The sequence below is a fragment of the Bradyrhizobium sp. Cp5.3 genome (assembly GCF_000426265.1).
Taxonomy (GTDB): Bacteria; Pseudomonadota; Alphaproteobacteria; order Rhizobiales; family Xanthobacteraceae; genus Bradyrhizobium; species Bradyrhizobium neotropicale.
The window spans coordinates 1-52836 of sequence record NZ_AUFA01000018.1 but is presented as its reverse complement, the minus strand read 5'-3'; the positions used below and the strand labels follow the sequence as shown (position 1 = coordinate 52836).

The window sequence follows — 52836 nt, the reverse complement described above, 5'->3', positions numbered from 1 at the left end:
ACTGCGCGCGCACGGACGGATCCGCCTTCTCATAGGCTTCGATCGCGAGATCGCGCGCCTTGAAGTTCGAGGCGGTGAAATGCTCGGCATAGGACAGCGGCGTCCAGGTCAAAAAATCGTCCGCGCATTCCGGCATGTCCGGGACCATTTCGAGCAGCATCACGGCTTCATTGAAATGGTTCAGATAGTCGGTGGCAAGCCCGGTCCGCGGGTTGATGTTGGCCACGCGCAGACGCTCGGCCCAGGCCGCAGCCTCGGGGCCCGTCTGTACATGCGTCCGCGCGGGTGCTGAGACCGTTGAGCTCATCGGCCGCAGTGTTAACGTTCGGGGTTAAAAGGACCTGAACGGAACCTATATAGGCCTCCAAGGATGTGCGGACGTTTCGTCATAACTTCGGCCCCCGCGGCTTTGCGGCAACTTTTCGGCTATATCGAGCAGCCGAATTTCCCGCCTCGGTACAATGTCGCGCCGACACAACCGATTCCCGTCGTGCTGGTCGAGAACGGCGCGCGTCACTTCCGCCTGATGCGCTGGGGCCTGTTGCCGAGCTGGGTCAAGGATCCCCGGGGATTTACGCTCCTGATCAATGCCCGCTCGGAGACGGTGCTGGAAAAGCCCGCCTTCAAGAACGCGATTCGCAGGCGCCGCGGCCTGATCCCGGCCGACGGCTATTACGAGTGGAAGGCCGTCGAGGGCCGCAAGCAGCCCTTCTTCATTCACCGCGCCGATGGCGAGCCGCTCGGTTTTGCCGCGGTGTTCGAGACCTGGGTCGGGCCGAATGGCGAGGAGCTCGACACGGTCGCGATCGTCACGGCGGCGGCGAGCGAGGATCTCGCCACGCTGCACGACCGCGTGCCCGTGACGATCAGCCCGCGCGACTTCGAGCGCTGGCTGGATAGTCGAGGCGACGAGATCGACACGGTGCTGCCGTTGATGGCGGCCCCGCGCATCGGCGAATTCGCCTGGCACCCGGTCTCCACCCGCGTCAACCGCGTCGCCAATGACGACGCGCAACTCGTGCTGCCGATCAGCGCCGAAGAGATGGAAGCGGAGGCGCCGAAGCCGAAGAAGATGGCGCGAAAAGCCGCGGACACGTCGGCGGACGACGGGCAGGGCTCGTTGTTTTAGGCGAGCTGTTGCCGTTCACTCCGCTGTTGCGCGCCGAATAAGCGGAGAAATGGTGGGCACGGCGCGTTGCGCCTTTGCCCACCACGCGACTGAAACTATCGTTGTCAGGACAATGCGGGATCAGGCTGCGGCGACGGCTGATCCAAGCGCGGCGTTGCTGAAGGCCTTGCCTCCGATCCCCCAGCCGCCGTCCACGGCATAGTTGACGTTGGCGAAGATGTGCTCGCGCTTGATGCGTCCCTCGGCCGCCGCCTCGATGATCGCCGTTCCCTCGGAGATCCAGGCGTCTTTCAGCTCCTGCGTCGGCAGGACGAACGATGGCACCTTGAGCTCGAACACCGCGATATCAGCGGGTTTGCCGCCGGAGTAGGTGCGGCTCTTCGGAACTACCGTCACCTCGCCGATGACGTTCGGCGTCATGAAGCGGTTGCCGGTCAGGCCGTGCAGCCGCAACAGCAGCTCGGTGAGCTTGCCGAACGCCTCGGCTTCTCCGGCCGGCGTCAGCGCGCCTTCGGGAACGATGATTTGGATGGGCATGTCAGTTCTCCAGCTTTGAACCGTAAGATAACGGTCGTTATATAAAACATAACGATCGCTATTGCGTCAAGGGCAATATAACGATCGCTATCGATGAGGTGATTGGCGATGGCACGACCGCGGAAGGATGAAGGCGACGCGCGAGCGCGGCTGGTGGATGCGGCCGGGCGTGGCTTCCGCACCGGCGGATTTGGCGGTGCCGGAGTGGACGCGCTCGCAAAGGGGGCAGGCCTCACGTCCGGGGCATTTTACGCCCATTTCGATTCCAAGGCAGATGCGTTCCGGCTTGCGGTAGCGGACGGGCTGGCGTTCCTGCGCGGCGGCGTCAGTCAGTTTCAGGAGCGTTACGGCAGCGGCTGGCGCGACCCGTTCATCGATTTCTATCTGGGGGAGCGGATGGAGGTCGGCCTCGATGAGGCCTGTGCGCTGCCCAGCTTTTCGTCAGACGTTGCGCGTTCGGACGCCGCAACGCGCGCCGTCTATCAAGCGGAGCTGGAGCGCCTGGTGGATCTGGTTGCACACGGTTTCCGCGGCGCGCATGCGCGGCAGCGGGCGCTGGCGCTGCTTGCGATTCTGACTGGGGCGGCCGACCTGGCGCGCGCGGTGAAGGACGATGGCATAAGACGGGACATCCTCGCCGCGGCGAAGGTTGCAGCCAAGGCAATCTAGCCCGCGCGAATCCGCTCGGATGCTCAGACGATCTCGCGCGTACGCAGGTCGGCGATCTCCGAAGCGTCATAGCCGAGTTCTCTCAGCACGGCGTCTGTATCCGCGCCCAACTCAGGTGCCATGCGGTCGAGCTTGCCGCCGCCATGCGCGAGCCGAAAGCCACTGCCGGCGAAGCGCAGGCGGCCATAGGGCGTGTCGAGCTCCTGGATGGCGCCGCGCGCTGCGATCTGCGGATGGTCGATGATCTCCTCGATCTTCCAGATGCTGGCGCAGGGCGCGCCGGCGTCTTCCAGGATCGTCTCCCATTCGCGCGCGGGCTTTGCCGCGAGTGCCTGTTCGATGATGGCGCGCAGCGCGGGCTCGTTCTCGTTGCGCGAGAACCAATCGGCAAAACGCGGGTCCGAGAGCGTGTCCTCGCGGCCGAGCGTGCGCATCAGCGCGCGGTATTGCTTCTCGTTGTTGACGGCGAGCAGGATGTAGCCATCGCCGGCCTTGAACAGGTTCGCCGTGGTCTTGCGGCTCACCGCCTGATTGCCCGAGAGCTGCTGGCGGTGGCCGGCGACCGACCAATCGGCGATCTGGCCGGAGAGAAAAGCCAGCGTCGCCTCCAGCATGGAGACGTCGACGAGCTGTCCCTTGCCGGTGCGGTCGCGCTGGTACAGCGCGCTCGACACTGCAAACGCAGCGGTCGCGCCGGACAGCACGTCGCAGACCGCAAAGCCGGCGCGCGTCGGTCCGGTCTCGGGATGGCCGGTGATCGCCATGATGCCGGACAGCGCCTGCATCTTGCCGTCATAGCCGGGCCGCAAGCGGTCGGGGCCGGTCTGCCCGAAGCCGGACACCGCGCAGTAGATCAGTCTTGGATTGATCGCGGAGAGCGCCTCATGGCCGATGCCGAGCTTGTCCATCACGCCCGGCCGAAAATTCTCCATGACGACGTCGACCTCTGCGGCGAGCTTCTTCACGATGCCGATGGCGTCGGGCTTTTGCAGATCGAGCGTCAGGCTGCGCTTGTTGCCGTTGATGGCCTGGAATGCCGGCGCCAGCCCGCGCTCGGCCCATTCGCGCGACAGCGGCGTGCGGCGCATGTCCTCGCCCTCGCGCCGCTCGACCTTGATGACGTCGGCGCCGAGCAGCGCGAGCTGGTAGCTCGCATAGGGGCCGGCAAGCACTTGCGTGAAGTCCAGGATCTTCACGCCCTCGAATGGTCGCGTCACGTCTGCCTTCCTCCTTGAATTTTTTTTGGTGTGGAGCAGACGACGTCAGGCGGCGCGGTTGCCGCGCGCGATCTCCTTCTGCTTGTCGAATTCGGCGCGGCGCCGCGCGAGCTCTTCAGGGCTGAGCTGCGCGACGTTGTTGTAATCGAGCTTCCAGGAGGCGTCCTCGCTCCAGCGCAGCGGCGACTGCATCGTCGTCTGGGATCCGCTCGCCGTCTCCAGCAGCCTGAGCGCCAGCTCGAGCGTGTGCGCCTGCGAGGCGACGTCATGCGGCTTGCCGGCGGAATTGCCGAGCGGGAAGTCGCTGAACAAGAAGCGCGGCACGGCGGCGTGCTCGATGATGTCCTTGGCGCAGCCCATGATCACGGTCGGGATGCCGTTCCGCTCCAGATGCCGCGCCACCAGCGCCGTGGTCTGGTGGCAGACCGGGCAGTTCGGCACCAGGATTGCGACATCGACCTCGTCGGCGAGGCAGCGTGCCAGGATCTCCGGCGCGTCGGTGTCGAGGGTGACGCGATGGCTGCGGTTGGTCGGTGCGCCGAAGAAACGCGGGGCGACTTCGCCGATGCGCCCGGCGGCGGACGCCTTCAATAGCTGCGGCAGCGGAAACCAGGTGCCGCTGTCGGTGGCCGAAGTGTGCTTGCGGTCGTAGCCGATGTGCGAGATGCGTAAGTCGTGCTGCTTGGCGGTGTCGCCGTCATAGACCTGGTAGAACTTCGCGCTGCCGTTATAGGCGGCGCCCGGTCCCTGATCGCCCTTGGTCGGATCGAAAGGAGCGGCCGTCGTGATGACCGTGACGCGCGACCGCGAAAGCTGCTTCTTCAGCGGCTGGAACGGCGCCTCGACATGATGTGCCCAGCGATACGGCGTGGTGTACCCGATCGCCGCGTAATAATCGCGCGTGCGCTGCATATAGGGGACGGGAGAGTCGTAGTCGGGCGCAAAGCCGAATTCGTCGTCGCGCGGAGCGGACATGGAGCGCGTCTCCTCTGGTTCTTGTTGGCGCCAGACTAGAGATAGTCGGCGAATTGCTCAACGGGGGGTGAGGAAGCGCAGGTCTGGATTGCAATTAGCGAAGAAAACTGCATCAGCGGTGTCACTTACCCTCCACCTCCAGGTAGGGCAATCGCATATGAGAGAGAGTTTGGCAGGCAGGCTCCTTGCGGCCCATCCTTCGAGACGCCCGCTTTTGGCGGGCTGCTCAGGATGAGGTCTTGTTTTGTGGCAAAATCTTAGACCCTCATGGTGAGGAACGCCGCCTTACGGCGCGTCTCGAACCATGAAGGCCGAGCGCGTTCCCGCCGCAAGAGCATATGCGATGGCCCTGCCCTGGAGGGGGAGGGGAGGAGGCAGCTCGCAAGCTACCTGAAGATATGCAGTGCCGCGTGTTGCAGCAGCATGATCGTCTTCGCGTCCACGAGCCGCCCGTCAGGGATCATCGCGAGCGCGTCGTCGATCGAAAGCTCCAGCACCTCGATATCCTCGCCCTCATGGACCAGGCCACCGCCGTCGCTGACCCGCATCTCCGGCTCATACTCGGCGATGAAGAAATGCATCTTCTCCGTCACCGCGCCGGGGCTCATGAAAGCCTCGAAAATCTTCTGCACGTGATGGAGGCGATATCCGGTTTCCTCTTCGGTCTCGGCGCGGATGCGCTCTTCCGGAGAGGCATCGTCCAGCACGCCGGCGGCCGCTTCGATCAGCAGATCGTCGTAACCGCGGATATACGCTGGCAGTCGGAACTGGCGCACCAGGATCACCGTGCGCCCTGCGCGATTGTAGGGCAGCACGACTGCGGCGTTGTCGCGTTCATAGGTTTCCCGGTGCTGCGTCTGCCACTCGCCATTGGCGCGCCGGTATTCGAACGTGGTGCTTTTCAGGACAGTCCAATTGTCCGAGAGCACGCGGACGTCCTTGATGCGGACGCGGTCGGAAAGGGTCATCACTGTCTTCCAGATACAAGCTAAGGTGTCGGATCGCGGCCGTCGAGCCACTTTTGGAACATCACCGAGGTGGATTCCTCGAAGCCGAGCGACTGGTAGAATGCATTGGCCTGCGCGTTCTCGCGACGGACCAGGAGCTGGAGCTTCGCGATGCCGGCTTGGCGCAACCAGTCCTCCACCGCGGCCATGATGACGCGGCCGTAGCCGCGCTTACGGCAATCGGGATCGACGGCGACGTAATAGACCCAGCCCCGATGGCCGTCATGGCCGACCATGGCGGTCGCAACGATTGCACCGCCATCACGGCCGATCAGGATCGTCGAGTTGTCGCGGCGCCGCGCCAGCGCGATGTCGGAATGCGGATCATTCCAGGGCCGCGTCAGGCCGCAGCGCTGCCACAGCGCAACGACGGTTTCGACATCGGTATCGTCGATCGGGGCGATTGCGAGCGGAGCAGGGGAGAGAGAGGCGTTCACAGCACTTTACCGGGGTTCATAATTCCAAGGGGGTCGAGCATCGCCTTGACCGCGCGCATCAGCTCGATCGCGGTCTTGTCCTTCACGTCGGGCAGCTCGTCGCGCTTGAGCACGCCGATGCCGTGCTCGGCCGAGATCGAGCCGCCCATGCGCAGCACGATCTCGAACACCACGGCGTTCATCTCGTGCCAGCGCGCGAGGAAATCCGCGCTGTCGGCGCCGACGGGCTGGCTGACATTGTAATGCAGATTGCCATCACCGAGATGACCGAACGGCACCGGTCGCGCGCCGGGGATCAGCTTGACCACCGCGGCGTCGGCCTCGGCGATGAAGGCGGGCACGGCGGCGACCGGCACGGATATGTCGTGCTTGATCGAGCCGCCCTCCGGCTTCTGCGCCGCCGACATCTCGTCGCGCAGCTTCCAGAAACCGGCGCGCTGGGTGAGATTGGCCGCGATCACGGCGTCGTCGACGATCTCCTCTTCCATGGCGCGGCCGAGGATCGATTCCAGTGGCGTGCGGGCGTCCTCGCCCGGCGAGGACAATTCCATCAGCACGTACCAGGGATGTTTCTCTTGAAGCGGATCGCGCACGTCGATGCCGTGGCGGATCGAGAAATCGACCGCCATCTCCGAGAGCAGCTCGAAGCTCGTCAGTGCGTTGGCAGCCTCGCCCTGCGCGATCGTCAGGAGTTTTAGCGCCGCGTCCGGCGACTTCAGCCCGACGAACGCCGTCTCGACCGCCCGCGGCCTCGGGAAAAGCTTCAGGGTCGCCGCCGTGATGATGCCGAGCGTGCCTTCGGCGCCGATGAAGAGGTTGTGCAAATTGTAGCCGGTATTGTCCTTCTTCAGCTTCGACAGCACATTGAGCACGCGCCCGTCGGCCAGCACCACCTCGAGCCCCAGCGCCATCTCGCGTGCGACGCCATAGGCCAGCGCCGCCGTGCCACCGGCATTGGTCGAGAGATTGCCGCCGATGGTGCAGCTTCCTTCCGCGCCCAGCGACAGCGGAAACAGCCGGTCGACCTCGGCCGCCTTCTGCTGCGCGATCTGCAGCACCACGCCGGCCTCGCAGGTCATGGTGTTGGAGGCGGTGTCGACCTCGCGGATCTTGTCCAGCCGGCGCAGCGACACCACCACCTCGCCATTGTGCGGGGTCTGTCCGCCGACGAGGCCGGTGTTGCCCCCCTGCGGCACCAGCGCGATTCTGTGCTCGGAGGCGAGCTTGCAGATCGCGGAAATTTCCGCGGTCGAGCCCGGACGCAACACCAGCGGCGAGCGGCCGTGGAACAAATTGCGCTCCTCGGTGACGTAGGCCTCGATATCCGCGGCATCGGTGATCGCGTGCCGGTCGCCGACGATCTTGCGGAATTTTTCGATCAGCTCGGGCGCAAGCGGAGATGGGGCTGATTTATTGATGTTCATATCGTCTTCTTTCATTCCGCTTCTTATCTTCTTGCGCATAGCCGTTACACACTTTGCGCTAACGCGGCGCTCTGGAGCCGGATCATGCGCTAGCGCGCCACGGCCGCGCGGCGCAGCCGGTCGTTGATGGCTTCGCCCAAGCCTTCCTCGGGAATTGCCATCACCGCGATCGCCCGCGGACCCTTGGCATCGAGAGTCCGAAGATAGCCGAACAGATTGGCGGCGGCTTCATCGAGATCACCGGCGCACGACAGATTCATGACCGCCGCCGCGGCCTCGAGGCCAGGCAGGCGCGCGGGGCCGAACGCCAGCAGCGCTTCGCCTGGGGACACGTCGCGCGCATTCAGCCGCACGCAGGCGCGCGGGGCGTAGTGCGAAGCCAGCATGCCCGGCGCAAGCGGCTGCGAATCGTCGCTCTCGTCGGCGGGCGGCCGCGCCAGCGGCACGCCCAGCACGGCCTCGATCCGCTCGCGCGAAAGCCCGCCGGGGCGCAGCAGCACCGGCGCCTCGAAGCAACCGATAATCGTCGATTCGACGCCGACCTCGACCGGCCCGCCATCGACGATCAAATCGATGCGCCCCGAAAGGTCGCTTTCGACATGGGCGGCCAGCGTCGGCGAGACATGGCCGGAGATGTTTGCAGACGGTGCCACCACGGCTCCGCCAAAGGCGCGCAGGATCGCCTGCGCGACCGGGTGGGCCGGAATGCGGATCGCGACCGTATCGAGGCCTGCGGTGGCCAGCTCAGCCACCGGGCAGCCTTCGGTCTTCGGCACCACCAGCGTCAGCGGCCCCGGCCAGAACGCCTCCGCAAGCTTCAAGGCGCGGGCATCGAACCGGCCGATCCGCCGCGCGGCGGCAAGGTCGGCGACATGCGCGATCAGCGGATTGAAGGCCGGCCGTCCCTTGGCGGCGTAGAGATGGGCAATCGCGGTCGCATTGGCGGCGTCCGCCCCGAGCCCATAGACCGTCTCGGTCGGGAATGCGACCAGCCCTCCGGCCGCAAGCGTCCGGGCCGCAGCCTCCGAGGCCGCCTGGCCTGCCGGCAGAATCAGCGTTTCCAGATCCATTTTCACTGAGACAAAATTCCTCAAACCCGCCGCTTGCGGTGCGTCAAACCCGACGCTATAAGCCGCCTTCTTGTCGGAGTGTGGCTCAGCCCGGTAGAGCACTGCGTTCGGGACGCAGGGGTCGCAGGTTCGAATCCTGCCACTCCGACCATTCTTCCAAAAGTTACCGTTTTCCAGAGGCTTGGCGGATCGGCCGCCGCGCCTTGTGGGCCTTCTTGCACGGATTTTGCGGACGGGTCCACGCCGGATTTGAGCGGGCAGAGGGGCCTGCCGACGCGGCATGGCTACCGTCTGCTGGGCTATCCCACCGGCCACGGTGCGAATGAGACGATACGCTTGGCCTTGATGCGGCCGTGCACCCAATAGCTCGAATCGAAGCTCAACCTCGCGCCATCGCGGTGGATATCGATAGCACAATCGAATGTGCCGTTAACGCAACTCCCGGCTGCCGACCCTTATCTACTTCCGCAGCAACTCGCTCAGCGCTGCCGTCGCCTCGGCGCAGCGGATGTCGTCGATCTCACGCGATAGGCTGAGCGCGCTCGACTTCAGCTCCTCGATCTTCCAGCTCTCCGGGTGCTGGCTCTCGAGTTCATTGAGACGCTTGTTCAGATCATCCAATCTGGATTGGAGCTGCCCAACGTTGGTGGCCCCATTCACTTTCCAGATTCTTTGCGCACGCATCGAGATTCCCCGCATTTCGCACGGCGTTGTGAGCGGGGTTCGTGGCTGCAATGGGAGTTTCTTTTGTTCGGCGTTTGATTGTCGGGAACCGTTGCAGTTCAGCAACGACCATGTTCCGCGTCGGAACCCGCTACCGTCGCGCCACCAGCACGCCCAGCAGGAACGCCACCAGCAATGAGGGCAGCGGCGCTTCGCGCACCATGCCGCGAACGATGTCGGGCCAGTGCTGGTCGGGGACGATGCTCGGCGACCTGATCTCGGTTGCTGACTCGATGCCCCAGTCCGAAGCAAGTTCGGCGATCTCCCTTCCGGCCAATTGCGAGCCGTCGCGGACGCGGAAGATGGCGGCCTCGGAGCGGTCGCGCGGCGCGAGCGCCATCAGCGTCGCGATGGCGGTGCGCAGCGTCATCTCGCCGTAACCTTGCAGCCTCACCGACTCCTCGGGGTCGGGTGTCATGCGAACGTCTTCCTCATAATGCGAAATGGCTGGCGATGGTGAACACCGCCGTCGCGCAAAGGACCAGCATGGAAACCGCGCCGGCCACGCCGCGCGCGAGATCGGCTCGCGTCAGGTGTCTGGTCATGATTCCGCTCCTTGGCTCTCAGGGAGAATGGCGGCGGTGGAGGTTGGTTCCTCGCCAAGGCCGTTATCCGCTCACGGTTGTGCGGGACGAGGTCGACACTCATCCGGAACCATTTGCTGTTCTTTCCCGTTGCCGTGCCGACCTCGATAGCGAGGTGATCGAGGGACCCATGCCGCTCATCCGCTATTTCATCTTCACGGGCGGCGTTCTGCTGGCGCTGCTGTTTCTAGTCGACCGCTACATGGGCAGTCCCGAAAACGTTGCCGTCCAGGTCGGGCAGGATCCGGTCGTGCGGATTCATTCCGCACAAAGATGGCCCGAGAAGATCGTCTTCGACACCAGCGCGCCGCGAGTGCCGCCACCTGACGTCGCGGTGGCTGCAGCGCCTTCTGCACCTGCGCCGGATACGCAGGGCGGCACGCGTCAGGCGTTCGCGATGGCTGAGCAATCAGCCGGCGAGCCGAAGCGCGCCGCGCCGCCGACGCCGAACAAGCATGTCGCACAACAGCATCGCCGGCATCCGGCGCCGCGCACAATGCCGCGCGACCAGCCGATGCTCTATGGGCAGTTCTATGGTCCGCGCCTGTCAGCGGGCTGGTGGTGATTGGCGCCCTCGCGCGCGGCGCTGACCGATTAAACGCAGGTCAATAGAGGCCGGATCACATCCTCAGATATCGAGGATGTTTTTCGCGTTCACAACAGCGTGTCTTTATTCGGGAACAATCGTTCCCTATTATCCCGCAATGCAAAAAAAACCCCTCCGATCGCAACCCGTTCTCCGTGCGCCCGGTCGTCCCCGGGAGTTCGACATGGATACCGCCCTCGACCGGGCGGTGCGGGTGTTTCGCGAGCGGGGCTACCATGCCACCTCGATCGGCGACCTCACCGCGGCGATGCGACTGGCCACCGGCAGCGTCTACAAGGCTTTCCGGGACAAACGTGCCGTGTTTCTCGCCGCCTTCGAGCGCTACACGGCGCGGCGGCAGGAGCAGACTCGAAGCGCCGCGGCCGAGGGCAACAACGGCCGGGAGCGGGTGCGCAACGTGCTTCGCTCCTATGTCGAGTACTCCCGGGGCAGCGAAGGGCGGCGCGGCTGCCTCGTCGTCGGCAGCGCGATCGAGTTGTCCGCGCTCGATTCCGAGATCGGAGCGCGTGTCATCGCACAGCTCAGGAGCAACGAGAATTTCATCGCCAGCCTCATTCGCGAGGGCCAGGCCGACGGCTCGATTCCCGACTCCGTCGCGGCCGACGACACCGCGCGGCTGATGATCTGCATCACCCAGGGCCTGCGCGTCGTCGGCAAGGCGCGGCTGCCGCTCGAGGCCGACCGCCTCGTCGCGGTCGCGATGAAGCTGCTGGCCTGAACCTTTGTCAAATTGGGGAATGATCATTCCCGATTTCTGGAGACTTGTGAATGACGATGAATGCCACGATCGACACTGCGCCGGAGACGCGCGCGGTGTCGCAGCGACTGACCTTCCTGCTGGCTGCGGCCTGCGGCATGGTCGCCGCCAACATCTACTATGCCCAGCCGCTGATCGGCCCGATCAGCGCCGCGCTCGGCCTGTCGCACGCCGCGGCGGGGCTGATCGTGACCATGACGCAGATCGGCTACGGCATCGGGCTGCTGCTGATCGTCCCGCTCGGCGATCTCGTCGAGAACCGCAAGCTGATCTGCTCCGTCATCATGCTCGGCGCCGCGGCGCTGCTCGCGGCCGCGTTCGCGACGCAGGCGCTGCCGTTCCTGACCGCCGCGCTCTTCATTGGTCTCGGCTCGGTCGCGGTGCAGATCATCATTCCCTACGCCGCACATCTCGCGCCGGAAGCCATTCGCGGCCGCGTCGTCGGCAACGTCTCGACCGGCTTGATGCTCGGCGTCATGCTGGCACGGCCCGCCTCCAGCTTCGTCACCGCGGCGCTGTCGTGGCATGCCGTCTTCTTCGGCTCGACGGCGCTGATGATCGCGCTCGCGACCGTGCTCTGGATGACGTTGCCGGAGCGCAGGCCCGTGGCGCGCATGCATTACGGCGCACTGCTGATGTCGATGCCGCATCTGGTGCGGACCACGCCGCTGCTCCGGCGTCGTGCGCTCTACCAGGCCTGCCTGTTCGCCGCCTTCAGCCTGTTCTGGACCGTGACGCCGCTCTTGCTCGCGAGCTCCGAATTCGGCTTCTCCCAGCGCGGCATCGCGCTGTTCGCGCTTGCCGGCGCCTCTGGTGTCGCCGCCGCGCCGATTGCCGGACGGCTCGCCGATCGCGGCCATAGCCGCATCGCGACCCTGATCTCGATGTTGCTGGTCGCGCTGGCCTTCCTGGTGGCGCATATCGACGTGGCCGGGTCAGGTCTAAACCTTGCCTGCCTGGTCGTCGCCGCCGTCGCTCTCGATTTCGGCGTCCAGGGCAATGTGGTGTTGGGTTTCCGCGCCATCTTCGCGCTCGGGCCGGAGCATCGCAGCCGGCTCAACGGCCTCTATATGGCGACCTTCTTCACGGCCGGCGCCGCCGGGTCCGCCCTCGGCGCCTGGGCCTTCGTCCAAGGGGGCTGGATGCTGGCTTCGTGGATCGGCCTTGCCTTGCCTGTCGCTGCCCTGATCTATGCCGCCACGGAGTAGCGCCCGGCGAGCCCGATTGTGCGCTGCGGTCGGCTTTACCACGCCTTCGGCCAGGCCATTTCCGCCTCGCGAATTTGGCGCGGCTGTAGTACTTTGGTCGCAACATGACCTGGTTGAAAGCAGGCGGCAGGGGGAGGCTTATGAGGCGTGCGGGACTGTTCGGCGTACCGCGGGTACGGCCATGGTCGTGGCAGGCATTTCTGCTCGGCTTTGCGACTGTGGCGGTGTCGGCCACGCTTCAGGGCATCTGCGTCGCGCTTGGTGCGCAGCTCTGGTTCGCGGCGTTCCTGCCCAGCATCTTCGTCGTCGGGATCGTGGCCGGTGCGCCGGCAGCTGCGGTCGCCGCTCTGCTCACCATTCCGCTGGTATGGTGGGCATTCATGCCGCCGTTCTTCGAGTTCAGCCCGTTGACCACCGTCTATGCGGATTCCATCAAGCTGTTCTTCCTGCTCGCCGTGCTCCTGATCGGCCTTGCCGATCTCTGCCGCGAGACGATGGCAATCGTCAGCCGCGGAGGAATGAGGCCGACAGGCGAGGGCGCGGCAACGAATCCGCAATAATTGGGCTTCGCGCCGAGGGCGCGTTGCCTCGGCGCAACGGTCCGGCAACCATCCGCGCGCTTCTCGTGCGCCGCTAACTTTTCGCAAAACGTTTGGCCGCAGTTTCTCCCCCGGGAATGACGAGGGAGTTTTCGGACATGAACGGCCAGGCCATTTTGGAGAACGTGCGCCGCTACCGCGGAATCGCATCGCTGTATCGGCAGACCGCCGCATTCCGGCCGCGCCAGAGCTGGTCGCTGCTGGAGCAGGCCACGGAGTGGGAAGCGCGCGCGATCGCGGAGCTGGAAGCCTATTTCGCCGCCCGCACGGACCTCGCGCTCGCTGCGTGAGTGTTAACCACTAGGCCGAACGTCAGCGACAAGACCGCCGACGTTCGCCGCGAAACGTGCGCCGGCAGCACCCGTGGTCTCTACGGAGTTACCCCGGCATACGGGTGTGATAGCAACGCCTCCGTCAGATTGCCTTGACGTCGGCAGGGGGCACGCGATGACCACCTTCAACCGCATCTTCACGACAGAGCGTCTGCTCCAGATCATCGTGATTCTGGCAGCGACGGTCGCCATGAAGCTGATGAGCTGAAGACTATCGCCGGCCGAATTCCGGCACATCGGGCAGATAGTTCGATCCCTCCGAGCCCAGAAAATCGAACATCGCCTGCGCCGGCGGCAGCAGCACCTTGTCGCTGCGGCGGATCACGTACCACTGCCGGACGATGGGAAGTCCGGCGACATCGAGTACGATGAGCCGGCCCTCCGTGAGCTCATGGGCGACCGTGTGCGCTGAGATGAAGGCGATGCCGAGTCCGGCGATCACCGCCTGCTTGATGGTCTCGTTGCTGCTCATCTCCATGCCGATGATCGGCTCGAGATCCGACTTCTGGAACATGCCCTCCATCAGCGTCCGCGTGCCCGATCCCGGCTCACGGGTGAGGAAGGTCTCGTGCACGAGATCGGTCAGGCTGAGGCCGGCATCCTTCTCCAGCCAGTGCCCCTTGCGCGCGACGATGATGTGCGGATTGCGCCCGAGCTGACGCACGTCGACGCTGACGTCGGCCGGTGGCCTACCCATCACCGCGAAATCGAGATCGTAGCCGTGCATGGCCTCGCGGATGTCCTCACGGTTGCCGATGGTCAGCTTGATCTCGATCTTCGGATACCGCTTCGAGAACGCCGCGATCGCATGCGGCACGAAATACTTCGCGGTCGAGACCGCGCCGAGATGCACCGTGCCCCCGGTTCGCCCCGCGAGGAGGTCGAGCGCGCCCTGACAGTCCGCGATCGCGGCTTCGACGCGCTCGGCCAGCGCGAGCACTTCCTTGCCCGCTTCCGTCAGCAGCATGCCGTCGCCGGTCCGCTGCACCAGCGGCAAGCCGGCGAGGTCCTGAAGCTGCCGGAGCTGCTGCGTCACCGCCGGCTGGGTCAGCCCGAGATGGCTGGACGCCGCCGTGACGCTGCCCTTGGCCGAGAGTGCCGCGAGCGAGCGCAGCTGCCGGATCGTCAGATGCCGGAGCTGGGTCGCCGCATGGCCCGGACCATTATAAGAAAATTCTTTGAGGCTCATTATGAATAGAAATTTTCCTTATTAGGCCGGCCCTGTCAATCTCATCGTGCTGGGACGGACCGCACCGGCCTCTACGGGGAGGAAATGGAGGCGGCGCCAGCAAGGGGATGAGCGCAGATGACCGGGCAAATCAGGCTGGACGACCACCTTCAACGGTATTCGGAGACCGCGCCGCACGCGTTGGCGGTGGCGGCGGCAGTCGATGCCATCGCGGCAGGCTCACTCGAGATCGCCGATCTCACCAGCACCGGGCAGCTCGCCGATGCCTCCGGCCTGACGACGGGCCGCAACAGCGACGGCGATCTCCAGCGCGATCTCGATGTCCAAGCCGATGCGATCCTGCGCCGCTGCCTCGGCAAGCTGCCGATCGCGGCCCTCGCATCCGAAGAGATGCGCGAGCCGCAGATCGTCGATCGCGAGGGCAGGATCTGCGTCGCGATGGACCCGCTCGATGGCTCGTCCAACATCGACATCAACATGACGGTCGGCACGATCTTCTCGATCCTGCCGGCGCCGGATGATCTCGCGCTCGCCTTTCATCAGCGCGGCTCGGCGCAGCTTGCGGCGGGGTTCATCACCTACGGCCCGCAGACCTCGCTGGTGCTGACGCTCGGCGACGGCGTCGACATCTTCACCCATGACCGCAAGTCCGGTTGCTTCCGCCTTGCGCGCGGCAACGTGCAGATCCCCGAGTCCTGCGAGGAGTTCGCGATCAACGGCTCCAACCGCAGGCACTGGGATCCGCCGGTGCGCGCCTTCATCGACGAATGCCTCGCCGGTGTCGAGGGGCTCGCCAATCACGACTTCAACATGCGATGGATCGGCTCGCTGGTCGCTGAGGCCTACCGCATCCTCACCCGTGGCGGCGTCTTCCTCTATCCGTCCGATGCACGGCCCGGCTATGGCGACGGCCGCCTGCGCCTCACTTACGAAGCGCATCCAATGGCCTTCATCGTCGAGCAGGCCGGCGGCTCCGCCTCCACGGGGCGCGAACGCATCCTCGACCTTGCCGCGCGCGATCTGCATCAGCGCGTGCCCTTGATCATGGGCTCGAGCAACGAGGTACGCCGCGTCGAGGAACTTCATTGCGATCCGCTGCTGGTCGCGAGCGTTTCCGCCCCGCTGTTCGCGCGGCGCGGCTTCTTCCGGCTCTGAGCGAGGTGACGCATGTCCAGGAAGCATCCGATCATCTCCATCACCGGCTCCTCCGGAGCCGGCACCACCTCGGTCAAGAAGACCTTCGAGCAGATCTTCTTCCGTGAGCGCGTCAACGCCGTCTACATCGAAGGCGACGCCTTCCATCGCTACGACCGCGCCGAGATGCGCACGCAGATGGCGAAGGAGGCCGAGCGCGGCAACAAGCACTTCAGCCATTTCAGCCCCGAGACCAATTTGTTCGAGGAGCTGGAGCGGGCATTCCGCGACTATGGCGAGAGCGGCACCGCGGTGACGCGGCACTATGTCCACGACGCCGAGGAATCCGCGTTGCATGGTACAGCGCCCGGCACCTTCACCGAGTGGAAGCGGCTGCCCGAGAATTCGGACCTGTTGTTCTACGAAGGCCTGCACGGCGCGGTCGTCACCGACAAGGTCAATGTCGCGCGCTATGCCGATCTGAAGATCGGCGTCGTCCCCGTCATCAATCTCGAATGGATCCAGAAGCTGCATCGCGATCGCAGCGCGCGAGGCTATTCCACAGAGGCCGTCACCGACACCATCCTGCGGCGGATGCCGGATTACATCCACTACATCTGCCCGCAATTCACCGAGACCGACATCAACTTCCAGCGCGTGCCGACGGTGGACACTTCCAATCCGTTCATCGCGCGCTGGATCCCGACGCCGGACGAATCGATGGTCGTGATCCGCTTCAAGAATCCGCGCGGCATCGACTTCCCCTACCTGCTCTCGATGCTGCCGCACAGCTGGATGTCGCGTGCCAACTCGATCGTCTGCCCGGGCGCAAAACTCGATCTAGCGATGCAGCTCATCCTGACGCCGCTGATCATGCAGCTCATCGAGCGCAAGCGAAGCCTGAAGTGATGCGCAACAACAACATCGGGAGCGTTTGATGAACATCTCGGTTCATGCCGAAGCCGACCTCACTGCGGTCACGCATAGCGATCTCGCCAATGCCGTCCGCTTTCTCGCGGTCGACGCCATCGAAACCTCGCAGTCCGGCCATCCCGGTCTGCCCATGGGCATGGCGGACGTCGCAACCGTGCTGTTCTCGCGTTTCCTCAGATTCGACTCTGCGCATCCCAATTGGCCGGATCGCGACCGCTTCGTTCTGTCGGCGGGTCACGGCTCGATGCTGCTCTATGCATTGCTGCATCTCACCGGCGGCGATGTCAGCCTCGATGACATCAAGGCGTTCCGGCAGTGGGGCTCGAAGACTCCGGGCCATCCCGAATATGGTCACACGCCGGGCGTCGAGACCACGACGGGACCGCTGGGGCAGGGGATCGCGACCGCCGTCGGAATGGCGCTTGCCGAACGCATGGCCAATGCGCGGCATGGCGACGGCCTCGTCGATCACTTCACTTACGTGATCGCCGGCGACGGCTGCCTGATGGAGGGCATCAGCCAGGAGGCGATCTCGCTCGCCGGGCATCTCCAGCTTGGCCGCCTGATCGTGCTGTTCGACGACAACGGCATCTCCATCGACGGTCCGACCTCGCTTGCGACCTCGGATGACCAACTCGCCCGCTTCGCTGCCTCGGGTTGGTCGGTGCGGCGTGTCGACGGGCACGATCCCGAGGCGATCGCGCAGGCGATCGCCGAAGAGCGCGAGACTGCACAGCCGTCGCTGATCGCCTGCCGCACCATCATCGGCTACGGCGCGCCGGACCGGCAGGGCACCGAGAAGGCGCATGGCGCTCCGCTCGGCACCGAACAGACGGCAGCAGCGCGCCGGACGCTCGGCTGGGACTATCAGCCCTTCGTGGTTCCGATCCCCGTTGCGAAGGCGTGGCGGATGATCGGACAGCGCGGACAGGTCGCACGCCTCGCCTGGCTCGATCGTTATGAATGCGCGACGCCCGAGCAGCGCGAATTGTTCATCGAGGGCAAGGCGGTTGCCCTGCCGAGCGCCTATGCCCAGGCGTCGGCGAAACTGCGCGAGCGCTTTGCCACCGAGCGTCCGAAGATCGCGACGCGGCAGGCCTCGCAACAGGTGCTCGACGGCATTGCCGCGACGATTCCCGGCCTTGTCGGCGGCTCGGCGGATCTGACGCATTCGAACCTGACGCACGCCAAAGGCCAGGCTCTGGTCAAGCGCGGCGCGTTCGCTGGCGACTACATCCACTTCGGCATTCGCGAGCATGGCATGGCGGCGGCGATGAACGGGCTTGCGCTGCATGGCGGCTTCATCCCCTATGGCGGCACGTTCCTCGCCTTCTCCGACTACAGCCGGCCGGCCATTCGCCTTGCCGCCTTGATGCGGCTGCGCGTCATCCATGTGATGACCCATGACTCCATCGGGCTCGGCGAGGACGGCCCGACGCATCAGCCGGTCGAGCATCTTGCGGCGCTGCGCGTCATTCCGAACCTGTTGGTGTTCCGCCCGGCCGACGCGGTCGAGACGCTGGAAGCCTGGGACTGCGCGCTCGAGGCGGAAAATCGCCCCTCAGTGCTGTGCCTGTCGCGGCAGGCATTGCCGACCTTCCGTAGCGATGCGCGCGGCAGGAACCGCGTCGCGCGCGGCGCCTATCTCGTCGTCGCGCCGGATGGCGGGCGCGACGTCACGCTGATCGCGACCGGGTCGGAAGTATCGATCGCGCTCGAGGCGGCGCGCCTGCTGGCGACCGAGCATATCCGTGCCGCTGTGGTCTCGGCGCCCTGCTTCGCGCTGTTCGAGGAGCAGCCGGAGGATTACCGCGCCACTGTCCTCGGCACCGCGCCGCGCATCGGCATCGAAGCAGCGGTGCAGGGCGATTGGGCGCGGTGGCTTGGTGCCGACGGCGAGTTCATCGGCATGCGTAGCTTCGGCGCCTCGGCGCCGGCGCCGGTGCTGTACCGCGAATTCGGCATCACCCCGCAGAGCATTGCAGAGGCGGCCAGGCGCTCGGTCGCGCGTCGGAACGAGGGAAAAGAAGCATGAGCTTGCGTGTCGCCATCAACGGATTTGGCCGGATCGGCCGCAACGTGCTGCGCGCGATCGCCGAGTCCCGCCGCAACGACATCGAGGTGGTCGCGATCAACGACCTCGGTCCGGTGGAGACCAACGCGCATCTGTTGCGGTTCGACTCCGTCCACGGCCGCTTCCCGGGCGAGGTCAGGGTCGACGGCGATACGATCGATATCGGCGGCGGTCCGATCAAGGTGACGGCGATCAAGGATCCCGCGCAACTGCCGCATCGCGCACTTGGCGTCGATATCGTGCTGGAATGCACCGGCTTGTTCACCTCGCGCGAGAAGGCCGCCGCACACCTTCAGGCGGGCGCGAAGCGCGTGCTGGTCTCGGCGCCGGCGAGCGAGGTCGACCTCACCGTCGTGTTCGGCGTCAACCATCTCAAGCTGACCGGCGATCACATCGTGGTCTCCAATGCCTCGTGCTCGACCAATTGCCTCGCGCCGCTCGCACAGGTGCTGGACGAGGCGGTCGGCATCGAGAAAGGCTTCATGACCACGATCCACTCCTACACTGGCGATCAGCCGACGCTCGATACGTTCCACAAGGATCTCTACCGCGCCCGCGCCGCCGCACTGTCGATGATTCCGACCTCGACCGGCGCGGCCAAGGCCGTGGGCCTGGTGCTGCCCGAGCTGAAGGGCAAGCTCGACGGCGTGGCGATCCGCGTGCCGACGCCGAATGTATCGGTGGTCGATTTCAAGTTCGTCGCCAGGCGCGCAACGAGCGCGAAGGAGATCAACGACGCGGTCCAGGCGGCAGCCAATGGACGGCTGAAGGACATCCTCGGCGCCACCGACGCGCCCAATGTCTCCACCGACTTCAACCACGATCCGCGCTCCAGCATCGTCCATCTCGACCAGACCAAGGTCATGGACGGCAATCTGGTGCGGGTGATGAGCTGGTACGACAACGAATGGGGCTTTTCCAACCGGATGGCGGACACCGCCGCTGCGATGGGCCGGCTGATCTGAGCTGACGGAAGACGAGAACGGAGAACTGCCTTGGCACGCATTACCCTTCGACAACTGCTCGACCACGCAGCGCACCACGGCTACGCGGTGCCGGCGTTCAACATCAACAACATGGAGCAGGGCATCGCGATCATGCAGGCGGCGGCCGAGGTCGACGCGCCCGTGATCATGCAGGCCTCGCGCGGCGCGCGCAGCTATGCCGGCGATCTCATGCTCTCGCACATGATCGATGCGCTGGAGCGGACCTATCCGGACATTCCGCTCTGCATGCACCAGGACCACGGCAATGACGAGGCGACCTGCGCCAGCGCCATCGCCCACGGCTTCACCTCGGTGATGATGGACGGCTCGCTGAAGGCCGACGCCAAGACGGCGGCAGATTACGACTACAACGTCGCGATCACCGGCCGCGTCGTCGATCTCGCCCATTGGGTCGGTGCGTCGGTCGAAGGCGAGCTCGGCGTGCTCGGCTCGCTCGAGCACGGCGGCGGCGAGCAGGAGGACGGTCACGGCGTCGAAGGCAAGGTCAGCCACGACCAGTTGCTGACCGATCCCGACCAGGCGGTCGATTTCGTCCGCGCGACGAAAGTCGACGCGCTGGCGATCGCGATGGGCACCTCGCACGGCGCCTACAAGTTCAGCCGCAAGCCGGACGGCGACATCCTGGCGATGCGGGTGGTCGAGGAGATCCATCGGCGGCTCCCGAACACGCATCTTGTTATGCATGGCTCGTCCTCGGTGCCGCAGCCGCTCCAGGACATGTTCAACCAGTTCGGCGGCGAGATGCCGCAGACCTGGGGCGTGCCTGTCGAGGAGATCGTCCGCGGCATCAAGAGCGGCGTCCGCAAGGTCAATATCGATACCGACTGCCGGCTGGCCATGACGGCGGTGTTCCGCAAGGTCGCCGCTCAAACGCGCTCCGAGTTCGATCCGCGCAAATTCCTCAAGCCCGCGATGGACGCGATGCGCGAGTTGTGCCGCGAGCGGTTCGAGCAGTTCGGCACTGCAGGCCACGCGAGCAAGATCAAGGTGATCCCGATGAGCGAGATGGCGCGGCGGTACCGCGCCGGCGAATTGGATCCACGCATCGACGCCCGCGAGCCCGTCGCGGCCTGACCAATCAGAAAGAGCAGAGAGAAGAAACAGGAGAGAGACATGAACGCACATGCAGGCACGGTCCGCGGCAAAGAGCGCTATCGCTCGGGCGTCATGGAATACAAGCGCATGGGCTATTGGGAGCCCGACTACACGCCGAAGGACACCGACGTCATCGCGCTGTTCCGCGTGACGCCGCAGGAGGGGGTCGATCCGATCGAGGCTTCGGCGGCGGTCGCCGGCGAATCCTCGACCGCGACCTGGACGGTGGTGTGGACCGACCGCCTGACGGCGGCCGAGAAGTATCGCGCCAAATGCTATCGCGTCGATCCGGTGCCGGGCTCGCCGGGCTCCTACTTCGCCTACATCGCCTACGACCTCGATCTGTTCGAGCCGGGCTCGATCGCCAATCTCTCGGCGTCGATCATCGGCAACGTCTTCGGCTTCAAGCCGCTGAAGGCGCTTCGGCTCGAGGACATGCGCTTCCCTGTCGCCTATGTGAAGACGTTCCAGGGGCCTGCGACCGGCATCGTGGTCGAGCGCGAGCGGCTCGACAAGTTCGGCCGGCCGCTGCTGGGCGCGACCGTCAAGCCCAAGCTCGGGCTCTCCGGCCGCAATTACGGCCGCGTCGTCTACGAGGCGCTGACGGGTGGTCTCGATTTCACCAAGGACGACGAGAACATCAACTCGCAGCCCTTCATGCACTGGCGTGACCGCTTCCTCTACTGCATGGAGGCGGTGAACCGCGCGCAGGCGGCCTCCGGCGAAGTGAAGGGGACTTACCTCAACATCACCGCGGGGACGATGGAAGACATGTATGAGCGCGCGGAGTTCGCCAAGGAGCTCGGCTCGGTCATCGTCATGATCGATCTCGTGATCGGCTACACCGCGATCCAGTCCATGGCCAAGTGGGCGCGGCGCAACGACATGATCCTGCATCTGCATCGCGCCGGTCACTCGACCTATACGCGGCAGAAGAGCCACGGCGTGTCGTTCCGCGTCATCGCCAAATGGATGCGGCTCGCCGGCGTCGACCACATCCATGCCGGCACCGTGGTCGGCAAGCTCGAGGGCGACCCCAACACCACGCGCGGCTACTACGACGTCTGCCGCGAGGACTTCAATCCGACAAAGCTCGAACACGGCCTGTTCTTCGACCAGTCCTGGGCGAGCCTGAACAAGATGATGCCGGTCGCCTCCGGCGGCATCCATGCCGGCCAGATGCATCAGCTGCTCGATCTCCTCGGCGAGGACGTCGTGCTGCAATTCGGCGGCGGCACCATCGGCCATCCCATGGGCATTGCGGCCGGCGCGACCGCCAACCGCGTGGCGCTGGAGGCGATGATCCTCGCGCGCAACGAGGGCCGCGACTACGTCCATGAAGGTCCGGAGATCCTGGCCAAGGCGGCTCAAACATGCACGCCGCTGAAGGCCGCGCTCGATGTCTGGAAGGACGTCACCTTCAACTATCAATCCACCGACACGCCGGACTTCGTGCCGACGGCGCTGGAAACTGCTTGAGGAGAATAGACATGAAGCTGACTCAGGGCTGTTTTTCGTACCTGCCCGATCTGACCGACGACCAGATCTACAAGCAGGTGCAGTACTGCCTCACCAATGGCTGGGCGGTAAACATCGAGTTCACCGACGATCCGCATCCCCGCAACACCTATTGGGAGATGTGGGGACTGCCGATGTTCGATTTGCAGGACGCCGCCGGCGTGATGATGGAGCTCGCCGAATGCCGCAGGGTGTACGGCGACCGCTACATCCGCATCAGCGGCTTCGATTCCAGCCATGGCTGGGAATCGGTGCGGATCTCGTTCCTGGTGAACCGGCCGAAGCAGGAGGCCGAGTTCGAGCTGGTGCGGCAAGAGGTGAACGGCCGTGCGATCCGCTACACGACCGTGCGCAAGGCCACGCAGCACGCCGCGCCGTAAGCCTTTTCGTTTCCGCGCGGAGCGCTCCCTGCTCCGTTTCCTTGGCGGACCACTGCTTCGCCGCTCCCCCGCGGCGAAGCCCTTTTCTTCGAGATGCCGATGCTTGATGTACCGAACCCGACCACCACGGAGACCGCCTTCGACCTGCGCAAGGAGGCCGAAGCGGCCGGGATCACCTCCACGCTGCAGCAGCTCGAGCAGGAGCTGATCGGCCTGAAGCCGGTCAAGAACCGGGTGCGCCAGATCGCCTCGCTCCTGCTCGTCGAGCGCATGCGGCAGCGGGCAGGACTGGCCTCCGCGCCGCCGACCCTGCACATGTCGTTCACCGGCAATCCCGGCACCGGCAAGACCACGGTCGCGTTGCGCATGGCAAAGATCCTGCACGGTCTCGGCTTCGTGCGGCGCGGGCAGGTGATCTCGGTGACGCGTGACGATCTCGTCGGCCAGTATATCGGCCACACTGCGCCGAAGACGAAGGAGATCCTGAAGAAGGCGATGGGCGGCGTGCTGTTCATCGACGAGGCCTATTATCTGCACCGACCCGACAATGAGCGCGACTATGGCCAGGAGGCCATCGAGATCCTGCTCCAGGTGATGGAGAACCAGCGCGAGGACCTCGTCGTGATCCTTGCCGGCTATGGCGAGCGGATGACGAGCTTCTTTGCCTCCAATCCCGGCTTTCGCTCGCGCATCGCCCATCACATCGAATTCCCGGACTATTCTGAAGCGGAGCTGCTCTTCATCGCGGAGTTGATGTTGCAGGAGCGCGGCTATCGCCTGTCGAGCCCTGCGCGTGATGCGCTCGAGAGGTACATCGCGTTGCGCCGGACGCAGCCGTTCTTCTCGAATGCGCGTTCGATCCGCAACGCCGTCGACCGCATCCGGCTACGCCAGGCCGACCGCCTGGTGTCTGATCTCGACCGTATGCTCGACATCGCCGATCTCGAAACCATCGACGCCGTCGACGTGCTTGCGAGCCGTGTGTTCAACGGCGGCGCCGCAGCCGACGCGAGGAGTGCAAAGCCATGACCAGGGACATCGTGATTGCGCCGTCAATCCTGGCCGCCAATTTCGCAAAGCTCGGCGAAGAGATCGCCGCAATCGACGCGGCCGGTGCCGACTGGATCCATTGCGACGTAATGGACGGGCATTTCGTGCCCAACATCAGCTTCGGCGCTGACATCATCAAGGCGATCCGGCCCATCACCCGGAAGACATTCGACGTCCATCTCATGATTGCGCCGGTGGATCCCTATATCGAGGCCTTCGCCAAGGCCGGCGCCGACATCATCACGGTCCATGCCGAGGCCGGTCCGCATCTTGATCGCTCATTGCAGGCGATCGGCGCGCTCGGCAAGAAGGCCGGTGTCAGCCTGTGCCCCGCGACGCCGGAAACTGCAATCGAACATGTGCTCGATCGCGTCGATCTCATCCTGGTGATGACGGTCAATCCCGGCTTCGGCGGGCAATCGTTCCTCGATTCCCAGATCGGGAAGATCAGGCGAATTCGCAGCATGATCGGCGGTCGGCCGATCCGGCTCGAGGTGGATGGCGGCATCACGCGCGATAACGCGGCGGCCGTTGCCGCTGCGGGCGCCGATACGCTGGTTGCGGGATCGGCGGTGTTTCGCGGCAACGACAGCGCCGACTATGCCCGCAACATCGGGGCTATTCGCCTCGCCGCGGAAGCCGGCCGGGTTCCCAACCTGCAACAAAATTCGGCGCCTCCGGCGCGTGCCGTCGAGACGGCACTCCGGTAGACTAACGGGTGGTTCATGCGGCGAATACGCCGTGGCGCCGCCGCGCGTTCCTCGCGGGCGAAGCCTGCGAGGAGATGCAGGGCTATCTCATCGGCCGGCCGGAACTCATCGAGCGTGATCTCGATTTGATCGGCGTCAATGTCGGGCGTCGTCTCTACGTGTAGCCTGCGAGCAGTCGGTTCCCACGGGCTCAGGAACCACTCGCGTTTCCTAGAAATTAACCCAAGTTAGGCGAGCGGGATGGCAAGTTGGCCCGCAGAAAATCTTTTGCATAACCGCCATCGGCCTGACGCAAATCAAGGCAATAAGCCGAGTTGAACGCGAGGGAGGGTCTCATGGAGAACGTACGTCGCTACCGGGCACTTGCATCCCTCTGTCGTCAACAGGCGGCCTATCGACCGCTCCAGACCTGGGAGCTCCTTGGTCAGGCCGAGCATTTCGAACATCTCGCTGAAATCGAGCTGAAAGCTCATTTCGACGCGTGCAACGCGAAAGCCGCAGACGAGGCTCCGGCCGCTCCGAAATGGGAAACTCCGGCTGCGGCCTGATGAAGTCGGACACTGCTTTCGTCAAAACGACGTCACTCCCCGGGACTGTCATGGTCTCCGGCGCGGCGTAGGTATTGCGCTGCTCCGCTCGCAGGTGTTTGCTGACCACCGCTCACACTGAGCCGATCTCGAACCGAGTCGCGCAATTTCGGCCGCGGCCCCGGCCGCACATTCTTTGCCAAGATTTAATCGCGTGGACGGGACGTCGTAAGGTTGCGGCGCCCATGTTGGATGCAAGGCGACACCTTCCAACATGGACATTTCGACATGAACGATCCCGTCAATTCCGGCACTAAACCCCATACCATTCTCCGGCCACGCCGGCTCGCGCTGCTTGGCACCGTGGGCGCGCTCGGCCTCGCCGTGCTGGCGACGGCTCCGGGCACGTCTCCCTTCCAGGCTTCTCTCATTGCCCCGGCGCAGGCCGCTGAAACGACCGCGACGCCGCCCGGCTTCGCCGATCTCGTGTCCAAGGTGAAACCCGCCGTGATCTCGGTGCGGGTGAAGATTGACCAGGACAGCGACAAGAGTGCGATGCTGCAGCAGAATCGGATGGATTCCGACGAGGATTCGCCGTTCGAGCAGTTCTCGCGGCAGTTCGGCTTCCGCTCTCCCAATGACATGCCCAATGGCATGAACGGTATGCCCCGCCAGCGCCACCAGATGGTTACGGGCGAGGGCTCCGGCTTCTTCATTTCGGCTGACGGTTACGCGGTGACCAACAACCACGTCGTCGACCATGCCCAATCCGTGCAAGTGACGACGGATGACGGCACGATCTACACCGCGAAGGTGGTCGGCACCGATCCGAAGACCGACCTGGCGCTGATCAAGGTTGAAGGCAAGAAGGACTTTGCGTTCGTCAAATTCTCCGACCAGAAGCCGCGGATCGGCGACTGGGTGGTCGCGGTCGGCAATCCCTTCGGCCTCGGTGGCACCGTGACCGCCGGCATCGTCTCGGCCAGCGGCCGCGACATCGGCAACGGTCCCTATGACGACTACATTCAGATCGACGCGCCGATCAACAAGGGCAATTCCGGCGGTCCGGCGTTCGACATGAACGGCAACGTGATCGGCGTGAACACCGCGATCTTCTCGCCCTCCGGCGGCTCGGTCGGCATCGGTTTCGACATTCCGGCGGCGACAGCAAAGCTCGTTGTTGCCCAGCTGAAGGACAAGGGCTCGGTCACCCGTGGCTGGCTCGGCGTGCAGGTCCAGCCGGTAAACGCTGATATCGCCGACAGCCTCGGCCTGAAGGAGGCGAGGGGTGCGATCGTCGACAATCCGCAGGACGGCAGCCCCGCGGCGAAGGCGGGCATCGAGGCGGGCGACGTCATCACCGCCGTCAACGGCACTGCGGTCAAGGACTCCCGCGACCTCGCCCGCACTATCGGCACGATGGCGCCGGGCAGCTCGGTGAAGCTCGACGTCTGGCACAAGGGTGAGAGCAAGACGGTGACTGTCGCGCTCGGCGAGCTGCCGAATGAGCGGCAGGCCAAGGCCACCGAGGGCAAGGTGCAGCCGGACGCCGGCACGCCGCGCCTCGGTCTCAGCCTGGCGCCGGCCGGCGACGTGCAGGGTGCGGGCCAGAAGGGCGTCGTCGTCACCGAGGTCGACCCGCAGGGTCCGGCTGCGCAGCGCGGTATCCAGACCGGCGACGTCATTCTCAATGTCGGCGGCAAGGCGGTCACCAATGCTGGCGACGTCCGCTCGGAGCTGATGCAGGCGAAATCGTCCGGCAAGCGCAGCGTGCTGCTGCAGGTGAAGAGCGCCGACGCCACTCGGTTCGTCGCCGTGCCGCTCGCCTGAGCCCGGACGCCTTCGATCGCAAATCAAAAAGGCGGCCAGCGGGCCGCCTTTTTCACGCTCCGCTGCGACATACACTAAGGAGGCCGATAACATTCTCGTTAACGGCAGCAATAGTGACGGGTTTGTCTGAAAAAGCCGCGTTCACGCGGCAGTCTTGTGGGAGTTGCGTCCCGGCGGCAATGGCGCTGCCGCGACGGTTGCAAGAGTGGAACTTCAACCACCCGGCCGGTGGCCGGGAGTTCGCATTTGATCGGTGCCGACATGGATCGATTGAAGCTCTCGCGGAGAAGCGCGCTGCTCGTGGTGCCGTTCGTGCTCTACAGCCGAAGCGCCCTGGGGCGTGACGACGGCCGCTACTCCAATTCTCCGCTCAAGCCGTGGTTCGACAGCTTGCGCAGCCATCTCGGTCCCTGTTGCTCGGATGCTGATGGCGTCGCCGTCGCCGATCCCGACTGGGAATCGCACAATGGACACTATCGGGTGCGGCTCGATGGGCAATGGGTCGAGGTGCCGGACGAGGCGGTGATCACCGAACCAAACCTTGCCGGCCGCACCATGGTGTGGCCGGTCAAGACTGCCTTCGGTATCTCGATTCGCTGCTTCATGCCGGGCAGCATGATCTGAGAACACGATCTGAGTGATTGTCGATCTTCGGCAAGGCGCGCCCCGCCTGCGCGCCTTGCCGAATCTCGTCGTAGCGTTAGCGCTTCTTCTTCGATGACTTTCGCTTCTTCGACGCCTTCTTCGTGGCCTTCTTCTTCGGTACCTTCTTGCCCTTCTTGCGTGCCTTCGACAGTCCGATCGCGATTGCCTGCTTGCGGCTCTTCACGCGTCCGCCACGACCGCCGCGGCCGCTCTTCGCGGTGCCCTTCTTGTAGCGCCGCATCTCGCTTTCGACGTCTTTGCCGGAGCTGCGCGAATAGCGCCGTTTCTTTGCTTTCCGTGCCATGCATGTTCTCCGTCGGCCGATGGAGAACCGTTCGCGACAGGCATGGTTCCGAAGGCCCGCGCGAGGCGGCGACGACGGCAAGCTGTCTAGAAGGAATTCGCCAGCTCGATCTCCGCCTCCAGCGCCTGGATGCGCTGTGCCGCTTCGGTGAAGGACAGGTCGCGCGCATATTGCGCGGGCTGGTAGGCTTCTTCGCTCAGCCGCTTCAGCTTGAGCCCTTGCGCGCGCGTCATCTGCTCTGCGAGCAAGACCTTGGCATCGTATTTACCTTGAAGTTGCATGTCGGTGCTCCATCCTGAAATCGTGACTTGACTATATGTTCTTATTTTGTTCTAACAAGCCATGGACAACAGAATTAATGAAATTCGACGCAAAATCAGTGCCTTGAGGCTTGAGATGGCCGACGTCGAGGCGTCCGTTCGCGACCTCCTCAATCGCGACCGCGACTGCACCGGACGTGCGCTCGAGCAGATGGGACTGCGGCGGAAGATCAACCTCTTGATCGGCGAATGGAAGGCGGCGGGCGGCGGCGATGTGCTGCCTGATATCGCCGATCGGATGCGTCTTCGCCCCGCGAAGAAGGACGGCAAACCGGCGCGCCCCATCGCGCGCTGCTAAAGACTTTCGGAGGCGCGCCGTGGACGAAGACCCGGATACGTACCGGATTCTGAAATTGCGCGCCGAGATCCTCGAACTGGGCTCCGCCATCCGCCAATTGCGGCGCGAGGGCCTGGATCATGCGGCGGCACAGCTCCTGATCTCGCGCAAGCGGGCGCAACTCGAGCAGCTCGTCAAGGCACCCGAGCGGCGACCGGCTTAACATCACTGACATCCGACGCAGCTAAAGCGTGCGCGCAATGCGACACGCCGGAGTTCGCCGATGTCGGATGCCGACATGACCGCCTTGCTGCACAAGGTTCTTGATGAAGTCTGTGCCGACGTTCCCGCGTCCGAGACAGCGACCCGCGAGCGCGTTGCCGCGAGATTGCGCGAAGCCGCGCGACGGGATGATTGCTCGGTCGAGGATTTGAAGCGGGCCGGGTGCGATGCGCTGTGCCGCGCACCGACGATGTGGCCCTAAAACGAGTGTCGCTCGAATATCAGATCGAGAAAGGCCCCGCGATCGCGAGGCCTTTGCATGAGGCGTGTACCGCCTATTTGCTCATGCTGCCGCCTTGGTTCGTTCCGGGGCCGGCATTGCCTTGGCTCGATGGGTTTGCGGGTCCGCTGGATTTCGTGTTGGCTCCCGTCGTCTGCGATGACGTCGTCGATGATTGATGTTTCGCTTTATGCGATTTGGCCTGCGCGGCGAAGGGCGCGGCGGCGACGCCGATTGCCAACATCATGGCGAGAGCGAGCTTGGTCGTCTTCATGTGCGGGAACTCCCTGAGTTAGATTGACGCAGGCAGCCAACCGCGTCTCCCGGCAGGAGTTCCGAACAAAGCGCGTTGCGGACCTCGCACGCGCTTCAAAATTCCTTGTCCTCGGCGAGGATGAATACGGCGCCCGTCAAAGCGGCGCCGATCGCAAATGTCGTCACCAGCGTGACCACGAAGACGAAAATCGCCGGACTTCCGCCGTTATTGAGCAGGGTGGCGACTGCCGGGTTCACCAATGTGAGGATCAGGCCGAAGAGCAGTCCCAGCGCAGCGCCCATCATCGCATGCGTCATCACCTTGATGATACCGGTGCGGGAGATCAGGCCGGACGGCTTTTTCTGTGTACGCATGGAACCGCCCCATGAACAGCATGGAAACGCGGTTGATGACCTTCGGGTTCCCCGCGCATGAACGAATTGTCACGCCGGGCTTCATCCGACGTTCATGCCGGGCCTGCGAGGATGCCGCGGAGAAGGAAAAGGGACATGTGATCATGGGAAAGGTCGTCTTTCTTTATCGCTCGCTGGCCTATCGCAACGCGGCGGCCGAAATGCTGCGCAAGGCGCGCAACCTGCCGCGTGGCGCGGAGCGGCGCGCGGCCAGGCGTTATGCAAAGGCGTTGCGCGATCTCGCTCAAACCGAAGCATGGCTGGAGGGACGAGTCGCCGACGAACCGCGTCCGGTGCAGCAAATGAGGACGGCGGCTTCGCGCTAACCCGACGCGCGCTGAAGCTCGCCGGAGGAGGCCGCCTCGAATTTGGCGGGTGAGGTCGACGTCGTGGCCTTCCGCGTCAGCGGCACTTCCAATCGACACAGCAGGCCTTCCGCACGCCAATCGAACTTCGCCTGCCCGCCGAGCTGGGATTCGATGCTGGCGAGCAGGCTCCTCGTGCCGAAGCCGCGAGATTTCGGCGTTCTGACTAGCGGGCCGCCGGATTCCTCCCAGCTCAAGGAGAGGACGTCGTTTTCGGTCTGCCAGCCGATCGTGAGCCGTCCTGCACGCGTCGAGAGCGCGCCATATTTCGCCGAATTGGTGAAGAGCTCGTGCAGCGCCAGCGCAAGCGTCTGAGCCGTCGCCGGCGCAAGCTGAACCTCGGGACCGGCGAGTCTGATCTGACCGCCGAGCGAATAGGGCGCGAGTTCCTCCTCGATCAGCTTGGAGAGCTCGGCGCCCTGCCAGCTCGACAGCGACAGAATGGTGTGGACGCGCGCCAGCGCGTTGATGCGCCCCTCGACCGCGTTGACGTAGGTCTTGACGCTGTCGGCGCGGGTGAGGCGGACGATCGATTGCGCCAGCGCCAGCGCATTCTTGGCGCGATGATCGACCTCCCGCGCCAGCAGATTCTGCCGTTCCTCGGCGCGCTTGCGTTCGGTGATGTCGACGGTGACGCCGCTCACCCGAACCACGCGGCCGCTTGGGTCCACCGTCGCGGCCGCAGTGCCGACGCACCAACGCACCTCGCCGTCGGGCCGGCTGATGCGGAACTCACCCTCATAGGCCCGCGCGCCGGTATTGAATGCTGCGATCGCCGCTCGGAACTGGTCGACGTCGTCAGGGTGCAGCAAGGCCTGGATGTTCGCCGAGCTGACGCTGAACGTTTCTGGCGTCACGCCGAAGATGCGGTATTGGCCTTCATCCCACATCCAGTCGCCGTTGATCCAGTCCCAGTCCCAGGATCCCATCTTGCCGGCGGCGATCGCCATGCTGCGCCGCTCCTCGCTCTCGCGCAGCTTTGCCGTGGAATTCTCCAGCTCGGCCGTGCGGGCGCGAACCCGGTCCTCGAGTTCCTGGTTCAACCGTTCGAGCTCGCGCGTCTTGCGGTAAAGCTCGGCAAACACCTTGATCTTCGCGCGCAGCACCTCCGGCACGACCGGCACCGGCACGTAGTCGACCGCGCCCATCTCATAGCCGCGCAACCGGTCGATGTCGGAGACCTGGATCGCCGAGATGAAGATCATCGCGGTCTTCTGGAAGCGCGGATGTTCCCGGATCATGGCGGCAAGCTCGAAACCGTCGAGCTCGGGCATGCAAACGTCGACCAGGATCACCGCGATCTCGGTCTTCAGCAGGACCTCCAGCGCATCGCGCCCCGACGAGGCGATCACCAGGTTCTCACCGAGATCCTTCAGGATCACCTCATAGGCAAGCAGCTTGGCCGGCTGGTCGTCGACAAGGAGGATATTGACCTTTTCGTGGTCCATTCGCGGATCCCACTCAGCGATGCAGCCACATGCGGATCGCAAGCAGCAACTGATCGGTGTTGACGGGTTTGGCGAGATAGTCGGACGCGCCCGCTTCCAGACATTTCTCCCGGTCGCCCTTCATCGCCTTCGCAGTGAGCGCGATGATCGGCAGGCGCGCAAAGGCCGGGTTCTCCCGGATCACGCCGATGGTCTGATACCCATCCATCTGCGGCATCATGATGTCCATCAGCACGATCGCGATCTCCGGATTGGACTCGACCAGCGCCACCGCCTCACGGCCGGTGGTTGCGGTCAGCACCTTCATGCCGCGCCGTTCCAGCACGCTCGACAGCGCGAAGATGTTGCGTGCATCGTCGTCGACGAGCAGCGCGGTCTTGCCGATCAGATCCTCGTCGGAACTGTTCAGCTTCTCGAGCATCCGCTGTTTCTCGGTCGGAAGTTCCGTGATCACGCGATGCAGGAACAGCGCGGTTTCGTCGAGCAGGCGTTCCGGCGACTCCACGCCCTTGACCACGATGCTGCGCGCCATGGTGTGAAGCTCGGCATCCTCCTCGGCCGAGAGCTCGCGGCCGGTGAACACCACCACGGGGATGTTCGACAGCATCTCGTCGTTGCGGATCTGGTCCAGCACCTCGAAGCCGCTCATGTCGGGCAGGCGCAGGTCCAGCACCACGCAATCGCAGGGCTGCTGGCGCAGAGTCGAGAGTGCGCCGGCGCCGGTGTCGGTCGCGACGATCTCGATGTCGTCGTGATGCAGGAGCTCCCGGATTGAGAGCTGTTCGGCCTCGTTGTCCTCGACGATCAGGAGCCGCTTGCGCCGCGGCCTTGCATATTCCTTGATCTGCGTCAGCGCGGCGGAGACGCCCTCGGTCGTCGTCGGCTTGTTGACGAACGAGAAGGCGCCGCGGGCGAGCGCATGCTGGCGGTCTTCGTCGAGCGTGATGATCTGCACGGGAATGTGGCGCGTCAGCGGATTGTGCTTGAGCTGGCTCAGTACCGTCCAGCCGAGCATGTCGGGCAGGAACACGTCGAGCGAGACGGCCGTCGGCTGATACTGCTTTGCGAGCTCGAGCGCTTCGGCGCCGCGGGCGGCGACCAGCACCTTGAAGCCCTTGTCGCGGGCGAGGTCGACCAGCACCCGCGCATAATGCGGATCGTCCTCGACGATCAGGAGAATAGTATCGCCGGGCTCGAGGTTGAGCCGGTCGTCGGGCAACTGCTCGATGACGCGCTGCTGCTCGGGCGCGGCCGGCTGCAATGCCGGCGGCTGGCTGTATTGCTGCGGCGCGGGCGCGGCGCGCGGCGCGAGCGTCGGGCCGGAATATTTCAGGGGCAGATAGAGCGTGAAGGTCGAGCCCTTGCCGGGCGCGCTGCGCAGGTGGATCTCGCCGCCGAGCAGGCTGGCAAGTTCGCGGCTGATCGCAAGGCCGAGACCGGTGCCGCCATATTTGCGGCTGGTGCCGGCGTCCGCCTGCTGGAACGCCTCGAAGATCAGCTTCTGCTTCTCCGGAGGAATGCCGATGCCGGTGTCGGTCACCTCGAAGGCGATCACGGCCGGCGCTGTGTTCAGCACGGGATGATCCGTGCTCCAGCCGCCGAGTGCGCCCTCGACCTTCATCCGCACGCCACCTTCTGCGGTGAACTTGAAGGCGTTGGAGAGCAGGTTCTTCAAGACCTGCTGCAGGCGCTTGGAATCGGTGACGATGCTGCGCGCGAGGTTCGGATCGACGTCGATGTTGAACGACAGGTTGCGGTTCTCCGCCTCGTGGCGGAACGGCCGCCCGACGGTCTCGAGCAGGTTCGAGGTCAGGATCTCCTCGGCGTCGACCGTCACTGTGCCGGACTCGATCTTGGAGAGATCGAGGATGTCGCTGATGAGGTTGAGCAGGTCGGTGCCGGCGCCGTGGATGGTGCGGGCGAACTCGACCTGCTTGGGCGAGAGGTTGCCGTCCGGATTGTCGGTGAGCTGCTGGCCGAGGATCAGGATCGAGTTCAGCGGCGTGCGCAGCTCGTGGCTCATATTGGCGAGGAACTCGGACTTGTACTTCGAGGTCAGCGCGAGCTCGGTCGCCTTTTCCTCCAGCGCGCGGCGGGCCTGCTCGATTTCCTGGTTCTTGCGCTCGACCTCGACGTTGCGCTCGGCGAGCTGCTGCGCCTTCTGCTCGAGCTGGTCGTTGGTCTGCTGCAACTCGCGCTGCTGGGTCTGAAGCTCGCCGGCGAGCTGCTGCGACTGCTTGAGCAGGCCTTCGGTCTGCATCGTCGCCTCGATCGAGTTGAGCACGATGCCGATGGAGTCGGTGAGCTGCTCCAGGAACGTCATCTGCGAGGTCGTGAACGAGGCGAGCGAGGCGAGCTCGATGACGGCCTTGACCTGACCTTCGAACAGAATTGGCAGGACGACGAGGTTCTTCGGCGCGACGCGGAACAGCGCCGAGTTGATCTGTACCACGTCGGACGGAATGTCCGCGACCACGCGCTGCCGCTTGTCGAGCCCGCACTGGCCGATCAGGCCTTCGCCGAATTGCAGTACGCGTTGATACGGGTAAACGCCGTCGCTGGCGTAGGAGGCGAGCAGCAGGAGCTGCGGATTGTCCTCGTTCTCGACCTGGTAGATCACGCCGGTATGGGCGTTCACCAGCGGCGACAGCTCGGTCAAGAGGAGGCGGCCGACGGTGGCCAGATCGCGCTGGCCCTGGAGCATGTTGGTGAATTTGGCGAGGTTGGTCTTGAGCCAGTCCTGCTCGGTGTTCACGTCCGTCGTGAGACGGAGGTTCGTGATCATCGTGTTGATGTTGTCTTTCAGCTCCGCGACCTCGCCGCGGGCGTCGACCTGGATCGAACGCGTCAGGTCGCCCTTGGTCACGGCGGTCGCCACTTCCGCGATCGCGCGCACCTGCGAGGTGAGGTTGGCCGCGAGCAGGTTGACGTTGCCGGTGAGATCCTTCCAGGTGCCGGCGGCGCCGGGCACGTTGGCCTGACCGCCGAGGCGGCCCTCGACGCCGACCTCGCGCGCCACCGACGTCACCTGGTCGGCGAAGGTCGCGAGCGTCTCGGTCATGTTGTTGATGGTGTCGCCGAGCGCTGCGACCTCGCCCTTCGATTTCACGGTGAGATTCTGCTTGAGATCGCCGTTGGCGACCGCAGTGACGACCTTGACGATGCCGCGCACCTGCTCGGTCAGGTTCGCCGCCATGAAGTTCACGGTGTCGGTGAGGTCCTTCCAGGTGCCTGCGACACCCGGCACCTGCGCTTGGCCGCCGAGCTTGCCCTCGGTGCCGACCTCGCGGGCGACGCGCGTGACTTCGCCGGCGAAGGCGTTGAGCTGGTCCACCATGGTGTTGATGGTGTTTTTCAGCTCGAGGATTTCGCCCTTCACGTCGACGGTAATTTTTCGCGACAGGTCGCCGCGCGCCACGGCGGTGGTGACCTCCGCGATGTTGCGGACCTGTGTGGTGAGATTCGCAGCCAGCAGGTTGACGTTGTCGGTGAGGTCTTTCCAGGTGCCGCCGACGCCGGGCACCACGGCCTGACCGCCGAGCCGGCCTTCGGTGCCGACCTCGCGCGCCACGCGCGTCACTTCGGCGGCGAAGGAGCGGAGCTGCTCGACCATGGTGTTCAGGGTGTCCTTCAAGAGAAGGATCTCGCCACGCACGTCCACGGTGATTTTCTTGGAGAGGTCGCCGCCGGCGATGGCGGTCGCGACCTCGGCGATGTTGCGGACCTGCGCCGTAAGGTTCGAGGCCATGAAGTTGACGTTGTCGGTAAGGTCCTTCCAGGTGCCGGCGACGCCGGGCACCTCGGCCTGGCCGCCGAGCTTGCCTTCGGTGCCGACCTCACGGGCGACGCGCGTCACCTCGCCGGCGAAGCCGTTGAGCTGGTCCACCATGGTGTTGATGGTGTTCTTCAGCTCGAGGATTTCACCGCGTACGTCGACGGTAATCTTGCGCGACAAGTCGCCGCGCGCCACGGCGGTGGTCACTTCGGCGATGTTGCGGACCTGGGCGGTGAGGTTGCCCGCCATCGAGTTCACGCTGTCGGTGAGGTCCTTCCAGGTGCCGGCGACGCCGGGCACGTTGGCCTGGCCGCCGAGACGACCTTCGGTGCCGACCTCGCGCGCCACGCGCGTCACCTCGCCCGCAAAGCGGTTGAGCTGGTCGACCATCGTGTTCAGCGTGTCCTTGAGCTGAAGGATCTCGCCGCGCACGTCGACGGTAATCTTGCGAGACAGGTCGCCGCCGGCGATGGCGGTTGCGACCTCGGAGATGTTGCGGACCTGGGCCGTGAGGTTGCCCGCCATCGAGTTCACGCTGTCGGTGAGATCCTTCCAGGTGCCGGCGACGCCGGGCACTTCGGCCTGACCGCCGAGCTTACCTTCGGTGCCGACCTCGCGGGCGACGCGCGTCACTTCGCCGGCGAAGGCGTTGAGCTGATCCACCATGGTGTTGAGCGTTTCCTTCAGCTGAAGGATTTCGCCCGACACGTTCACCGTGATCTTCTTGGACAGGTCGCCCTTGGCAACGGCGGTAGCGACTTCGGCGATGTTGCGGACCTGGCCGGTCAGGTTGGAGGCCATCGAGTTGACCGAGTCGGTCAAGTCTTTCCAGGTACCGGCGACGCCACGCACCTGCGCCTGGCCACCGAGCTTGCCTTCGGTGCCGACCTCGCGGGCGACGCGCGTCACTTCGCCGGCGAAGGCGTTGAGCTGGTCCACCATGGTGTTGATGGTGTCCTTCAGCTCCAGAATCTCGCCGCGTACGGTCACTGTGATCTTCTTCGACAAGTCGCCGCCGGCGACCGCGGTCGTCACCTCGGCGATGTTGCGGACCTGTGCGGTCAGGTTCGAGGCCATCGAATTGACGCTCTCGGTGAGGTCCTTCCAGGTGCCGGCGACGCCGAGCACGTTGGCCTGACCGCCGAGCCGTCCCTCGGTGCCGACCTCGCGGGCGACGCGCGTCACTTCGCCGGCGAAGGCGTTGAGCTGGTCGACCATCGTGTTGAGCGTTTCCTTCAGCTGAAGGATCTCGCCCGACACGTTCACTGTGATCTTCTTGGAGAGGTCGCCGCCCGCGATTGCGGTCGCGACGTCGGCGATGTTGCGGACCTGCGCGGTCAGGTTCGACGCCATGAAGTTGACGTTGTCGGTGAGGTCCTTCCAGGTGCCGGCGACGCCCGGCACCTGGGCCTGGCCGCCGAGCTTGCCTTCGGTGCCGACCTCGCGGGCGACGCGCGTCACTTCCGACGCAAACGAGTTGAGCTGGTCCACCATGGTGTTGATGGTGTCCTTCAGCTCCAGGATTTCGCCTCGCACGTCGACGGTGATCTTGCGGGACAAGTCGCCGCGCGCCACGGCCGTGGTGACGTTGGCGATGTTGCGCACCTGTGCGGTCAGGTTGCCGCACATCGCGTTCACGGAGTCGGTGAGGTCCTTCCAGGTGCCGGCGACGCCGGGTACGATCGCCTGGCCGCCGAGCTTGCCGTCAGTGCCGACCTCGCGGGCGACGCGCGTCACTTCGGAGGCGAAGGAGCGCAGCTGGTCCACCATCGTGTTGATGGCTTCCTTGAGCTGAAGGATCTCGCCGCGGACGTCGACGGTGATCTTCTTGGACAAGTCGCCGTTGGCAACCGCGATCGTCACCTCGGCGATGTTGCGAACCTGGTCGGTCAGGTTGTTCGCCATCGAGTTGACGCTCTCGGTCAGGTCCTTCCAGACGCCGGTCACTTCCGGCACTTGGGCCTGGCCGCCGAGCTTGCCTTCGGTGCCGACCTCGCGCGCGACGCGCGTCACCTCGGAGGTGAACACGCCGAGCTGCTTGATCATGGTGTTGACGATGGTCGCCGACTGCAAGAATTCGCCGCGCAGGGGGCGGCCGTCGACGTCGAGCTTGACGGTCTGGAGCAGGTCGCCTTGCGCGACCGCGGCGACCGCACGCGTCACCTCGCGCGTCGGCCACAACAGGTCATCGATCAGCGTATTGACCGAGCCTTCCATGTCGGCCCAGGAGCCGCTGGCGAGACCGAATTTCACGCGCTGGCGGGTCTTGCCTTCGCGTCCCACCACTTGCCCGACCAGCTCGAGCTGCTGCGCCATGCGCTGGTTGGCGGCGATGATTTCATTAAAAGTGTCGGCGATCTTGCCGTCGATGCCGAGATAGTCGCCGCTCATCCGCACGGAAAAATCGCCGCTGCGCATGGCTTGCAGCGCGAGCAGCAATTCCTGCCGGGAATCGGGCTCTGATGTGCCGTTGGTGGTTCGTTTCGGGATGCGACGGCCGGATCGTGAAGGTCCGGGATCAAGGTCGCTCATTCTCAACTCCCCCCGCAGGTTGCGCCACCGAATCCGGTCAAAACGCAGCATCCGAAATAGAACGTCAGCCAAATTCCAAATCAAGCGGCAACCTTGCGGCCCAAGAAAATGGAACATGCCTCGCTCAGCCCGGCCAAATAAACGGCTGTTCGCGCAATTGGTTCCTTTCCGGTTCCAACAAAGTTCGGCCCTCGGACGGGTCCGCATCCGGCCGCCGGTTTCGGAACGGAGGACCGGCGGCTGCTGTTAGTCCGCAGGAAGAGAGAGAGCTCATATGAAAGCCGGACTTGCAGTCCTTGTCGTAACGATGTTTGCCGCCGGACCAGCGCTCGCACAGGGCGGCGCGCCCAGCGGGCGCGGGGCCGCGACCGGCGATCCCGCCGCAAGCTCTGCGACCCCCCGCGCGGAGTCCCCGACCACGGGAGCGGCGACCAGGCCAAGCCGAAGCGGCAGCGGCACCTCGACCTCCGGCGGCAAGGACGACAATGGCGATCGGGGTCGGGACAAGATGCCCGAGGGCGACCGCACGGTGCGGCCGGAGAGCCAGCAGCATCATCCACAAGACAGGTAGATCCGCTACTTGTCCGCCATGGTGTGCTCGGCGTTCCTGAGTTGTGAACGCAGGATGGGCAGGTGCTCGCGGGCGAAGGTTGCAAGCGCAGCATTGTCGGGCGCGAGCAGATAGCGCTCAAGCAGGGCCACGGCAGATTCGTATTCGGGGATCTGGGCCGCGTAGAAGCTTCTGACATAGGCGGGTCCGTCCGAATTTTCGGGCTGGGCCAGGCTTGCGCCGGCCAGCGTCCTCTTGCCGACGCGTGTCTCGGCGCCGATTGCCTGCTGAATGTCCTTCAGGGTTCTGTCGCGCTTGGCCGCCTCCTCGGCGCGCAGGGCGGCGAGGTTCTTGACCTCTGCATTGCCTTTCAGATCGGTGCTTTCCAGTAGGCCCTGCTGGAAGCGGCTGAATGCGTAGAGGCCGCTGATGACATCCGTTGCGGTCGGCGTAGGATTGCTGCGCATCCGCTCGCCGGTACTGTCGGCAAACGCCGTGGTGCTGATCAGCAGCAGGACTATCGCGACGAGACTTCGCATGGATTTGCAATGACCTATCCCGCGCGAAGTTCCGGCAAGCGTTACGATCTGGAAAGGGACGGTTGCGGAACACGGGTTCCGTGCCCACGTCCCTTTCATGAAGCAATCTGACATTTTCAGGGATAACGCTGAGAACTGCCTGCAGCTCGCCGAGCGCGCTCAAGGGCAACCCGCCTATAAGCGCTATTCGCGCATGGCGGAGGCCTGGATGGCGCTGGCCGAAGAGCAGGATTGGCTCGATGGCGAGATTCCGCCTGTAACGGTCCGCGTCCCTCGAAAGCAGGACGCCTGACCGCTCTCGCTTTGGTGAATCTGCGTGTGAGACCGCGCACGGAAGGACGGCGACAAATCGACAATCATTCGGGACCGGTCGATCGCGTTGATCTTTGACTCCAGAAGGAGGGTTTTCCGATGGCTCCACGTCTGGCTCTTCTCTCGCTCGTTCTCGCCTTCGGCGTCTCGGTCGCATTCGCGACGGTAACGACAGTCCGCCAGGTCCATTTGGCGCATACGCCTTCGACGCTGCACGCAGCGCATAGTTAGTCTCGCGCTCGCTCTCGCAGCGCCTGCGCCTGTCGGAACATTCGACGCTCCGGCGCGTAGGGCGCTGCAGGACATCAGCAAAAGCGAGGGAGCATCATGGCGCATTCCGACCACGGCATCGTGAGGGACAAGCGGGCGGAGGACCAGCCGCGCGACAAGCAGCGTGCGCAGACCGTGCATAAGTCGAATCCAAAGGGCTCACCATCGCGCGAGGCGACGCGCGATCCCAAGCTCAACGACAACAGCAAGACGCCGGGCTCCGGCATGGCGCCCGATGATTCCGGCGACGCGCCGACCGGCTAGCTGCGAGGAGCGAATTTACGTACCGAGAGTCGACTGATTGCTTCCGGCGGTCATGCCCCCGGTGCGCCGGAAGCAATCTCCAAGGGCCCTGGCACTCCCGTGCCGGGGCCGCTTGCTTGTGGGGCCAAGGAATCAATCCTCAGTGTCGGAGTTCCCCTGGATGTGCCCCCCGGGTCCGCGACCGAAGACGCCAAAATTGCTCGACTTGACTCCGGCGCCTGCATCCACGCCCGCGGCGGCAAGGCCGAGCTTGAGCAGTTCGCGCACGGCTGCCGCGCGGGTCGGCATACGGTGTTTGAACCGGAAATCGTCTACGGCGGCCAGCTCTTCCGGCGAGAGCATCACTTGAAGCCGCTCGGCGCGAAGGTCGTTCATGGTCAATCACGCAAAATGTGCAAGTTGAGTAGTTTGCTCAACGATTTAACTTAGCCAGGGTTCCTCAGAACTCGACAAATTTGGCAAATGAGCCAAAATACCAAATAAAATCAATAAGTTGCATTGAAACGACTCGCGCGATTGCGCATTCTATTGGAAAGGGAGAGAGGCCATGACGGACGAAGTCAGGTTACCTCGCAAACTTTCCGAAGAGCCCGAAGCGCCGAAGCCGCTACGCGAAAGCCATCGGAAGGTCATCGAGCAATTGGAGCGCTGGGCCAACAGTCCCGGCCTGCAGCCACCAAGGACACGCGATGAGAAGACGATCTGAACCGCACACATTCGAACAGCGTCTCGAGGCGCAGAGGCGACGGCTCGAGCACGAACTGACACGCCTGCCTGATGGCAGTGAACGTGACGCTGTGGCGACGCGGATCGAGCAGCTTCAGGCAGCCGCCGAGATGCATGAATTCCTGTCGCTACGGGAAGAGGCTGGGGTTGTCCGCTGATGGCGGCCGGTGCCCGCGCGGATGATTGAATACGGTACGAAGCTTTCGCCTGATCCACCAAGGCGACACCGAAATGATGGCCCACGTCACCAGCGCGGCAATGAAGGCGCCGACGACGCTCGCCGTCACGGTAACATGAAAGACGGCTGCGAATGCGACGAGACCGATGCCGCCGAGCGCCGCGCCGGCGGCATCGAGCGCTGCCGCCTCCTGTCCGCGGCGCCGCCCGCTGAGTCCGGCCTTCTCCTTCGCGCGCCGCTCGTGGCTTTCGATCAGTGTCGCGCTGGCGCAGAAGATGGCGGGAAGCGCGAGGAAGAGCCCGCCAACCGACACGCCGAATCGCGCACCGACCGCGCCGGCGAGGACCGTCGCCAGCCCGCCGAGCGCGAAGCGAATGCCGTATTCGTACGAGTACGTCTGTTTCAGTGCGGTCAATGACAGCTTGATCAGCATCAGGCGGCGCCTCCGAAACCGGCGAGCAGACCGAAGGCGATCGCAAGCCATGCAGCGAGGGCGGCGATGGTGGCGGGGAGCGCCGGGAGACGAGATCTCATCAGCAAATGGCAAACGACGACGCTGTAGCAGCCGAGCGCGACCGCGCCGTAGATCATCGTCCAGCTTTCAGCCGCGGCGTAGCTCGGGCCGTGCTGCACGACGGCGATGCCAAGGGTTACCAATGCGACTGAGGGCGCGGCGCCCAGGAGTCCCGCGAAGCTCTTGGGCCGCAGCATATCGCCCAGGATTGCGAAGGCGGAGACGATCATGCCGCCAGCAATGAAGCGCAGGAGATACTCGGTCAAGGCCTTGTCCGCGACGTGAGGCGACTGCGGCGCGGTCTCGTCAGCGTCGGCGGTCGGAGCAGCCTCTCGACCAAGACACCGAGTGAGAAGCCGGCGACTACGTCGCTCGCCCAGTGCGCGAGCAACGCGACGCGCGTCAACGACAGCAGCACCGCGACGGAGCGCACCAGGCGGCGCGGCCCCGTCGGGAGCAGACCGGCCGCCGAGGCGAGCGCACCCATGTGTACGGCGTGGCCGGAGGGAAACGCATCGTTGGGTCGACCGGATAAGGGGACTCCGCGCCGATGGCCGCGAATCGTGAGCCGATCCGGCCTGGTCTGATCGAACACGGATTTCAGCACGTGCGGCAGCACTGCCGTTGCCAGCGAAACCGTCAGGATGTGATTTGCAACGGGACGCTCTTCGGGACGCTGGAACTGGACGTAAAGCCAACCCGCGGCCGCCAGCGCGAGCAGCACATGCTCGTCCGCGCCCCAGGTCAACGTCTCGGCGGTCCGTTCGAGCTTCGAATTGGTATGATCCGCGATCTCATGCGCGATCGCAGTATCGATCCGCGTGGGTTTGATCGTTACGAGTGCCATCGATCCAGGCTCGGCGAGCTATCTTTCCCGGCAGTAACGCCTAGTCCGTCGGGTTGCGACCGGTGCGCGGGTTGATCGGATCGGTCGGCTTGCGCCGAAGTCCCTCCGGGAGAAACGGCTCGCTCCGCGAGGCTGTGGGCTCGGCGCGCACGTCGGCGTGGCGTTGCGCCCGCTCATGCGGTGTCTTGTTGTCGTTGAAGTGCCGCTTCACATCGACGCCGTCGACGGGGTCGTTGACGCCGTGCTGGATATCGCGGAAGTCGCTCATGGTTCACCTCATTCGTTTCCCGCCTTGAAACTGCAAGAACCGCTCGTTTCCAGCTATGTTCCTGCCGAGCGCGGAACGTGTTCCCGGAACGATCGAGCGCATATCCTGTTGGCCCATAGATTGACCGAGCGGAGCATTGAAACGATGGACCAACGCGAACTGGACCGAAGAGAGACGGGCCGCTTGATCGGCAGCGACAAGGTCGAGGGAACATCGGTCTATGGTGCCGATCGCAATAGGATCGGTTCGATCGAGCGCGTTATGATCGACAAGATCAGCGGCAGGGTGTCCTACGCCGTGCTTGGCTTCGGCGGTTTTCTGGGCCTCGGCAATGATCACTATCCCTTGCCCTGGCAGTCGCTGAAATACGACACTGAGCTCGGCGGCTACGTCACCGGGATCACCGCCAAGGCCCTGGAAGGCGCACCGAAATATGGCGAGCGAAGCGACTGGAACTGGGCCGATGACGCTGCGCTGCGCGGCATCAATGCCTATTACGGTGTTCCCGTCGCATAGCGCCTTAGAGTAGAGAGCGAGAATCTGATGAGCAAGAAACGGCCCAACGACGATCCGCGGCAGCAGAACGATTGGGGATCTCACTCCCAGACGAAGAAGCCCTGGAAGGAGAAGCCGGAGAAAGAGCAGAGGTCCGGCGAGGCGAAGCCGGATCTTGAAAAATGGCATGAGACGAACACGCACTGACACTCGCGCGTTGATGGTGAAGGCACGGCGTTTGGAATGCCGCGCCTTTCTTGTGAGCAAGGCATTCACGAATGCCTGCGGTGCTCCAGGCGCCGGAACGATGTTTCCCCGCCGCGGTTAGGTCCGGTGCGCGCGAAGTTGGCGCCGGCTCAATCCCCGATAGAGGTGCTCATCGTGGATGCTCAAACCCGGGAACGCGGGCCGTCCGCGGAGCAGCCGCAGCGGACGAAGGACGCTCCGAATAACTCGCCCGACAAGACCTGCGAGGGCGCGGACCGGTCGCAAGAGCAAGCGAAAACGCCGTCGCTGCGCGACCGGTTTCGCGAGCACTGGCTGCTGACCACGGTCGGCGCCATCGTGCTGCTCGCCGCGCTGGTCGGCGGTCTCGTCTACTGGCTCCAGACTCGCCACTATGAATCAACTGACGACGCCTTCGTCGCGGCGCGCAGTTTTTCCGTGGCCTCGAAGGTCGGCGGCTACGTGATTGATGTTCCGGTTACGGACAACCAGCATGTCAATGCCGGTGATCTCCTCGCCAGGATCGATGAGCGCGACTACAAGATCGCCGTCGACCAAGCCGCGGCACAGGTGGAAGTCTCGAAGGCGAACATCGCCAATGTCGAGGCACAGATCGATTCACAGCAGGAGCAGATCAAGCAGGCGAAGGCCCAGCTTGAACAGGCACAGGCCCAACTCCAATTCTCGCAGGAAGAGTTTTCGCGCGCCGAGGACCTCGTCGAGAAGGGCGCCGGCACCGTGCAGCGTCAGCAGCAGACCCGCTCCGATCTCGGGGCGCAACAGGCCAATACCGAGCGCGCGAAGACCGCCGTGACCGCGGCGGAAGTCGGCATCAAGACGCTTCAGGCGCAGCTTGAGGGCGTGAAGGCCCAGCTCCAGCAATCGCAGGCGCAGCTCGATCAGGCCAGGCTGAATCTGCAATACACCGACGTCGTTGCCGCGCAGTCCGGCCGCGTCGTCAAGCTCAACGGCGCCAAGGGCACCTTCGTCACGGCGGGGCAGAGCCTGATGATGTTTGTGCCTGACGAGGTCTGGATCGTCGCCAACTACAAGGAAACTCAGCTCAGCGACATGCGGCCGGGCCAGCCGGTCGAGATCCGCATCGATGCCTATCCCGGCCGCAAGCTGACCGGTCATGTCGATTCCGTGCAGCCCGGCTCGGGTACCGCGTTCAGCCTGCTGCCGGCGGAGAACGCCACGGGCAACTACGTCAAGGTGATGCAGCGTGTGCCCGTGAAGATCGTGGTCGACAACTGGCCGTCCGATCTGCCGGTCGGCCCAGGCATGTCGGTCGTGCCCTGGACCAAGGTACGATGACTGACATCGCGCAAGGCGGTGCCTCCGCCGGCGGCTGGTCGCCGGAACGTTCGGCGGCCGGAGGGCACAATCCTTATCTGATAGCTTTCGTGGTCTCGATCGCGACTTTCATGGAGGTGCTCGACACCACGATCGCCAACGTGGCGCTGCGCCACATCGCCGGCGGGCTCGCCGTCGGCCTCGACGAGAGCACCTATGTCATCACCAGCTATCTCGTCGCCAACGCCATTGTGCTGTCGATCTCCGGGTGGCTGTCGACCGTGATCGGCCGCAAGCGCTTCTACATGATGTGCGTGGCGACCTTCTCGGTCGCTTCGCTCTTGTGCGGCTTCGCCTGGAATCTCGAGGCGCTGGTGCTGTTCCGCATTCTTCAGGGCCTCGGCGGCGGCGGCATGGCGACCAGCGAGCAGGCGATCCTCGCCGACTCCTTCCCGCCCCACAAGCGCGGGCAGGCTTTCGCCATCTACGGCGTCGCCGTCGTGGTCGCACCGGTGATCGGTCCGACGCTCGGCGGTTGGATCACGGACACCTATTCCTGGCACTGGGTGTTTCTGATCAACGTGCCGATGGGCCTGATCTCGCTGTTTCTGGTCGGCACGCTGGTCAAGGAGCCGTCGGGTGCGGAAGAGGAGAGGGCGGAGCTCCTGAGCAAGGGCCTGCGCGTCGACTATGTCGGTTTCCTGCTGGTCGCGATCGGCCTTGGCTCGCTCGAATTCGTGCTCGACGAAGGCCAGCGCAACGACTGGTTCGGCTCGAACATGATCGTCGCCTTCGCGCTGCTCGCGGCCGTATCCTTGATCGCGCTGATCCCGTGGGAGCTGACGCGCGAGGATCCCATCGTCGACATCCGCCTGCTTGGCCGGCGGCAGTTCGGCGCCTGCTTCCTGGTCATGCTCGGCACCGGCGCGGTGCTGATCTCGACGACCCAGCTCATCCCGCAGCTTCTGCAAACCGAGCTCGGCTATACGGCGATGCTCGCCGGTCTTGCGCTGTCGCCCGGCGGCGTCGCGACGCTGGTGTTGATGCCGGTCGTCGGGCGGCTCGTGAGCGTGGTGCAACCGAAATATCTCATCATGGCGGGTGCCGCGATGGTCGCCTTGTCGATGTGGCATCTCACCGGGCTCACCGGCGACATCACCTACGGCTATGCGGCCATGGCGCGCATCTTCCTGGCGATGGGCCTGCCGTTCCTGTTCCTGCCGGTGACGACGGCATCCTACGACGGCGTGCCGCCGGACAAGACCAACCAGGCCTCCGCGCTGATCAACGTCGCCCGCAACATCGGCGGCTCGATGGGCGTGGCGCTGGCGCAGACGATTTTGGCGCAGCGCCAGCAATTCCATCAAAGCCGGCTGATCGAGCACGCCGCGCCGTCCGATATCGGCTATCAGCAGAGCATCGACGCGATGACGCGCTTCTTCGAGGCGCAAGGCTCAAATGCGACGGACGCCGCGTCACAGGCGATCGCCTGGGTCGGCAAGACCTTGCAGCAGCAGGTCGACCTTCTCGCCTATATCGACGTGTTCTGGACGCTGGCCATCATCGCGGTGCTGATGATCCCGACTGCCGCGGTGCTGCGACCAATAGACCTGCGCGCGCCGGCGCGGGGGCATTGAGGCCCCAACGTCGTCCTGACTTTCGCCAGGACGACACCGGAAATGTCGGATCTCCCGGAGCATTAGTTGGTCTGAAAAAGGAACTGACTGGAGATTTCATGATCCGGATGGTATCAACTTCCAGAATTTGACAGTTCTGTTTTAGAACTATAGCCTGCCGTTCAATCACACAGCCTGCGCGCGACGTTGATCCTGGCGTCGCGGCATTCACCGGAGGAGGCGACGTTGCCCAAGCGAAACGCCACAGCCGCCGTCATTGGCGCCGGCGACTACATCGGTGCCGAGATTGCCAAGAAGTTTGCCGCCGAGGGCTTTTCCATCTTCGCCGGCCGCCGCAACGGCGACAAGCTCGCGCCGCTGGTCAAGGATATCGAGGCCGCCGGCGGCGAGATCCACGCGCGCTCACTGGATGCGCGCAAGGAGGAGGAGATCATCTCCTTCCTCAACGATGCCGACAAGCACGCGCCGCTCGAGGTCTGCATCTTCAACATCGGCGCCAACGTCAATTTCCCGATCCTCGACACCACCGAGCGCGTGTTTCGAAAAGTTTGGGAGATGGCCTGCTATTCCGGCTTCCTTGCCGGCCGCGAAGCCGCGCGGCTGATGCTGCCGCGGGGCGGCGGCAACATCTTCTTCACCGGCGCGACAGCGTCCTTGCGCGGCGGCAGCGGCTTTGCCGCGTTCGCCAGCGCCAAGTTCGGCTTGCGTGCGGTAGCGCAGGCGATGGCGCGCGAACTGGGACCGAAGAACATCCACGTCGCGCATCTCATCATCGACTCCGGCGTCGATACTGCTTGGGTTCGGGAGCGCCGAGAGCAGCTCTGGGGCAAGGAGGCGCTCGACAATCCCGATCTCCTGATGCCGCCGTCTTCGGTCGCGGACGCCTATTGGCAGCTCTATCAGCAGCCGAAGAGCGCCTGGACCTTCGAGATGGAGATCCGGCCGTTCGGAGAGAAGTGGTGACCGCGGCGCAAAAGTCCGGCTAGACTGATCCGAACGCGAACCAAAACTCCGGGAGGCCACTACGTGAAGACCGCGATCACCGAACTGTTCGGCATCGAGCATCCGATCATCCAGGGCGGCATGCATTTCGTCGGCTTTGCCGAGCTGGCCTCCGCCGTCTCCAATGCCGGCGGGCTCGGCATCATCACCGGGCTCACGCAGAAGACACCGGAGCTGCTCGCCAAGGAGATCGCGCGCTGCCGCGACATGACCGACAAGCCGTTCGGCGTGAACCTCACGTTTCTGCCGACCTTCTCGGCGCCGCCTTATCCGGAGTACATCGCGGCCATCGTCGAAGGCGGGGTGAGGATCGTTGAGACCGCGGGCCGCAGCCCTGAGCAGTACATGCCGGCGATGAAGGCGGCCGGCATCAAGGTGATCCACAAATGCACCTCGGTGCGCCACTCGCTCAAGGCCGAGCGGATCGGCTGCGACGCTGTCAGCGTCGACGGCTTCGAGTGCGGCGGTCATCCCGGTGAGGACGACATCCCGAACATGATCCTGCTGCCGCGCGCGGCGGAGGAATTGAAGATCCCCTTCGTTGCCTCCGGCGGCATGGCCGACGGGCGCAGCCTCGTCGCCGCGCTGTCGCTGGGGGCGTCCGGCATGAACATGGGCACGCGCTTCATCGCCACCAAGGAAGCGCCGGTGCATCAGAACGTGAAGAATGCGCTGGTCGCCGCGACCGAGCTCGACACCCGCTTGATCATGCGCGCGCTGCGCAACACCGAGCGCGTGCTGAAGAACGCCAATGTTGAGCACCTGCTGGATATCGAGCGTGAGAGGGGCGACAAGCTCAAGATCGACGATATCCACGACCAGGTTGCGGGCATCTATCCGAAAGTCATGATCGACGGAGAGATGGATGCGGGCGCCTGGAGCTGCGGCATGGTCGCGGGCCTGATCCATGACGTTCCGTCCTGCAAGGAACTCGTCGATCGCATCATGGGCGAGGCGGAAACCATCATCCGCAGCCGCCTGCTGGGGTTCCTGGACGGGACCGGTGCGGCGCGAAAGGTCGCCTGACCGTCCGTACAGTCTTAACCCTGGCGGCAATTGGCCGCTGGAATTGCCCGAGGCGCCTCCTAAATAGGGGTAAATTGTCCCTATTAATCAAGTTTCAGGAGGCGTCCGTGGTCCTGAAAGGCGCTCACTTTGCTCTTGCTGCCGCCCTCGTGCTCGCGTGGGGTGGCATCTCGCGCGCCGCTGACTACAAGCCCGACGAATATCTGAGCCTCGATCTATCCAAGGCCGTGCTGTCGCCGAAGCGGCTCGGGCCGGAGACGCAGTTCGCGCCGGTCGCGCTCGAGGCCCGTGGCGGCAATGACGCGCAGGCGCGCATCGAACCGATGGACGTGCCGAAGAAGGTTGCGGCCGAGCGCGTGCACGTGCCGGCGCCGAAGGTCGCTCGCGCCAAGAGCGCCCAGCCACGCGGCGCCGCGCGCACCAAGCTCGCGCAGCGTCACGGCAACCCGCTGGACGCGCAGGCGATGGACACCCGTATCCAGACCTGGCCGTGCCGTTCCGGCGGCATCTGCAACTGGAAGCGCTAGAGCGTTGACTGATGTTGCTTCACCTCGCCCCGCTTGCGGGGAGAGGTCGGAATTCAAGCGCAGCTTGAATTCCGGGTGAGGGGGACTCTCCGCGAGTCTAACTCTCATCGTCCCTGCGGAGACTCCCCCTCACCCCAACCCTCTCCCCGCAAGCGGGGCGAGGGAGCGCACTCTTGCCACGGCTGCAGCCCGGCGGACACGTCATCCACGCGTCGCAAAACCGTAGGCGCGGAGTCAAGAAACCGTAAGGATAGGAGTCAAGGAGCGCAGGCACCTTCCGTCGCGATTCGACGAAGGTCTCCTGAATGGCAACGCTCCGCGCTTCGCGCGCATGGACCCGGCGACAATTCCTGAACCGCTCCGCCTCCACTCTCGCCATTGCCTCGCTCGGCACGCTCGCCACCCCCTACATCGGCCGCGCCGCCGACCGTCCGCAGATCGCGGGCGGCATCCAGTCGGGGGACGTATCGGACGGCTCTGCCGTGATCTGGGCGCGCGCCGATCGCCCTGCGCGGATGCAAGTCGACTATTCGACCGTCGAAAGCTTCAAGACCATTCTTGCGACGACATCAGGCGATGCGTTGCCCGAAGCCGACTTCACCTCAAAACTCCTGCTGAATGACCTGCCGTCCGGGCAGGACATCTTCTACCGTGTGCGCTTCGACGACATTGCATCGGGCATTGCCGGCGAAAGCCGCATCGGCCATTTTCGAACTGCGCCGGCCGCAGGCCAGTCGGTCTCATTCGTGTGGTCCGGCGACGTGGCGGGGCAGGGCTGGGGCATCGACATGTCGCGCGGCGGCTATCGCAGCTACCGCACTATGCTCGACAATCGCCCGGACTTCTTCATCCATTCCGGCGATCACATCTATGCCGACTGCACCATCCCCTCCGAACAGAAGCTGCCGAACGGCGAGCTCTGGCGCAACGTTGTGACCGAGGAGAAGTCAGAGGTCGCGCACACGCTGGCGCAGTTTCGCGGCAACTACAAATACAATCACCTCGACGAGCATTTTCGCGCCTTCCACGCTGAGGTGCCGATGTTCGCGCAATGGGACGATCACGAGGTCACCAACGACTGGTCCCCGACCGGCAGCTACGACGCAGCCGGCTATGAGGCCGATGGCACGCCGCGCTTGGTCGCGCGCGCTCGCCGCGCCTTCTTCGACTTCATGCCGATCCGCGATATCGGGACGCGGCTGGGCCGGGTCTATCGACGCATTGCTTACGGCCCGCTGCTCGACGTCTTCATGATCGACATGCGCAGCTTTCGCGATGGCACCTGGAACAAGGGTGATGACCATCGCGGCTGGATTCTTGGCGCCGAGCAGCTCGCCTGGCTGAAGCGGGAGCTCGCCGCTTCGCGCGCGACCTGGAAGGTGATCGCGGCCGACCTGCCGATCGGCCTGATCAGCCTAGACGCGGTCGCACTCGGCGATGGCCCGCCTGATCGGCGCGAGCATGAGATTGCCGACCTTCTCGCGTCCATCAAGCGCGCCGGTGTTCGCAACGTCGTCTGGCTCACCGCCGACATGCACTACACCGCCGCGCATTACTATGATCCGAACAAGGCGCAGTTCAGCGATTTCGAGCCGTTCTGGGAGTTCGTCTCCGGCCCCCTGCACGCCGGGACCTGGGGCCCGGGCGAGCTCGACAACACCTTTGGCCCAGTCGCGATGTACCAGAACGGATGTAGCGAGGCGCAGGGCGAGAATCTTGCGCCCTGCTTCGGACTACAGTTCTTCGGCCGCGTCGACATCGATGGCGAGACTGCGGTGATGACCGTGACGCTGAAAGATGTCGACAACCGCGACCTCTGGTCAGTCGACATCGTGCCGCACCCGCAACCACGTCCGGCCGTGGTGGCGCAGCATTCGTAAGGGACGGGGAGCTATCACCACGAGCGTCACGGCCCGGGCAAGACGTTGGGAAGCTCCTAACCCGATCTTGATTGGCCGCCTCGCGGCCGCCGCGCTATAGTATTCGCTCCCGCCACCTCTTTTCCATCACCGAAGAGTCTGCTCACGCGGCGCCGCCGCGCGTTCGGCGGAATACGTCAGGAGCTTTTCATGGATAATCTGAAGACCCAGGGCATCAGCCTGCCCAAGCTAGGCCTCGGCACCTTCCGCATGGAGGGCGATGCCTGCCGCGCCGCGGTCGAGAGTGCGCTGTCACTCGGCTATCGCCATATCGACACCGCCGAGATGTACGCCAATGAGGAGGCGATCGGCGCCGCGATCGCGGCTTCCCGCGTGCCGCGCGGCGAGCTGCATGTCACGACCAAAGTCTGGTACGAGAACCTAAAGCCCGACGCGATTCGCCGCGCCTTCGACGCCAGCCTGAAAAAACTCCGACTCGACCATGTCGACCTTTATCTCGTGCATTGGCCGTCCAAAGCCGCGAACTGGGGCGCGGTGTTCGAGACGCTGATGGAGCTGAAGGAGGAGGGGCGCACGCGGGCCATCGGCGTCGCCAATTTCCCCGCCGCGCTGCTCAAGACCGCCATCGAGGACATCAAGGCTCCGATCGCCTGCAACCAGGTCGAATATCACGCGATGCTCGATCAATCGAAGGTGTTGGCCTATCTCGCGGCCAAGTCGATTCCGCTGGTCGCCTATTGCCCGCTGGCGCAGGGGCGCTTCGCCACAGATCCGGTGCTGAGCGAGATCGGCGCGAAGCACAACGCGACTGCCGCGCAGGTGGCGCTGAAATGGCTCGTCGATCAGGATGGCGTCGCTGCGATCCCGAAGGCGTCGCGGCGCGAGAGCCAAGAGGCCAATCTTGATGCGCTGAAGATCACACTCGACGATGCCGACCGCAGGAAGATTGCCGCGATGCCGAAGAACATTCGCTGCGTCGATCCAGCTTTCGCGCCGGCCTGGGATTAGGTGTGTCCATGTCTGACGTTTCGGACACGCAAAGAAATGGCCCCTCATGGGGCCATTTCCACGTTGCGCATTAGTAGTCCATGTGGCGATGGCTGCGCTTGATCACCACGACGTTGTCGCCGTGATGGCGCCAGCCGCGATGCATGCCGTAGTCGCGATGCTCGCGGAATTCGGCCCGGGCGCCGTAAGGGCCGTGATGATGGCGCTTGATCACCACCGTCTCCGCACTCGCCAGCGTCGGCGCCACGATCGCAAGCGCACCGAGAGCCGCGACGACGTAGCCAAGCTTCTTCATGATGTCCTCCTCCAATGAATGCAAATCTAAACCGCGCATACGCGCGAACGTTCCGGAGGAGCTGCGGGAGAATTCTGAACGGATGTTCAGGTGGCTAATCGCAGCGATGCTGTGCAGGCGTCGGCGCGCCAGTCTTGACGTATTTGCCGTCCCTGATGGTGTAGTCACCGCGTTCGCTGCGATTGTAGATCGCGCGCAGGCCGCCATCCTTGGACAGCAGCAGCCCGAACTCGCGCGCCTGATGCAGGGATGGGAAGAACACCATCAGATTGAGCAGGCCCTCCGCATTGATCGAGGCGGCCACGACTTCGCTCTCATCCTTGGCCTCGCCGAAATTGCGCCGGTACATCACCCGGCGGTCGGGTCCGATCTCGTAAGTCAGCACCGCACCCCTGTCGCGGCCGGGCGGCAGCGCGCAGTCGACCGACCATGAGCCGAGCAGGCCCCATTGCTCGACCGTCGCCAGCGTCTCGGCGCCGGCTCCAGATGTCAGCGCAGCGCACAGCAGCGCGGCTGCGGTCCAGCGGCTCAAGCCACGCATCATGTCCAAAGAAAGCCCCGCCCCTCGATCGAACCCGAAGTCTAGCATTCCCACCTCGGCAGTCCACCAACCCTTCGCCAATTTGATCCGCGTCAATGAGGCGGTCCGGCCCTCAGGTAATATCGAGCTTCCGGAGGGTGATCGTGGATAGATCAATGCTGGATGAAGTCGTCGAATTCGCGGGCGATGTGCTGCCGGGAGGCTGCGCCGCGCCGCCTTATTCCGAGTCCGCGTTCCTGGCCGAGCTCGGCGACCGGTTGCGGTCCTCGCGCCTGCGCTGCGCGCTGTCGCGCCGCGAACTTGCCCGCAGGTCGGGGATTTCCGAGCGCTATATCGCCCAGATCGAGGCGGGCAAGGGCAACGTGTCGATCGTGCTGTTGCTGCGGCTGGCCTCCGCTATACACGGCAGTCAGCCGCAGGCGGCCTGATCGTCGAGCCATCTAGGCGCGCGCCTTCTCCACATTGGCGCTGCGCGAGGGTACGCCGAACTCCTTGCGGCAGACCTCGGCCAAAACGGCGACGCCCTCGCGGATCTGCTGATGCGTCGGGCTGGCAAAGCATAGTCGCAGGCGCGGGCTCGAATGGCCCTTGTTGGTCGACCATTCCGGGCCCGGATTGATCGAGACCCCCGCGGCAAGCGCGGCCTGGTATAGTTTCAGCGTATCGACCTGATCGGGCAGTTTCACCCACAGGAAGATGCCGCCCTTCGGTTCCTCGAATTCCGCGGCCGTCCCGAACTGCTCGTTCAGGGCTTCCATCAGCGTATCGAGCTTGGTGCGCAGCGCTCTCGTCAGCGCCGGCACGTGGGTTGCGAAATGCGGCCTGCAATATTCGGCGAGCACCATCTGCTCCAGCGCGCCGGAGCCGGCATCCGTCT

Annotated in this window: 64 protein-coding genes and 1 tRNA gene (1 of these 65 only partly in view); 39 read left to right on the top strand and 26 right to left on the bottom strand. The window is 64.5% G+C overall.

Going from position 1 to position 52836, the window contains the following annotated elements; genetic code table 11:
• A protein-coding gene (locus K289_RS0123365) for a hypothetical protein (protein ID WP_027553754.1) crosses the window boundary here: on the bottom strand, positions 1-307 show its 5' portion. The gene continues 194 nt to the left of window position 1, outside the view; only the first 307 of its 501 coding nucleotides appear in the window; the start codon lies at positions 305-307; its stop codon lies beyond the left edge, outside the window.
• 63 nt (positions 308-370) lie between these two features.
• Between K289_RS0123365 and K289_RS0123360 the strand changes: the two genes are divergently transcribed.
• Positions 371-1129, top strand: coding sequence for an SOS response-associated peptidase (locus K289_RS0123360; RefSeq protein WP_027553753.1), 759 nt, complete (start codon positions 371-373; stop codon positions 1127-1129).
• 120 nt (positions 1130-1249) lie between these two features.
• Here the strand turns inward: K289_RS0123360 and K289_RS0123355 are convergent, their stop codons facing one another.
• The gene (locus tag K289_RS0123355; protein WP_027553752.1) at positions 1250-1666 is read right to left on the bottom strand and encodes a hypothetical protein; all 417 of its coding nucleotides are present in this window, start codon (positions 1664-1666) and stop codon (positions 1250-1252) included.
• 108 nt (positions 1667-1774) lie between these two features.
• On the opposite strand from K289_RS0123355, the gene K289_RS0123350 reads away from it, so the two are divergent.
• The gene (locus K289_RS0123350) at positions 1775-2335 is read left to right on the top strand and encodes a TetR family transcriptional regulator (protein WP_027553751.1); all 561 of its coding nucleotides are present in this window, start codon (positions 1775-1777) and stop codon (positions 2333-2335) included.
• A gap of 23 nt (positions 2336-2358) precedes the next feature.
• On the opposite strand, the gene K289_RS0123345 is transcribed toward K289_RS0123350, so the two are convergent.
• The 6 genes from K289_RS0123345 to K289_RS0123320 form a co-directional block, all read right to left on the bottom strand.
• Positions 2359-3552, bottom strand: a complete 1194-nt coding sequence (locus K289_RS0123345; RefSeq protein ID WP_027553750.1) for a CaiB/BaiF CoA-transferase family protein — start codon at positions 3550-3552, stop codon at positions 2359-2361.
• Between the two features lie 45 nt (positions 3553-3597).
• A complete protein-coding gene (locus K289_RS0123340; protein ID WP_027553749.1) occupies positions 3598-4527 on the bottom strand; it encodes a glycine/sarcosine/betaine reductase selenoprotein B family protein in 930 nt (309 codons plus the stop codon).
• A 386-nt stretch (positions 4528-4913) separates the two neighbouring features.
• On the bottom strand, positions 4914-5495 hold the full coding sequence (locus K289_RS0123335; protein WP_027553748.1) for an NUDIX domain-containing protein: 582 nt from the start codon (positions 5493-5495) through the stop codon (positions 4914-4916).
• A 20-nt stretch (positions 5496-5515) separates the two neighbouring features.
• A complete protein-coding gene (locus K289_RS0123330) occupies positions 5516-5971 on the bottom strand; it encodes a GNAT family acetyltransferase (RefSeq protein ID WP_027553747.1) in 456 nt (151 codons plus the stop codon).
• Positions 5968-7395, bottom strand: a complete 1428-nt coding sequence (locus tag K289_RS0123325; protein ID WP_027553746.1) for an FAD-binding oxidoreductase — start codon at positions 7393-7395, stop codon at positions 5968-5970. The genes K289_RS0123330 and K289_RS0123325 overlap by 4 nt, the downstream gene beginning before the upstream one ends.
• Positions 7396-7484: 89 nt before the next feature.
• Positions 7485-8465, bottom strand: a complete 981-nt coding sequence (locus K289_RS0123320; protein ID WP_084788691.1) for an L-threonylcarbamoyladenylate synthase — start codon at positions 8463-8465, stop codon at positions 7485-7487.
• 74 nt (positions 8466-8539) lie between these two features.
• Between K289_RS0123320 and K289_RS0123315 the strand changes: the two genes are divergently transcribed.
• Positions 8540-8616, top strand: a tRNA-Pro gene (locus K289_RS0123315).
• Positions 8617-8924: 308 nt separating this feature from the next.
• On the opposite strand, the gene K289_RS0123305 is transcribed toward K289_RS0123315, so the two are convergent.
• Both K289_RS0123305 and K289_RS0123300 read right to left on the bottom strand, forming a co-directional pair.
• Positions 8925-9149, bottom strand: coding sequence for a hypothetical protein (locus tag K289_RS0123305; protein ID WP_027553744.1), 225 nt, complete (start codon positions 9147-9149; stop codon positions 8925-8927).
• 130 nt (positions 9150-9279) lie between these two features.
• The gene (locus K289_RS0123300) at positions 9280-9606 is read right to left on the bottom strand and encodes a hypothetical protein (protein ID WP_027553743.1); all 327 of its coding nucleotides are present in this window, start codon (positions 9604-9606) and stop codon (positions 9280-9282) included.
• Positions 9607-9731: 125 nt separating this feature from the next.
• On the opposite strand from K289_RS0123300, the gene K289_RS0123290 reads away from it, so the two are divergent.
• The 5 genes from K289_RS0123290 to K289_RS0123270 all read left to right on the top strand — a co-directional run bounded on the left by K289_RS0123290 (position 9732) and on the right by K289_RS0123270 (position 13233).
• The gene (locus K289_RS0123290) at positions 9732-10337 is read left to right on the top strand and encodes a hypothetical protein (protein ID WP_156918140.1); all 606 of its coding nucleotides are present in this window, start codon (positions 9732-9734) and stop codon (positions 10335-10337) included.
• 139 nt (positions 10338-10476) lie between these two features.
• Positions 10477-11097 (top strand): TetR/AcrR family transcriptional regulator, encoded by a 621-nt coding sequence (locus K289_RS0123285; RefSeq protein WP_035685541.1) that lies wholly within the window; start codon positions 10477-10479, stop codon positions 11095-11097.
• Between the two features lie 50 nt (positions 11098-11147).
• Positions 11148-12344, top strand: coding sequence for an MFS transporter (locus K289_RS0123280; protein ID WP_027553740.1), 1197 nt, complete (start codon positions 11148-11150; stop codon positions 12342-12344).
• A 140-nt stretch (positions 12345-12484) separates the two neighbouring features.
• Entirely contained in the window at positions 12485-12904 is a 420-nt protein-coding gene (locus K289_RS0123275; protein ID WP_027553739.1) for a hypothetical protein, read from the top strand.
• A 137-nt stretch (positions 12905-13041) separates the two neighbouring features.
• Positions 13042-13233, top strand: a complete 192-nt coding sequence (locus K289_RS0123270) for a hypothetical protein (protein ID WP_027553738.1) — start codon at positions 13042-13044, stop codon at positions 13231-13233.
• 253 nt (positions 13234-13486) lie between these two features.
• Here K289_RS0123270 and K289_RS0123260 read toward each other — a convergent pair whose 3' ends face one another.
• Positions 13487-14464, bottom strand: coding sequence for a LysR family transcriptional regulator (locus K289_RS0123260; RefSeq protein WP_027553737.1), 978 nt, complete (start codon positions 14462-14464; stop codon positions 13487-13489).
• Between the two features lie 117 nt (positions 14465-14581).
• On the opposite strand from K289_RS0123260, the gene K289_RS0123255 reads away from it, so the two are divergent.
• From K289_RS0123255 to K289_RS0123195, 13 genes are all read left to right on the top strand, one after another.
• Positions 14582-15619, top strand: a complete 1038-nt coding sequence (locus K289_RS0123255; protein ID WP_027553736.1) for a class 1 fructose-bisphosphatase — start codon at positions 14582-14584, stop codon at positions 15617-15619.
• A gap of 12 nt (positions 15620-15631) precedes the next feature.
• On the top strand, positions 15632-16507 hold the full coding sequence (locus K289_RS0123250) for a phosphoribulokinase (RefSeq protein ID WP_027553735.1): 876 nt from the start codon (positions 15632-15634) through the stop codon (positions 16505-16507).
• Between the two features lie 28 nt (positions 16508-16535).
• Positions 16536-18566, top strand: a complete 2031-nt coding sequence (gene tkt / locus K289_RS0123245; RefSeq protein ID WP_027553734.1) for a transketolase — start codon at positions 16536-16538, stop codon at positions 18564-18566.
• The gene (gap, locus tag K289_RS0123240) at positions 18563-19570 is read left to right on the top strand and encodes a type I glyceraldehyde-3-phosphate dehydrogenase (RefSeq protein WP_027553733.1); all 1008 of its coding nucleotides are present in this window, start codon (positions 18563-18565) and stop codon (positions 19568-19570) included. Before tkt ends, gap begins: the two co-directional genes overlap by 4 nt.
• A 30-nt stretch (positions 19571-19600) precedes the next feature.
• A complete protein-coding gene (fba, locus tag K289_RS0123235) occupies positions 19601-20686 on the top strand; it encodes a class II fructose-bisphosphate aldolase (RefSeq protein WP_027553732.1) in 1086 nt (361 codons plus the stop codon).
• A 39-nt stretch (positions 20687-20725) separates the two neighbouring features.
• Positions 20726-22186 carry a form I ribulose bisphosphate carboxylase large subunit gene (locus tag K289_RS0123230; protein ID WP_027553731.1) on the top strand — a complete coding sequence of 487 codons (1461 nt, stop codon included), beginning with the start codon at positions 20726-20728 and terminating at the stop codon, positions 22184-22186.
• An 11-nt stretch (positions 22187-22197) separates the two neighbouring features.
• Entirely contained in the window at positions 22198-22605 is a 408-nt protein-coding gene (locus tag K289_RS0123225; protein WP_027553730.1) for a ribulose bisphosphate carboxylase small subunit, read from the top strand.
• A gap of 99 nt (positions 22606-22704) precedes the next feature.
• Positions 22705-23634 (top strand): CbbX protein, encoded by a 930-nt coding sequence (cbbX, locus tag K289_RS0123220; protein ID WP_027553729.1) that lies wholly within the window; start codon positions 22705-22707, stop codon positions 23632-23634.
• Entirely contained in the window at positions 23631-24365 is a 735-nt protein-coding gene (rpe, locus tag K289_RS0123215; protein WP_027553728.1) for a ribulose-phosphate 3-epimerase, read from the top strand. Before cbbX ends, rpe begins: the two co-directional genes overlap by 4 nt.
• An 8-nt stretch (positions 24366-24373) precedes the next feature.
• Positions 24374-24529, top strand: a complete 156-nt coding sequence (locus K289_RS50645) for a hypothetical protein (protein WP_156918138.1) — start codon at positions 24374-24376, stop codon at positions 24527-24529.
• A 171-nt stretch (positions 24530-24700) separates the two neighbouring features.
• Positions 24701-24913, top strand: a complete 213-nt coding sequence (locus K289_RS48870; protein ID WP_084788693.1) for a hypothetical protein — start codon at positions 24701-24703, stop codon at positions 24911-24913.
• 267 nt (positions 24914-25180) lie between these two features.
• Complete coding sequence (locus K289_RS0123200) at positions 25181-26722, top strand: Do family serine endopeptidase (RefSeq protein ID WP_027553727.1); 1542 nt, start codon at positions 25181-25183, stop codon at positions 26720-26722.
• A 246-nt stretch (positions 26723-26968) separates the two neighbouring features.
• Positions 26969-27346 carry a hypothetical protein gene (locus K289_RS0123195; RefSeq protein ID WP_027553726.1) on the top strand — a complete coding sequence of 126 codons (378 nt, stop codon included), beginning with the start codon at positions 26969-26971 and terminating at the stop codon, positions 27344-27346.
• A gap of 76 nt (positions 27347-27422) precedes the next feature.
• Here the strand turns inward: K289_RS0123195 and K289_RS44925 are convergent, their stop codons facing one another.
• Positions 27423-27671: a DUF6496 domain-containing protein gene (locus tag K289_RS44925; protein ID WP_035685537.1), complete on the bottom strand. Its 249-nt coding sequence runs from the start codon at positions 27669-27671 to the stop codon at positions 27423-27425.
• An 86-nt stretch (positions 27672-27757) separates the two neighbouring features.
• Positions 27758-27952, bottom strand: a complete 195-nt coding sequence (locus K289_RS0123185) for a DUF3072 domain-containing protein (RefSeq protein WP_027553725.1) — start codon at positions 27950-27952, stop codon at positions 27758-27760.
• 115 nt (positions 27953-28067) lie between these two features.
• Between K289_RS0123185 and K289_RS0123180 the strand changes: the two genes are divergently transcribed.
• Genes K289_RS0123180 through K289_RS0123170 form a run of 3 tightly spaced genes read left to right on the top strand, consistent with a single transcriptional unit; the run spans position 28068 to position 28752 of the window.
• Complete coding sequence (locus tag K289_RS0123180) at positions 28068-28289, top strand: hypothetical protein (RefSeq protein WP_027553724.1); 222 nt, start codon at positions 28068-28070, stop codon at positions 28287-28289.
• Between the two features lie 19 nt (positions 28290-28308).
• The gene (locus tag K289_RS0123175; protein ID WP_027553723.1) at positions 28309-28491 is read left to right on the top strand and encodes a hypothetical protein; all 183 of its coding nucleotides are present in this window, start codon (positions 28309-28311) and stop codon (positions 28489-28491) included.
• Positions 28492-28551: 60 nt separating this feature from the next.
• Complete coding sequence (locus K289_RS0123170; protein ID WP_027553722.1) at positions 28552-28752, top strand: hypothetical protein; 201 nt, start codon at positions 28552-28554, stop codon at positions 28750-28752.
• Positions 28753-28825: 73 nt separating this feature from the next.
• Here K289_RS0123170 and K289_RS0123165 read toward each other — a convergent pair whose 3' ends face one another.
• Complete coding sequence (locus K289_RS0123165; protein ID WP_027553721.1) at positions 28826-29044, bottom strand: hypothetical protein; 219 nt, start codon at positions 29042-29044, stop codon at positions 28826-28828.
• Positions 29045-29139: 95 nt separating this feature from the next.
• Positions 29140-29400: a hypothetical protein gene (locus tag K289_RS0123160; RefSeq protein ID WP_027553720.1), complete on the bottom strand. Its 261-nt coding sequence runs from the start codon at positions 29398-29400 to the stop codon at positions 29140-29142.
• Between the two features lie 11 nt (positions 29401-29411).
• Between K289_RS0123160 and K289_RS52400 the strand changes: the two genes are divergently transcribed.
• Positions 29412-29765, top strand: a complete 354-nt coding sequence (locus K289_RS52400; RefSeq protein ID WP_245283980.1) for a hypothetical protein — start codon at positions 29412-29414, stop codon at positions 29763-29765.
• Here K289_RS52400 and K289_RS0123150 read toward each other — a convergent pair.
• Positions 29762-31252: an HWE histidine kinase domain-containing protein gene (locus K289_RS0123150; protein WP_027553718.1), complete on the bottom strand. Its 1491-nt coding sequence runs from the start codon at positions 31250-31252 to the stop codon at positions 29762-29764. The genes K289_RS52400 and K289_RS0123150 overlap by 4 nt on opposite strands.
• A 13-nt stretch (positions 31253-31265) precedes the next feature.
• Positions 31266-37559 (bottom strand): HAMP domain-containing protein, encoded by a 6294-nt coding sequence (locus K289_RS0123145; RefSeq protein WP_027553717.1) that lies wholly within the window; start codon positions 37557-37559, stop codon positions 31266-31268.
• 274 nt (positions 37560-37833) lie between these two features.
• Between K289_RS0123145 and K289_RS0123140 the strand changes: the two genes are divergently transcribed.
• Positions 37834-38130 (top strand): hypothetical protein, encoded by a 297-nt coding sequence (locus K289_RS0123140; RefSeq protein WP_027553716.1) that lies wholly within the window; start codon positions 37834-37836, stop codon positions 38128-38130.
• A gap of 5 nt (positions 38131-38135) precedes the next feature.
• Here K289_RS0123140 and K289_RS0123135 read toward each other — a convergent pair whose 3' ends face one another.
• On the bottom strand, positions 38136-38648 hold the full coding sequence (locus K289_RS0123135) for a DUF4142 domain-containing protein (protein WP_027553715.1): 513 nt from the start codon (positions 38646-38648) through the stop codon (positions 38136-38138).
• Positions 38649-38745: 97 nt separating this feature from the next.
• On the opposite strand from K289_RS0123135, the gene K289_RS0123130 reads away from it, so the two are divergent.
• Together K289_RS0123130 and K289_RS0123125 are read left to right on the top strand one after the other, a co-directional pair.
• The gene (locus K289_RS0123130; RefSeq protein ID WP_027553714.1) at positions 38746-38940 is read left to right on the top strand and encodes a hypothetical protein; all 195 of its coding nucleotides are present in this window, start codon (positions 38746-38748) and stop codon (positions 38938-38940) included.
• A 347-nt stretch (positions 38941-39287) separates the two neighbouring features.
• Positions 39288-39494: a hypothetical protein gene (locus tag K289_RS0123125; protein ID WP_027553713.1), complete on the top strand. Its 207-nt coding sequence runs from the start codon at positions 39288-39290 to the stop codon at positions 39492-39494.
• A 132-nt stretch (positions 39495-39626) separates the two neighbouring features.
• Here the strand turns inward: K289_RS0123125 and K289_RS0123120 are convergent, their stop codons facing one another.
• Positions 39627-39869 (bottom strand): hypothetical protein, encoded by a 243-nt coding sequence (locus tag K289_RS0123120; protein WP_027553712.1) that lies wholly within the window; start codon positions 39867-39869, stop codon positions 39627-39629.
• 172 nt (positions 39870-40041) lie between these two features.
• On the opposite strand from K289_RS0123120, the gene K289_RS51695 reads away from it, so the two are divergent.
• Positions 40042-40200 carry a hypothetical protein gene (locus tag K289_RS51695; RefSeq protein WP_198024752.1) on the top strand — a complete coding sequence of 53 codons (159 nt, stop codon included), beginning with the start codon at positions 40042-40044 and terminating at the stop codon, positions 40198-40200.
• Positions 40201-40348: 148 nt separating this feature from the next.
• On the opposite strand, the gene K289_RS44920 is transcribed toward K289_RS51695, so the two are convergent.
• From K289_RS44920 to K289_RS0123095, 4 genes are read right to left on the bottom strand one after another with little or no spacing between them, the layout of a single operon-like run.
• The gene (locus tag K289_RS44920; RefSeq protein WP_051310747.1) at positions 40349-40831 is read right to left on the bottom strand and encodes a DUF3147 family protein; all 483 of its coding nucleotides are present in this window, start codon (positions 40829-40831) and stop codon (positions 40349-40351) included.
• Positions 40831-41178: a DUF3147 family protein gene (locus K289_RS0123105; RefSeq protein WP_027553711.1), complete on the bottom strand. Its 348-nt coding sequence runs from the start codon at positions 41176-41178 to the stop codon at positions 40831-40833. Before K289_RS0123105 ends, K289_RS44920 begins: the two co-directional genes overlap by 1 nt.
• Positions 41175-41759: a phosphatase PAP2 family protein gene (locus tag K289_RS0123100; protein ID WP_027553710.1), complete on the bottom strand. Its 585-nt coding sequence runs from the start codon at positions 41757-41759 to the stop codon at positions 41175-41177. Before K289_RS0123100 ends, K289_RS0123105 begins: the two co-directional genes overlap by 4 nt.
• 40 nt (positions 41760-41799) lie before the next feature.
• Positions 41800-42027: a hypothetical protein gene (locus tag K289_RS0123095; RefSeq protein WP_027553709.1), complete on the bottom strand. Its 228-nt coding sequence runs from the start codon at positions 42025-42027 to the stop codon at positions 41800-41802.
• A 144-nt stretch (positions 42028-42171) separates the two neighbouring features.
• On the opposite strand from K289_RS0123095, the gene K289_RS0123090 reads away from it, so the two are divergent.
• From K289_RS0123090 to K289_RS0123050, 9 genes are all read left to right on the top strand, one after another.
• Positions 42172-42543: a PRC-barrel domain-containing protein gene (locus K289_RS0123090; RefSeq protein WP_035685556.1), complete on the top strand. Its 372-nt coding sequence runs from the start codon at positions 42172-42174 to the stop codon at positions 42541-42543.
• A gap of 27 nt (positions 42544-42570) precedes the next feature.
• Complete coding sequence (locus tag K289_RS51690) at positions 42571-42729, top strand: hypothetical protein (RefSeq protein ID WP_198024751.1); 159 nt, start codon at positions 42571-42573, stop codon at positions 42727-42729.
• 174 nt (positions 42730-42903) lie between these two features.
• Positions 42904-44064 carry an HlyD family secretion protein gene (locus K289_RS0123080; RefSeq protein ID WP_027553707.1) on the top strand — a complete coding sequence of 387 codons (1161 nt, stop codon included), beginning with the start codon at positions 42904-42906 and terminating at the stop codon, positions 44062-44064.
• A complete protein-coding gene (locus K289_RS0123075) occupies positions 44061-45680 on the top strand; it encodes a DHA2 family efflux MFS transporter permease subunit (RefSeq protein WP_027553706.1) in 1620 nt (539 codons plus the stop codon). Before K289_RS0123080 ends, K289_RS0123075 begins: the two co-directional genes overlap by 4 nt.
• 225 nt (positions 45681-45905) lie before the next feature.
• Complete coding sequence (locus tag K289_RS0123070; protein WP_027553705.1) at positions 45906-46643, top strand: SDR family oxidoreductase; 738 nt, start codon at positions 45906-45908, stop codon at positions 46641-46643.
• A 63-nt stretch (positions 46644-46706) separates the two neighbouring features.
• Positions 46707-47708 carry a nitronate monooxygenase family protein gene (locus K289_RS0123065; RefSeq protein ID WP_027553704.1) on the top strand — a complete coding sequence of 334 codons (1002 nt, stop codon included), beginning with the start codon at positions 46707-46709 and terminating at the stop codon, positions 47706-47708.
• Positions 47709-47815: 107 nt separating this feature from the next.
• On the top strand, positions 47816-48235 hold the full coding sequence (locus K289_RS0123060) for a hypothetical protein (RefSeq protein ID WP_027553703.1): 420 nt from the start codon (positions 47816-47818) through the stop codon (positions 48233-48235).
• Positions 48236-48540: 305 nt separating this feature from the next.
• On the top strand, positions 48541-50115 hold the full coding sequence (locus K289_RS0123055; RefSeq protein WP_027553702.1) for an alkaline phosphatase: 1575 nt from the start codon (positions 48541-48543) through the stop codon (positions 50113-50115).
• Positions 50116-50304: 189 nt separating this feature from the next.
• Positions 50305-51123, top strand: coding sequence for an aldo/keto reductase (locus tag K289_RS0123050; protein WP_027553701.1), 819 nt, complete (start codon positions 50305-50307; stop codon positions 51121-51123).
• Positions 51124-51193: 70 nt separating this feature from the next.
• On the opposite strand, the gene K289_RS0123045 is transcribed toward K289_RS0123050, so the two are convergent.
• Positions 51194-51418 carry a hypothetical protein gene (locus tag K289_RS0123045; protein ID WP_027553700.1) on the bottom strand — a complete coding sequence of 75 codons (225 nt, stop codon included), beginning with the start codon at positions 51416-51418 and terminating at the stop codon, positions 51194-51196.
• A 94-nt stretch (positions 51419-51512) separates the two neighbouring features.
• Positions 51513-51959 carry a hypothetical protein gene (locus tag K289_RS0123040; protein WP_245283985.1) on the bottom strand — a complete coding sequence of 149 codons (447 nt, stop codon included), beginning with the start codon at positions 51957-51959 and terminating at the stop codon, positions 51513-51515.
• A 155-nt stretch (positions 51960-52114) separates the two neighbouring features.
• Here K289_RS0123040 and K289_RS0123035 point away from each other — a divergent pair, with 155 nt between their 5' ends.
• Positions 52115-52387, top strand: coding sequence for a helix-turn-helix domain-containing protein (locus tag K289_RS0123035; protein ID WP_027553698.1), 273 nt, complete (start codon positions 52115-52117; stop codon positions 52385-52387).
• Between the two features lie 12 nt (positions 52388-52399).
• On the opposite strand, the gene K289_RS0123030 is transcribed toward K289_RS0123035, so the two are convergent.
• A partial coding sequence (locus tag K289_RS0123030) for an aminotransferase class I/II-fold pyridoxal phosphate-dependent enzyme (protein WP_027553697.1) occupies positions 52400-52836 on the bottom strand: 437 nt, incomplete at its 5' end.

What these genes read in the sequence shown, in the direction of transcription:
- cbbX (WP_027553729.1), top strand. Translation starts at nt 22,705, where the DNA reads ATGCTTGATGTACCGAACCCGACCACCACGGAGACCGCCTTCGACCTG.
- K289_RS0123320 (WP_084788691.1), bottom strand. Translation starts at nt 8,465, where the DNA reads ATGGATCTGGAAACGCTGATTCTGCCGGCAGGCCAGGCGGCCTCGGAG.
- K289_RS0123325 (WP_027553746.1), bottom strand. Translation starts at nt 7,395, where the DNA reads ATGAACATCAATAAATCAGCCCCATCTCCGCTTGCGCCCGAGCTGATC.
- K289_RS0123130 (WP_027553714.1), top strand. Translation starts at nt 38,746, where the DNA reads ATGAAGCAATCTGACATTTTCAGGGATAACGCTGAGAACTGCCTGCAG.
- K289_RS0123180 (WP_027553724.1), top strand. Translation starts at nt 28,068, where the DNA reads ATGGCCGACGTCGAGGCGTCCGTTCGCGACCTCCTCAATCGCGACCGC.
- K289_RS0123250 (WP_027553735.1), top strand. Translation starts at nt 15,632, where the DNA reads ATGTCCAGGAAGCATCCGATCATCTCCATCACCGGCTCCTCCGGAGCC.
- K289_RS0123350 (WP_027553751.1), top strand. Translation starts at nt 1,775, where the DNA reads ATGGCACGACCGCGGAAGGATGAAGGCGACGCGCGAGCGCGGCTGGTG.
- K289_RS51695 (WP_198024752.1), top strand. Translation starts at nt 40,042, where the DNA reads ATGACGGACGAAGTCAGGTTACCTCGCAAACTTTCCGAAGAGCCCGAA.
- K289_RS0123285 (WP_035685541.1), top strand. Translation starts at nt 10,477, where the DNA reads ATGCAAAAAAAACCCCTCCGATCGCAACCCGTTCTCCGTGCGCCCGGT.
- K289_RS0123255 (WP_027553736.1), top strand. Translation starts at nt 14,582, where the DNA reads ATGACCGGGCAAATCAGGCTGGACGACCACCTTCAACGGTATTCGGAG.
- K289_RS0123335 (WP_027553748.1), bottom strand. Translation starts at nt 5,495, where the DNA reads ATGACCCTTTCCGACCGCGTCCGCATCAAGGACGTCCGCGTGCTCTCG.
- K289_RS44920 (WP_051310747.1), bottom strand. Translation starts at nt 40,831, where the DNA reads ATGCTGATCAAGCTGTCATTGACCGCACTGAAACAGACGTACTCGTAC.
- K289_RS0123280 (WP_027553740.1), top strand. Translation starts at nt 11,148, where the DNA reads ATGACGATGAATGCCACGATCGACACTGCGCCGGAGACGCGCGCGGTG.
- K289_RS0123260 (WP_027553737.1), bottom strand. Translation starts at nt 14,464, where the DNA reads ATGAGCCTCAAAGAATTTTCTTATAATGGTCCGGGCCATGCGGCGACC.
- K289_RS0123095 (WP_027553709.1), bottom strand. Translation starts at nt 42,027, where the DNA reads ATGAGCGACTTCCGCGATATCCAGCACGGCGTCAACGACCCCGTCGAC.
- K289_RS0123075 (WP_027553706.1), top strand. Translation starts at nt 44,061, where the DNA reads ATGACTGACATCGCGCAAGGCGGTGCCTCCGCCGGCGGCTGGTCGCCG.
- K289_RS0123035 (WP_027553698.1), top strand. Translation starts at nt 52,115, where the DNA reads ATGCTGGATGAAGTCGTCGAATTCGCGGGCGATGTGCTGCCGGGAGGC.
- K289_RS0123290 (WP_156918140.1), top strand. Translation starts at nt 9,732, where the DNA reads ATGATTCCGCTCCTTGGCTCTCAGGGAGAATGGCGGCGGTGGAGGTTG.
- K289_RS0123360 (WP_027553753.1), top strand. Translation starts at nt 371, where the DNA reads ATGTGCGGACGTTTCGTCATAACTTCGGCCCCCGCGGCTTTGCGGCAA.
- K289_RS0123150 (WP_027553718.1), bottom strand. Translation starts at nt 31,252, where the DNA reads ATGGACCACGAAAAGGTCAATATCCTCCTTGTCGACGACCAGCCGGCC.
- K289_RS0123340 (WP_027553749.1), bottom strand. Translation starts at nt 4,527, where the DNA reads ATGTCCGCTCCGCGCGACGACGAATTCGGCTTTGCGCCCGACTACGAC.
- K289_RS44925 (WP_035685537.1), bottom strand. Translation starts at nt 27,671, where the DNA reads ATGGCACGGAAAGCAAAGAAACGGCGCTATTCGCGCAGCTCCGGCAAA.
- K289_RS48870 (WP_084788693.1), top strand. Translation starts at nt 24,701, where the DNA reads ATGGAGAACGTACGTCGCTACCGGGCACTTGCATCCCTCTGTCGTCAA.
- K289_RS0123300 (WP_027553743.1), bottom strand. Translation starts at nt 9,606, where the DNA reads ATGACACCCGACCCCGAGGAGTCGGTGAGGCTGCAAGGTTACGGCGAG.
- K289_RS0123230 (WP_027553731.1), top strand. Translation starts at nt 20,726, where the DNA reads ATGAACGCACATGCAGGCACGGTCCGCGGCAAAGAGCGCTATCGCTCG.
- K289_RS0123200 (WP_027553727.1), top strand. Translation starts at nt 25,181, where the DNA reads ATGAACGATCCCGTCAATTCCGGCACTAAACCCCATACCATTCTCCGG.
- K289_RS0123225 (WP_027553730.1), top strand. Translation starts at nt 22,198, where the DNA reads ATGAAGCTGACTCAGGGCTGTTTTTCGTACCTGCCCGATCTGACCGAC.
- K289_RS0123270 (WP_027553738.1), top strand. Translation starts at nt 13,042, where the DNA reads ATGAACGGCCAGGCCATTTTGGAGAACGTGCGCCGCTACCGCGGAATC.
- gap (WP_027553733.1), top strand. Translation starts at nt 18,563, where the DNA reads ATGAGCTTGCGTGTCGCCATCAACGGATTTGGCCGGATCGGCCGCAAC.
- K289_RS0123355 (WP_027553752.1), bottom strand. Translation starts at nt 1,666, where the DNA reads ATGCCCATCCAAATCATCGTTCCCGAAGGCGCGCTGACGCCGGCCGGA.
- tkt (WP_027553734.1), top strand. Translation starts at nt 16,536, where the DNA reads ATGAACATCTCGGTTCATGCCGAAGCCGACCTCACTGCGGTCACGCAT.
- K289_RS0123305 (WP_027553744.1), bottom strand. Translation starts at nt 9,149, where the DNA reads ATGCGTGCGCAAAGAATCTGGAAAGTGAATGGGGCCACCAACGTTGGG.
- K289_RS51690 (WP_198024751.1), top strand. Translation starts at nt 42,571, where the DNA reads ATGAGCAAGAAACGGCCCAACGACGATCCGCGGCAGCAGAACGATTGG.
- rpe (WP_027553728.1), top strand. Translation starts at nt 23,631, where the DNA reads ATGACCAGGGACATCGTGATTGCGCCGTCAATCCTGGCCGCCAATTTC.
- K289_RS0123100 (WP_027553710.1), bottom strand. Translation starts at nt 41,759, where the DNA reads ATGGCACTCGTAACGATCAAACCCACGCGGATCGATACTGCGATCGCG.
- K289_RS0123050 (WP_027553701.1), top strand. Translation starts at nt 50,305, where the DNA reads ATGGATAATCTGAAGACCCAGGGCATCAGCCTGCCCAAGCTAGGCCTC.
- K289_RS0123145 (WP_027553717.1), bottom strand. Translation starts at nt 37,559, where the DNA reads ATGAGCGACCTTGATCCCGGACCTTCACGATCCGGCCGTCGCATCCCG.
- K289_RS0123090 (WP_035685556.1), top strand. Translation starts at nt 42,172, where the DNA reads ATGGACCAACGCGAACTGGACCGAAGAGAGACGGGCCGCTTGATCGGC.
- K289_RS0123120 (WP_027553712.1), bottom strand. Translation starts at nt 39,869, where the DNA reads ATGAACGACCTTCGCGCCGAGCGGCTTCAAGTGATGCTCTCGCCGGAA.
- K289_RS0123125 (WP_027553713.1), top strand. Translation starts at nt 39,288, where the DNA reads ATGGCGCATTCCGACCACGGCATCGTGAGGGACAAGCGGGCGGAGGAC.
- K289_RS0123160 (WP_027553720.1), bottom strand. Translation starts at nt 29,400, where the DNA reads ATGCGTACACAGAAAAAGCCGTCCGGCCTGATCTCCCGCACCGGTATC.
- K289_RS0123140 (WP_027553716.1), top strand. Translation starts at nt 37,834, where the DNA reads ATGAAAGCCGGACTTGCAGTCCTTGTCGTAACGATGTTTGCCGCCGGA.
- K289_RS0123170 (WP_027553722.1), top strand. Translation starts at nt 28,552, where the DNA reads ATGTCGGATGCCGACATGACCGCCTTGCTGCACAAGGTTCTTGATGAA.
- K289_RS0123185 (WP_027553725.1), bottom strand. Translation starts at nt 27,952, where the DNA reads ATGCAACTTCAAGGTAAATACGATGCCAAGGTCTTGCTCGCAGAGCAG.
- K289_RS0123040 (WP_245283985.1), bottom strand. Translation starts at nt 51,959, where the DNA reads ATGCGTGGCTTGAGCCGCTGGACCGCAGCCGCGCTGCTGTGCGCTGCG.
- K289_RS0123045 (WP_027553700.1), bottom strand. Translation starts at nt 51,418, where the DNA reads ATGAAGAAGCTTGGCTACGTCGTCGCGGCTCTCGGTGCGCTTGCGATC.
- K289_RS0123165 (WP_027553721.1), bottom strand. Translation starts at nt 29,044, where the DNA reads ATGAAGACGACCAAGCTCGCTCTCGCCATGATGTTGGCAATCGGCGTC.
- K289_RS0123135 (WP_027553715.1), bottom strand. Translation starts at nt 38,648, where the DNA reads ATGCGAAGTCTCGTCGCGATAGTCCTGCTGCTGATCAGCACCACGGCG.
- K289_RS52400 (WP_245283980.1), top strand. Translation starts at nt 29,412, where the DNA reads ATGAACAGCATGGAAACGCGGTTGATGACCTTCGGGTTCCCCGCGCAT.
- K289_RS0123055 (WP_027553702.1), top strand. Translation starts at nt 48,541, where the DNA reads ATGGCAACGCTCCGCGCTTCGCGCGCATGGACCCGGCGACAATTCCTG.
- K289_RS0123275 (WP_027553739.1), top strand. Translation starts at nt 12,485, where the DNA reads ATGAGGCGTGCGGGACTGTTCGGCGTACCGCGGGTACGGCCATGGTCG.